The 57671-nt window shown below is 31.8% G+C and carries 57 protein-coding genes (2 of these 57 running past the window's edge); 28 read left to right on the top strand and 29 right to left on the bottom strand.

The annotated features are described in order from the left end of the window. The 3 genes from BW939_RS04060 to BW939_RS04050 form a co-directional block, all read right to left on the bottom strand. Window positions 1–1323 carry the 5' portion of an NADP-dependent malic enzyme gene (locus BW939_RS04060; RefSeq protein ID WP_076450024.1) on the bottom strand. The gene continues 966 nt to the left of window position 1, outside the view, so the window shows 1323 of its 2289 coding nt (coding positions 1–1323); the start codon lies at window positions 1321–1323; its stop codon lies off the left edge, out of view. 15 nt (window positions 1324–1338) lie between these two features. Then, window positions 1339–2190, bottom strand: a complete 852-nt coding sequence (locus tag BW939_RS04055; protein ID WP_076450023.1) for an ATPase — start codon at window positions 2188–2190, stop codon at window positions 1339–1341. 85 nt (window positions 2191–2275) lie between these two features. After that, on the bottom strand, window positions 2276–2539 hold the full coding sequence (locus BW939_RS04050; protein ID WP_076450021.1) for a hypothetical protein: 264 nt from the start codon (window positions 2537–2539) through the stop codon (window positions 2276–2278). Between the two features lie 230 nt (window positions 2540–2769). Here BW939_RS04050 and BW939_RS04045 point away from each other — a divergent pair, with 230 nt between their 5' ends. From BW939_RS04045 to BW939_RS03990, 12 genes are all read left to right on the top strand, one after another. Further along, window positions 2770–3228 carry a GtrA family protein gene (locus tag BW939_RS04045; protein ID WP_076450019.1) on the top strand — a complete coding sequence of 153 codons (459 nt, stop codon included), beginning with the start codon at window positions 2770–2772 and terminating at the stop codon, window positions 3226–3228. Further along, the gene (locus BW939_RS04040; RefSeq protein ID WP_076450018.1) at window positions 3221–3955 is read left to right on the top strand and encodes a lysophospholipid acyltransferase family protein; all 735 of its coding nucleotides are present in this window, start codon (window positions 3221–3223) and stop codon (window positions 3953–3955) included. Before BW939_RS04045 ends, BW939_RS04040 begins: the two co-directional genes overlap by 8 nt. Window positions 3956–3995: 40 nt before the next feature. Continuing rightward, a complete protein-coding gene (locus BW939_RS04035) occupies window positions 3996–5759 on the top strand; it encodes an MFS transporter (RefSeq protein ID WP_076450016.1) in 1764 nt (587 codons plus the stop codon). Continuing rightward, window positions 5749–6807: a DUF3810 domain-containing protein gene (locus BW939_RS04030; protein WP_076450014.1), complete on the top strand. Its 1059-nt coding sequence runs from the start codon at window positions 5749–5751 to the stop codon at window positions 6805–6807. Before BW939_RS04035 ends, BW939_RS04030 begins: the two co-directional genes overlap by 11 nt. A gap of 734 nt (window positions 6808–7541) precedes the next feature. Further along, window positions 7542–8945, top strand: coding sequence for a glycoside hydrolase family 28 protein (locus BW939_RS04025; RefSeq protein WP_076450013.1), 1404 nt, complete (start codon window positions 7542–7544; stop codon window positions 8943–8945). 1 nt (window position 8946) lies between these two features. Then, window positions 8947–12510: a DUF4450 domain-containing protein gene (locus BW939_RS04020; protein WP_076450011.1), complete on the top strand. Its 3564-nt coding sequence runs from the start codon at window positions 8947–8949 to the stop codon at window positions 12508–12510. Window positions 12511–12771: 261 nt separating this feature from the next. Continuing rightward, window positions 12772–14907 carry a hypothetical protein gene (locus BW939_RS04015; RefSeq protein ID WP_076450010.1) on the top strand — a complete coding sequence of 712 codons (2136 nt, stop codon included), beginning with the start codon at window positions 12772–12774 and terminating at the stop codon, window positions 14905–14907. A gap of 218 nt (window positions 14908–15125) precedes the next feature. Next, window positions 15126–16172, top strand: a complete 1047-nt coding sequence (locus tag BW939_RS04010; protein ID WP_076450008.1) for a GntR family transcriptional regulator — start codon at window positions 15126–15128, stop codon at window positions 16170–16172. A 320-nt stretch (window positions 16173–16492) separates the two neighbouring features. Beyond that, a complete protein-coding gene (locus BW939_RS04005) occupies window positions 16493–16936 on the top strand; it encodes a nuclear transport factor 2 family protein (protein WP_076450006.1) in 444 nt (147 codons plus the stop codon). Between the two features lie 221 nt (window positions 16937–17157). After that, window positions 17158–17979: an ABC-three component system protein gene (locus tag BW939_RS04000; RefSeq protein WP_076450005.1), complete on the top strand. Its 822-nt coding sequence runs from the start codon at window positions 17158–17160 to the stop codon at window positions 17977–17979. Beyond that, window positions 17976–18209: an ABC-three component system middle component 6 gene (locus tag BW939_RS16150; protein WP_076450003.1), complete on the top strand. Its 234-nt coding sequence runs from the start codon at window positions 17976–17978 to the stop codon at window positions 18207–18209. The genes BW939_RS04000 and BW939_RS16150 overlap by 4 nt, the downstream gene beginning before the upstream one ends. Then, window positions 18200–19897, top strand: coding sequence for a DUF2326 domain-containing protein (locus BW939_RS03990; protein WP_076450002.1), 1698 nt, complete (start codon window positions 18200–18202; stop codon window positions 19895–19897). The genes BW939_RS16150 and BW939_RS03990 overlap by 10 nt, the downstream gene beginning before the upstream one ends. 145 nt (window positions 19898–20042) lie before the next feature. Here BW939_RS03990 and BW939_RS03985 read toward each other — a convergent pair whose 3' ends face one another. The 3 genes from BW939_RS03985 to BW939_RS03975 form a co-directional block, all read right to left on the bottom strand. After that, window positions 20043–21194, bottom strand: coding sequence for an alpha-hydroxy acid oxidase (locus BW939_RS03985; RefSeq protein ID WP_076450000.1), 1152 nt, complete (start codon window positions 21192–21194; stop codon window positions 20043–20045). 139 nt (window positions 21195–21333) lie between these two features. Further along, window positions 21334–22731, bottom strand: a complete 1398-nt coding sequence (locus BW939_RS03980; protein ID WP_076449999.1) for an FGGY-family carbohydrate kinase — start codon at window positions 22729–22731, stop codon at window positions 21334–21336. Window positions 22732–23277: 546 nt separating this feature from the next. Beyond that, window positions 23278–24555, bottom strand: a complete 1278-nt coding sequence (locus BW939_RS03975; protein ID WP_076449997.1) for a sugar isomerase — start codon at window positions 24553–24555, stop codon at window positions 23278–23280. Window positions 24556–24871: 316 nt separating this feature from the next. On the opposite strand from BW939_RS03975, the gene BW939_RS03970 reads away from it, so the two are divergent. The 7 genes from BW939_RS03970 (at window position 24872) to BW939_RS03935 (ending at window position 30939) form a co-directional block, all read left to right on the top strand. Beyond that, window positions 24872–26089, top strand: coding sequence for a site-specific integrase (locus tag BW939_RS03970; RefSeq protein ID WP_076449996.1), 1218 nt, complete (start codon window positions 24872–24874; stop codon window positions 26087–26089). 123 nt (window positions 26090–26212) lie between these two features. Beyond that, a complete protein-coding gene (locus tag BW939_RS03965; RefSeq protein WP_076449994.1) occupies window positions 26213–27121 on the top strand; it encodes a hypothetical protein in 909 nt (302 codons plus the stop codon). 88 nt (window positions 27122–27209) lie between these two features. Further along, the gene (locus BW939_RS03960) at window positions 27210–27491 is read left to right on the top strand and encodes a helix-turn-helix domain-containing protein (RefSeq protein WP_076449993.1); all 282 of its coding nucleotides are present in this window, start codon (window positions 27210–27212) and stop codon (window positions 27489–27491) included. A gap of 50 nt (window positions 27492–27541) precedes the next feature. Continuing rightward, entirely contained in the window at window positions 27542–27793 is a 252-nt protein-coding gene (locus tag BW939_RS03955; protein ID WP_076449991.1) for a DUF3853 family protein, read from the top strand. Between the two features lie 2 nt (window positions 27794–27795). Continuing rightward, window positions 27796–28515, top strand: a complete 720-nt coding sequence (locus tag BW939_RS03950; protein ID WP_076449989.1) for a hypothetical protein — start codon at window positions 27796–27798, stop codon at window positions 28513–28515. A 23-nt stretch (window positions 28516–28538) separates the two neighbouring features. Further along, window positions 28539–29648, top strand: coding sequence for a hypothetical protein (locus BW939_RS03945; RefSeq protein WP_076449988.1), 1110 nt, complete (start codon window positions 28539–28541; stop codon window positions 29646–29648). A 433-nt stretch (window positions 29649–30081) separates the two neighbouring features. Continuing rightward, window positions 30082–30939, top strand: coding sequence for a toprim domain-containing protein (locus BW939_RS03935; RefSeq protein WP_076449984.1), 858 nt, complete (start codon window positions 30082–30084; stop codon window positions 30937–30939). 184 nt (window positions 30940–31123) lie between these two features. Here BW939_RS03935 and BW939_RS03930 read toward each other — a convergent pair whose 3' ends face one another. The 3 genes from BW939_RS03930 to BW939_RS15930 form a co-directional block, all read right to left on the bottom strand. Continuing rightward, window positions 31124–31714 carry a PH domain-containing protein gene (locus BW939_RS03930; protein WP_076449983.1) on the bottom strand — a complete coding sequence of 197 codons (591 nt, stop codon included), beginning with the start codon at window positions 31712–31714 and terminating at the stop codon, window positions 31124–31126. 158 nt (window positions 31715–31872) lie between these two features. After that, window positions 31873–32409 carry a GNAT family N-acetyltransferase gene (locus BW939_RS03925; protein ID WP_123891551.1) on the bottom strand — a complete coding sequence of 179 codons (537 nt, stop codon included), beginning with the start codon at window positions 32407–32409 and terminating at the stop codon, window positions 31873–31875. Window positions 32410–32414: 5 nt separating this feature from the next. Continuing rightward, window positions 32415–32570 carry a hypothetical protein gene (locus tag BW939_RS15930; RefSeq protein WP_165787323.1) on the bottom strand — a complete coding sequence of 52 codons (156 nt, stop codon included), beginning with the start codon at window positions 32568–32570 and terminating at the stop codon, window positions 32415–32417. Between the two features lie 633 nt (window positions 32571–33203). Here BW939_RS15930 and BW939_RS03920 point away from each other — a divergent pair. The 7 genes from BW939_RS03920 to BW939_RS03895 all read left to right on the top strand — a co-directional run bounded on the left by BW939_RS03920 (window position 33204) and on the right by BW939_RS03895 (window position 37245). Next, window positions 33204–33632: a single-stranded DNA-binding protein gene (locus BW939_RS03920; RefSeq protein WP_076449980.1), complete on the top strand. Its 429-nt coding sequence runs from the start codon at window positions 33204–33206 to the stop codon at window positions 33630–33632. 63 nt (window positions 33633–33695) lie between these two features. Further along, on the top strand, window positions 33696–34247 hold the full coding sequence (locus BW939_RS03915; protein ID WP_076449978.1) for a PRTRC system protein E: 552 nt from the start codon (window positions 33696–33698) through the stop codon (window positions 34245–34247). Window positions 34248–34259: 12 nt separating this feature from the next. Then, window positions 34260–34478, top strand: a complete 219-nt coding sequence (locus BW939_RS03910) for a PRTRC system protein C (protein ID WP_076449977.1) — start codon at window positions 34260–34262, stop codon at window positions 34476–34478. Between the two features lie 85 nt (window positions 34479–34563). Then, the gene (locus BW939_RS16225; protein ID WP_449384812.1) at window positions 34564–34740 is read left to right on the top strand and encodes a hypothetical protein; all 177 of its coding nucleotides are present in this window, start codon (window positions 34564–34566) and stop codon (window positions 34738–34740) included. Then, a complete protein-coding gene (locus BW939_RS03905; RefSeq protein ID WP_449384811.1) occupies window positions 34653–35732 on the top strand; it encodes a hypothetical protein in 1080 nt (359 codons plus the stop codon). The genes BW939_RS16225 and BW939_RS03905 overlap by 88 nt, the downstream gene beginning before the upstream one ends. Beyond that, window positions 35729–36454, top strand: a complete 726-nt coding sequence (locus BW939_RS03900; RefSeq protein WP_076449975.1) for a PRTRC system protein B — start codon at window positions 35729–35731, stop codon at window positions 36452–36454. Before BW939_RS03905 ends, BW939_RS03900 begins: the two co-directional genes overlap by 4 nt. Beyond that, a complete protein-coding gene (locus tag BW939_RS03895; RefSeq protein ID WP_076449974.1) occupies window positions 36451–37245 on the top strand; it encodes a PRTRC system ThiF family protein in 795 nt (264 codons plus the stop codon). The genes BW939_RS03900 and BW939_RS03895 overlap by 4 nt, the downstream gene beginning before the upstream one ends. Window positions 37246–37403: 158 nt before the next feature. Here BW939_RS03895 and BW939_RS03890 read toward each other — a convergent pair whose 3' ends face one another. Beyond that, window positions 37404–38300: a phospholipase D-like domain-containing protein gene (locus tag BW939_RS03890; RefSeq protein WP_076449972.1), complete on the bottom strand. Its 897-nt coding sequence runs from the start codon at window positions 38298–38300 to the stop codon at window positions 37404–37406. Between the two features lie 306 nt (window positions 38301–38606). Here BW939_RS03890 and BW939_RS03885 point away from each other — a divergent pair, with 306 nt between their 5' ends. Next, entirely contained in the window at window positions 38607–39281 is a 675-nt protein-coding gene (locus tag BW939_RS03885) for a DUF6904 family protein (protein WP_076449970.1), read from the top strand. Window positions 39282–39304: 23 nt separating this feature from the next. Further along, window positions 39305–39988 (top strand): GNAT family N-acetyltransferase, encoded by a 684-nt coding sequence (locus BW939_RS03880; protein ID WP_076449969.1) that lies wholly within the window; start codon window positions 39305–39307, stop codon window positions 39986–39988. A gap of 244 nt (window positions 39989–40232) precedes the next feature. Here the strand turns inward: BW939_RS03880 and BW939_RS03875 are convergent, their stop codons facing one another. From BW939_RS03875 to BW939_RS03800, 19 genes are all read right to left on the bottom strand, one after another. Then, window positions 40233–41537: an HlyD family secretion protein gene (locus BW939_RS03875; protein ID WP_076449967.1), complete on the bottom strand. Its 1305-nt coding sequence runs from the start codon at window positions 41535–41537 to the stop codon at window positions 40233–40235. Beyond that, a complete protein-coding gene (locus tag BW939_RS03870; protein ID WP_084566589.1) occupies window positions 41527–43719 on the bottom strand; it encodes a peptidase domain-containing ABC transporter in 2193 nt (730 codons plus the stop codon). Before BW939_RS03870 ends, BW939_RS03875 begins: the two co-directional genes overlap by 11 nt. Continuing rightward, complete coding sequence (locus BW939_RS03865; protein ID WP_076449964.1) at window positions 43715–45232, bottom strand: vitamin K epoxide reductase family protein; 1518 nt, start codon at window positions 45230–45232, stop codon at window positions 43715–43717. Before BW939_RS03865 ends, BW939_RS03870 begins: the two co-directional genes overlap by 5 nt. Window positions 45233–45250: 18 nt before the next feature. Then, a complete protein-coding gene (locus BW939_RS03860; protein ID WP_076449962.1) occupies window positions 45251–46306 on the bottom strand; it encodes a hypothetical protein in 1056 nt (351 codons plus the stop codon). A 64-nt stretch (window positions 46307–46370) separates the two neighbouring features. Next, the gene (locus BW939_RS03855) at window positions 46371–46556 is read right to left on the bottom strand and encodes a hypothetical protein (RefSeq protein ID WP_123891550.1); all 186 of its coding nucleotides are present in this window, start codon (window positions 46554–46556) and stop codon (window positions 46371–46373) included. 199 nt (window positions 46557–46755) lie between these two features. Beyond that, complete coding sequence (locus tag BW939_RS03850) at window positions 46756–47580, bottom strand: GLPGLI family protein (RefSeq protein WP_076449958.1); 825 nt, start codon at window positions 47578–47580, stop codon at window positions 46756–46758. A 60-nt stretch (window positions 47581–47640) separates the two neighbouring features. Beyond that, window positions 47641–47817, bottom strand: coding sequence for a bacteriocin-like protein (locus BW939_RS16220; protein WP_105170182.1), 177 nt, complete (start codon window positions 47815–47817; stop codon window positions 47641–47643). 232 nt (window positions 47818–48049) lie between these two features. Next, window positions 48050–48889, bottom strand: a complete 840-nt coding sequence (locus BW939_RS03845; protein ID WP_076449956.1) for a GLPGLI family protein — start codon at window positions 48887–48889, stop codon at window positions 48050–48052. Window positions 48890–48998: 109 nt separating this feature from the next. After that, window positions 48999–49160, bottom strand: coding sequence for a bacteriocin-like protein (locus BW939_RS16215; protein ID WP_449384810.1), 162 nt, complete (start codon window positions 49158–49160; stop codon window positions 48999–49001). A gap of 244 nt (window positions 49161–49404) precedes the next feature. Beyond that, the gene (locus BW939_RS03840; protein ID WP_076449955.1) at window positions 49405–50232 is read right to left on the bottom strand and encodes a GLPGLI family protein; all 828 of its coding nucleotides are present in this window, start codon (window positions 50230–50232) and stop codon (window positions 49405–49407) included. A gap of 75 nt (window positions 50233–50307) precedes the next feature. Continuing rightward, complete coding sequence (locus BW939_RS16210) at window positions 50308–50454, bottom strand: bacteriocin-like protein (protein WP_449384809.1); 147 nt, start codon at window positions 50452–50454, stop codon at window positions 50308–50310. Between the two features lie 285 nt (window positions 50455–50739). Beyond that, window positions 50740–51870 (bottom strand): grasp-with-spasm system SPASM domain peptide maturase, encoded by a 1131-nt coding sequence (gwsS, locus tag BW939_RS03835; RefSeq protein WP_076449952.1) that lies wholly within the window; start codon window positions 51868–51870, stop codon window positions 50740–50742. Between the two features lie 179 nt (window positions 51871–52049). Further along, window positions 52050–53060: a grasp-with-spasm system ATP-grasp peptide maturase gene (gene gwsG, locus BW939_RS03830; protein ID WP_076449950.1), complete on the bottom strand. Its 1011-nt coding sequence runs from the start codon at window positions 53058–53060 to the stop codon at window positions 52050–52052. 75 nt (window positions 53061–53135) lie between these two features. Then, a complete protein-coding gene (locus tag BW939_RS03825; RefSeq protein ID WP_076449948.1) occupies window positions 53136–53327 on the bottom strand; it encodes a hypothetical protein in 192 nt (63 codons plus the stop codon). A gap of 16 nt (window positions 53328–53343) precedes the next feature. Beyond that, window positions 53344–53538 (bottom strand): hypothetical protein, encoded by a 195-nt coding sequence (locus tag BW939_RS03820; protein ID WP_076449946.1) that lies wholly within the window; start codon window positions 53536–53538, stop codon window positions 53344–53346. A 27-nt stretch (window positions 53539–53565) separates the two neighbouring features. Then, a complete protein-coding gene (locus BW939_RS15810; protein WP_159439252.1) occupies window positions 53566–53703 on the bottom strand; it encodes a hypothetical protein in 138 nt (45 codons plus the stop codon). Between the two features lie 269 nt (window positions 53704–53972). After that, window positions 53973–54797 (bottom strand): GLPGLI family protein, encoded by an 825-nt coding sequence (locus BW939_RS03810; protein WP_076450165.1) that lies wholly within the window; start codon window positions 54795–54797, stop codon window positions 53973–53975. Between the two features lie 173 nt (window positions 54798–54970). Beyond that, window positions 54971–55846, bottom strand: a complete 876-nt coding sequence (locus tag BW939_RS03805) for a thiopeptide-type bacteriocin biosynthesis protein (RefSeq protein WP_084566583.1) — start codon at window positions 55844–55846, stop codon at window positions 54971–54973. Window positions 55847–55850: 4 nt separating this feature from the next. Further along, window positions 55851–57671: the 3' portion of a lantibiotic dehydratase family protein gene (locus tag BW939_RS03800; RefSeq protein ID WP_159439251.1), read on the bottom strand. 408 nt of this gene lie beyond the right edge of the window; only the last 1821 of its 2229 coding nucleotides appear in the window; its start codon lies beyond the right edge, outside the window; it ends in the stop codon at window positions 55851–55853.

Here is a 57671-nt window from a genome sequence, read left to right as displayed (position 1 = left end):
GTTTTGCATCATTCTCACCAACTTCTCATCTCTTCCCATTCTGTCGAGAAGCTGAGTTTCGTATTCGTTGAAATCTGCAATGGTTTTTCTGGCAATTCCGCTGTCAATTGCTGCTTTAGCAACGGCGCTTGAAACTTTGGTAATTAATCTGTTATCGAATGGTTTCGGAATAAAATATTCTCTACCAAACTGCAAATTCTGAACATTGTAAGCTAAAATTACCGCTTCCGGAACGGGTTCTTTTGCCAAATTAGCGATTGCATGTACAGCCGCCAATTTCATTTCTTCGTTAATTCCTTTTGCCTGAACATCCAATGCGCCACGGAAAATATAAGGGAAACCAAGAACATTGTTCACCTGATTAGGATAATCACTTCTTCCTGTTGCCATGATGACATCTTTTCTTGTTGCCATTGCCAAATCGTAAGCAATCTCAGGATCAGGATTTGCCAATGCAAAGACGATTGGATTTTCTGCCATGCTGCTCAACATATCTGGTGTCATCACGTTTCCTTTAGACAAACCAATGAAAACATCTGAACCTTTTAAGGCATCTTCTAGAGTTTCGAGATCAGTTTGAGCAACGAAATCTATTTTTTCTGGAGTAAGGTTTTCTCTTTTATGATTGATAACCCCTTTGCTGTCGCACATCAATACATTTTCTCTTTTTAGACCCAAAGAAATATAAAGATTGGTACATGCCACAGCTGCTGCTCCGGCTCCGTTTACAACCATTTTTACTTCCTCGATGTTTTTGTTGGCAATCTGAAGAGCATTAATTAATGCTGCCGCAGAAATAATAGCAGTTCCGTGTTGATCATCATGCATCAACGGAATATCCAATTCTTCTTTTAATTTTTGTTCGATATAGAAAGCTTCAGGAGCTTTGATGTCTTCAAGATTGATTCCACCAAAAGTTGGAGCGATACCTTTTACAATCTGAATAAATTTATCAGGATTTTTCTCATCAATTTCGATATCAAAAACATTGATGTCTGCAAAAATTTTAAACAAAAGACCCTTTCCTTCCATTACAGGTTTTGAAGCTTCTGCACCGATGTCTCCCAGACCAAGAACAGCTGTTCCATTTGAAATTACGGCAACCAAATTTCCTTTTCCTGTATAATCGTAAACGGTTTCAGGGTTGTGATGAATCTCCATACAAGGCACTGCCACTCCTGGAGAATATGCCAATGACAAGTCTCTTTGTGAGGAATGCGGTTTTGAGGGGATTACTTCAATTTTACCTTTCGGTTCTGCTTTATGATAATCTAGCGCGGCTTGATTAAAATTTTTCTCGTCGCGTTGAGTTTTATTAGACATAGAATTTTCTTTTTTTTATAGTATATATTTAATATGGTAGTTGACTAAACTTTCGATAGGTTTTTGTACAACATGTCCCACATTTAACCCGAGTTCTGAAGCTGCAGAACGCAAAATATCTTCGTAGTAGTAAGCAATAGAGCCGATGAAATTAATCTCAGCTTCATTTGATTCTTCATAAGGAAGAACCTGATAATCGAAGAAGTTTTTCATTTCTTCCAAAATCATATTCTGGAGATAAGGATGATGTTTTCTTTCGACAACAAATTTATTGAAATCTGCCAAATAGGCGTTTGGTCTTGTTTTGTGATACATATTTTTCAATGCCACGTCAATAGTTAAACCATAAGTTTCTTTAAATTCTAAATGCAAGTCTTGAGGAAGTTTCTGCATAAAAAACCTACGTACCACTTGTTTACCTATTGCACTTCCGCTACCTTCATCGCCCATAAGATAGCCTAATGAAGGAAGTTTTATATGTAAATTTTCACCGTCAAAATAACATGAGTTGGATCCTGTTCCTAAAATGCAAACGATGGTTGGTTTGCCATTGTATGCAGCATAAGCAGCAGCAAAAAGATCTTCTTTTACAATAATCTCTGCGTTGATAAAGATTTTACCAACTTCTTGCTTTATTGTTTCACAATTTTCTCTCACACCACAACCAGATCCATAGAAAAAAATCTTGGTAATTGAATTTTTAACTGACGATAAACTTTTGTTTTGTTCAATTTCAGGAACAATTAATTCTTTGCTGATAAAATTGGGGTTGAAACCAATAGTTTCTGTCTTTAAGAAAACATTTTTGAAATCATCTAAGATAACCCAATCCGATTTAGTAGAACCACTATCAACAATAGCAACCATATATTTACAATTTCATTTAAAGGTGCTAAAGTATGAATTTATCTTGAAAAAGCAGAGTAAAGAGCGATGACTTTATTCACAAAAACTAGGGTTGCATCTCGTTTTGAGAAGCATTATATTGTAGTAACCAATCTTTGATTTCGTCTTCAAGATAGGAGGTTTGCAAGATCATGGCTTCTAAAAAATCATCTGGCACTGCTTCTCCTTCGGAGTTTTCTAGTTTCCAAAGATCATCAGACATATTTTCGTATTCAGAATACACTCTTTTGAATCTAATGCTTTGTCTTTCTAAATCTTCAATATTTTTTTGTTGAAGCTGAAATTTTCTGTATTTATTTTGCCTTTCCATATCAATAATTTTGATTGATGTTTGTTTAGTTTAGTGAATTTTGCGAAAAACATATACTAAAAGACAGAAAAAACGTCATTCTAAAACGACTGGAAATGAATTTCTTATCCAATAGTAATTTTTAATTCAGAAAACTAAATTTAGAAATATTTTTCAATCGAAAAAAAAAATTAACAACTTTTTTTAGTGTTTAACATATAGTTATAACTTTGCAAGAATTGATTGATTTGATGAAAGATATTCTTATAAGGCAGAAACAGGTACTTTTTTTTATTATTGCTGGTGGTTTGAGTGCGGTAATAGAAATAGGAAGTTTTAAGATTTTCAGCTCTTATTTACCTCAACTCTTTTTAGAAGAGAAAAATTTTCATGGGATACATTTTCCTTTGAGTAATATTTTCTCTACTTCTTGCGGAATTATTACCAACTATTTTCTAAGCATTTGGTTTGTATTTGAGCGCGGAAAGCATTCTAAAAAAAGAGAATTTGTTTACTTTATGGCAGTTTCTGTAATTTCTACATTATTCAGCCTTATTTTCTTTCAAATTTTCTATAGTTTTATATTTAAAGACAATATAGACCTCCTGATTTACACTTTAAGCCCGGAAATTTTAAGTAAAATATCGGCAATTCTTTTGGTTTCAATTTTAAATTATTCTGTTAAGAAAAAAATAATATTTAATGGGTAAACTAAAAAAAATCCTCAACTACCTTTGGCGTGGCTGGCTGATTATTTTGGCATTTGTACTGACAATAAGTTTCGGACTTCCGGTGTACCTGCTCTCTTACAATAAAAAAAATTACAAGTATGCTTATAAATTTATACGTTTATGGTGCTATGGCGTTTTTTACGGAATGGGCTTGAGGTATGAACTCATTAATCTCACAAACAAAAAAATTGATAAAAACAGACAGTATGTCGTGATTTCTAATCACACTTCTATAATGGATATTATGCTTCCTTGCATATTGTTTCCAGATCATCCGCTTTGTTATGTCGGGAAAAAAGAGCTTGAAAAAATCCCTATCTTCGGAACTATTTATAAAAGAATTTGTGTAATGGTAGATCGCAGTAGCCCAAAAAGCCGTGCCGATGTATATAGAAGATGCGCCGAAAAAATGGAAGAAGGGAACAGTATTGTATTATTCCCAGAAGGTGGAGTTCCTGATGATACTTCTATCGTTTTGGATGAATTTAAAGATGGCGCATTCACGCTTTCTTCAAAACACAACTCTCCTATTGCTGTTTTTACTATTGTTGGTTTAAAAGAAATTTTCCCTTTCAATAACTCACAAGGACATCCTGGAAAGGTTAAAATTTACTTTAATGACATTCTTGAGCCAGTAGTTTCTACTAAAGATTTAAAATTGTCTGCTTTTGAGACAATAAAAAAAACACTTACAGAATTCAGTTAATAACATAAATAAATTATATTTGTGTAATTAAAAATTTAAAATGGATTCTAACCCGCAACAGACCAAATGGTCTCAGTTTCTCTCACTCATTGTAGTCTTTTTCTTTTGGGGCTTTGTGGCCGCAAGTAATGATATCCTTATTCCTGTTTTCAAAAAATGGTTTGTGCTTTCACAAGTACAGAGCCAACTCGTAGCTTGGGCATTTTATGTAGCCTATTTTGTAGGATCAGTTATTTTCTTTTTGATTTCAATAAAAAGCGACATTCTACAAAAATTTGGCTATAAGAAGACATTAGCTGTGGGCCTTATACTTTCTGCTGTGGGCGCCTTTCTTTTTGTTCCAGCAGCATCAGCGGCTAACTTTTGGTTTTTCCTGGCAGCATTATTTATCGTAGGCCTTGGTTTTTCTGTACAACAAATTGTTGCCAATCCATTAGCAATTAAGATGGGAAGTCCTCAAACAGGCGCTCACCGTCTTACACTGGCAGGAGGCATAAACTCTTTAGGAACTACTATCGGACCAATCCTTGTAGGTATTGCTCTTTTCGGAATGGGTAATGATAAAGAAACAGCATCAGCAGATAAAGATATTTCTAAAATAGAAATTATAAAAAATGAGTATGTTGCACACAGAGACGAACTATCTAAGAACATTCTTGCGTTGAAGCAAGATTCAAAAGATGATCCTGCTGTAGTTTCAGCTGCTATATATACGGTACAACAGAATGTTAATGAATTAAATGCTGAAATTAGTCAGCTCAAAGACATTTCTAAAGCAACTGATTTTCAGATAGAAGAATTCTCAACCCAATTGAGCAAGATCAAAGAAAAAAGTTCAAGCATTTCTTACCCAATCGAATTTGTGAAAGAAAATTTGAAATTGGTTAAAGTTCCATTTATTGTTTTAGGTATTGCTTTTATTTTGGTTTCGATCTTTATGCTTTTCTCTAAAATTGAAGATCCTGCGAAAGAACAAGAAGAAAATACAGAAGAAGAAAACACAAAATTTAGTATATTAAATTACCCTCAGCTTTACTTAGGAATGCTTGCCATCTTTATATATGTAGGTGTAGAGGTTTCTATTATTAGTAATTTGCCTGCGCTGCTTCATACGAAAGAATTTGGTGGTGTTTTAGAACACAACATTGCGCCTTTCGTTTCTCTTTATTGGGGAAGTTTAATGATTGGTAGATGGAACGGAAGTATTAATGTTTTCAATATGTCAAAGAATACCGTTAATATTTTAAAATTTGTAGTTCCTTTTATTGCCTTCGCTATCATCATAATTGCCAATACGCTAAGTGGGAAAGACGTTTCATCGTTCTATATCTACGGATTTTGGATTATTGCTTTTATCATAATGAGTTTCTTAGGGGGCAAAAATGCGGGAAAAACACTAATGATTTTCGGAATTGCGGGTGTGTCAATGATGCTAATTGGCCTAGTTTATCCTGATAAAGAAATTGCAAAATACTTCTTTATTTCTGGTGGTCTTTTCTGTTCAATTATGTGGCCATCTATTTTTGATCTTGCGATTGCAGGATTAGGAAAAAACACAGGTAAAGCATCGTCTTTCTTAGTTATGATGATTTTAGGTGGTGGTATCATTCCTTTATTACAAGGTTACATCTGCGACTTTGATAAAGTAAATAAAGAAGGAATTCTAGGAATTACCTGGACGCATTTCTCTTATGTAATTCCTGTTTTATGTTTCGTATATCTTGCATTCTACGGATTTATTACTCCAAAAATCTTAAAAAAACAAGGCATCATAATGGGCGAATCCGAATCTCATGGTCATTAAAAATGCTACACTAATAAAAACAAAAAGATTTTGGGCAGGTATTTTACTTGCCCAATTTGTTTTGTTTTTCATTTTCTCAAAAACAGATTCTTGCATCACTTTTTTCGATCAACTATATGATATACAGAAAAATGTTCACATCAACCTATTTTCATGGGTTCCTTTCTCTTTAGGTGATGTATTGTATATTTGTGTTGGCGTTTTTTTGTTTGTTCAAACTCTTCTAATATTTAAAAAAACCTGTAGAAGAAAGCCTTTAATAAGAATTTTGATATTTTTAAATATATTTTATTTTAGTTATCAAATTTTTTGGGGAATGATGTACTTTCAAACTCCCATCATCAAAAAATTACCCTCGGAAGAAGAACCCAGTTTTTCTAAAGCAAAAATTTTAGCAAAAAAATATCTGGAAAATTGCAAAATTACAAGGCAACAAACACGAGAAGACAAAAATGGAGTGTTTATTATTACAAGTGAAAATTTATTAATTCAGGAAATTATCAATCAAGACAAATCGATTCCAAAAATTATTAGTTCAAAAGAAGAATTATTTTCATTATCTGTAAAACCAAGCTTGTATAGTGAAATAATGAGCTATACTGGCATTTCAGGTTATTACAATCCTTTTACAGCTGAAAATCAGTATAATAAAAACCTACCACATTCTATCCTTCCCTTTACAATTGCACACGAGACGGCACATCAATTGGGTTTTGCTCGCGAGCAAGAAGCTAATTTTATAGCTTATTTAAAAGGAATTGATTCGAAAAACTTGGAATTGCGTTACAGTACAGAGCTTTTTACATTGAAAAGCTTGTTGCGATACATCAACATTGAAGATCCTGCTTTTGTTGAAAATATAATTGCCCAATATTCGCCAGAAATGAAAAGAGACCGTGCCTATGAAAGAAATTTCATGAGAAAACATGCAAGTAAGCTCGAAGATTTTTTTGGATTCACCAATGATATATTCTTAAAAAGCAACCGCCAAGAAGGCTCTATTACCTATTCTTACTTCATAATTCTTCTTCTAAATTATGAAAAATAAAAAAGAATCGTATCAGGCGATACGATTCTAAAAACACAAATGATGAAAAAAAATTTATTACCTTGACTTGTTCCCTCATTCAAGGTTCTATAAAACTACAACAATATTTTAAATTCTAATGTAGAAACCATCTTCTTTTTACAAAATTTAGTACAATTTTAACAATTACATATTGATAAGTTGCCAATTATCACAATCAACAGAATTAACGGTACGTTAATAAAATCACTTCAATATTAATTTAAATGCTTAAAACATGCAATACAATGCTTCAAAAAGAATATTAAAATCTTATTTAAGTATTAAAAAAACATCAATACAAAATAAATAAAATGTTAAAAAACGTTAATTACAGTCTGAGAATTTAAAAAAAATGTTAAAAAACGTTCGTAAATCCTATAAATAGGGACTTTTATACAAAAAAAGCACTACCCTCTTGTAAGCCAAAATTTTAAATATTCCCCAATTTCATTTTTTCGCATTTGCTGATTAAAAATCAGAAGATTTAAAAATTTGTTCTATGTTTTAATAAAAGTAAAAGTCTAAATACAAAATGAAACTGGTATAAAATTCTATTTCTAAAATACAACTGTTTCCAAATTTTTTTAAAAATGACATTAATGGTACAGACAGTGCAGGACAATCATTAATCATAATTATTTTAGATTGCATTTATAAAAGAATATTACTTCAGAATAGTAAATTTCTGCTATAAACATACATTTCTTTACATTATGAAAAAATACGTTTTATTACTTTTCGTTTTCCTACTGTCTATTACAGCTTCGGCACAGTACAAACCATGGACTTCGGCAAAACAGCCTCTGAAAGAAATCAAAGCTTTAAAAAAGCAAATTAAAAAACCTGAGTTCAGAAAAGTAGATTACTTGGTAACGGATTTCGGAGCTGTGGGTGACGGAAAAACAAAAAATACCGAAGCTTTTAAGAAAGCAATCGAAAAATGTAATGCTGAAGGTGGTGGAAGGGTTGTTGTTCCAATCGGTATTTTTTTAACAGGAGCCATTTATTTAAAATCTAATGTCAATCTTCATTTAAACGACGGTTCTACAATTCTATTCAGCCAGGACAGCAACGACTACCCTATCGTTTTTACCCGTTGGGAAGGAATGGAATGTATGAACTATTCATCATTAATTTACGCTTACGAAGAAGAAAATATTGCAATAACAGGCAAAGGAACTTTAGACGGAAATTCAGATAATGACAACTGGTGGTTTTGGTGTGGCGCAAAACAATATGGTTACAACGAATCTAGACCGGGAAGACAAAACCCCGCACGAGCAAAGCTTCACGAATATATGGCGCAGAGAAAACCTGCAAGAGAAAGAATTTTCGGGGATGGATGGTATTTAAGACCCAATTTCGTTCAACCTTATAAATCTAAAAACTTCTATATGGCAGATGTTTTAGTTAAAAACTCTCCCATGTGGAATTTAAATCCGGTGTTGTGTCAAAACGTTTTAATTGAAAGAGTAAAAGTTATCAGCCACGGACCAAACAACGATGGTTTCGACCCTGAAGCTTGTAAAAATGTATGGATTAAAGATTCTTATTTCGACACGGGAGATGATTGTATCGCCATCAAATCTGGAAGAGACGAAGACGGAAGAGATATCGGAAGACCTGCCGAAAACCACATCATCGAAAACTGCGAAATGAAAGACGGTCACGGCGGTGTGGTGATTGGAAGTGAAATTGCGGGTGGAGCTAAAAATATTTACGCTATCGGAAATGTGATGGACAGTAAGAATCTTGACCGTGCTTTGAGAATTAAAACCAGTTCAAGCCGTGGCGGAATAATCGAAAATGTGTTTTTCTACAACACAAAAGTCGGCGCTTACAAAGAAGCGGCAGTGCGGTTTAATATGCATTATGAAAAACCTGGAAACCATATTCCTACCATCAGAAATATCTGGGTAGAGAATTTAACTGTTGAAAAAGGCGGAAAATATGCTGTGTTTTCTGATGCGTATGCAACTTCCCCTGTTACCGATTTTACAATGATTAATGCTAAAATGACCGGCGTACAGATTCCTTACAAAGTAGATTATCTTAAAAATGTGACTTTGAAAAATGTAACCGTTAACGGACAACCATTAACCGAATTAAAACCATAGAATGCTGAAGAAAGTCACTTTCGCCGGATTTCTTGTTTTGTCGGCATTTTCTCCCGTCTTTTCCCAGTCGAAAAATTGGCAGAATAACGAACGTGAACTGCATTACAAAGAAGACAAGGGCGATTTTCTATTAGTCAACGGAAAGTACAGATTCAACCGTGCTTTGTACGGAGACAACCGTGCGTCTCGGGTGGAAGCGGGAGATTTGCCGGAATTTGCACTCTATCTTCCCGGAATGGGAGGAAATCTCCAGTTTGTGATTCAAAAAGGAAATTCCATTAAAAAATTAATTCAGGCGGAAAAAATTGAAACACGTTACCGACCTGGTTCGATGTTGTATGAAATTAAAGATCCAATTCTTGGAAATGGAAGTCTAAAACTGACAGTTTTAGCACAAGCTAATGAAGAAGGCTTGGTTTTGAAAATGGAAACTTCTACTATCGATTCTTCTACAAAAATCTATGCAGTTTACGGAGGTGCGAGCGGAACAACTTTCAGCAGAAACGGCGACATCGGCGCAGACCCGGAATCCGGATTTTATCTATTGCCTGAATATTGTCTGAACAATGAGTTTCAGTTGAATAAAAATCAGTTTCAACTCAATTATTTAAACAAGAAAAAAGAAACTCAAACCGTTTACGGAAGTTTTTCGAATGTCAGTTCATTACAGCAAACTGATGCGACGACTTTAGAAAAACTGGGTGAGTTTACTCAAAATAAAACAGATAAATCTCCGATTGTCTACGCTTCGTATTCTTCACAAAAACAACCGGTTTATATTCAGGTTGCGAAAGGAAAATCAGATAAGAATTTTTCAGATGAAGATTTGAAAAATATCTTTAATGAAGCGGAAAAATCCCGTTTAATATTAACGAACAGAATTCAACTTAAAACTCCGGATGCAGATTTGAATAATTTCGGCGCCAATTTAGCCGTTGCCGCAGACGGAATTTGGGAAAGCCCAACCTTCCTTCACGGCGCTGTGGCGTGGAGAATACGGTTGAATGCGTGGCGTGGTGCTTATACAGCCGATGCTTTAAGCTGGCACGACCGAGCAAAAAAACATTTTCAAAGCTATGCCAATTCACAGGTTTTAAAACCTGAGTTTGCACCTGTAGAAATGGACACACTGCGTCATCTTGCCCGTCACGAAGAGAAAATGGGAACTTCGGTTTTTTCCAGCGGATATATTTCCAGAAATCCCAATGACAACACAAAACCGCATCATTATGATATGAATCTGGTTTTCTTTGATCAGCTATTTTCTCATTTAAACTACACCGGAGATAAAGAATTTTTAAAGAAAATGTGGCCAACAATGGTTCGTCACATGGATTGGGAAAAACGAAATTTCAAGCGTGGCGATTTGTATGATGCCTATGCCGCAATTTGGGCGAGCGATGCGTTGCAATATTCAGGTGGAAAAGTAACGCACACTTCGGCATATAATTACAGAGCCAACCGTGAAATGGCAAAACTGGCGAAGATAATTGGCGAGAATCCTCAGCCTTACGAGCAGGAGGCTGATGCAATTTTTAAAGCAATGAAAAACCAGCTTTGGATTAAAGAAAAAGGTTATTTTGCTGAATACAAAGATGCTTTGGGCAATCAAATCGTTCACGATAAACCGGGAATCTGGTCGATTTATCACGTTTCGGATGCGTTTATCTTGAATGAATTTGAAGATTACCAAAACTTACAATATATAAATAATTATACGCCTAAAATTCCGATTACGGTAAAAGGGGGGAAAGATAAAAACTATTACACACTTTCCACAACCAATTGGCAACCATACGATTGGTCAATCAACAATGTCGCATTGGCGGAAAATCTACAGACGGCTTTGGCGTATTGGCAAGCTGGAAGAAGTGAGGATGCTTATCATCTTTGGAAAGGAAATTTGGTAGAATCAATGTACTACGGCATCAGTCCGGGGAATTTTGAACAGCTTTCTCATTACGATGCGTTTCGTGGCGAATTATACAGAGATTTTGCTGACCCGATTGGTGTAGCTTCAAGAACTTTGACTGAAGGACTTTTCGGAGTTTACCCCAATTTATTATACAATAAAATCAGCATTAAACCGGGTTTTCCGAAAGACTGGAATTCTGCAGAGCTAAAACTACCAGATTGGGAATATCAATTTACGAAAACTTCAAAAAAGACTGAATATTCATTCAAATCAAAATATCAAAATCCGGTGGCGTTGGAAATGCAGATTCCTGTGAATTATTTCAATATCAAATCAGTGAAAGTGAACGGTAAAAAAGTAGATTGGAAAGTAAAACAAAATTCTATTTTGCAACCTATTGTTCAGTTTGAAACACCGAAAGGGAAAGATTTTAAAATTGAAATCAATTATTCGGGAGAAGAAATTAAAAACGAACAAACTGATTTCACTAATTATATTTCTGAAAATCTTCAATTGAATTTTGATTCAAAAAAGAAAATTAAAGAAGTTCTTGACCCGCAGGAATTGATTAAAACCAGAAACGGAAATCAATTTAGTTTAATTCAGGAAGAAATAAAAGGAACTTTTTTTATTCAAGTTGAGCAATACGGTACAACTTGGTGGCAACCCGTGAATGTTGATATTCGTTTTCCCTTAGAGACAAAATGGGTGAATAAAAAACTGCAGATTCAGTCTAATTCAGCAAATTCAATTAATGGAAAAATGACTGTGAATGGTTTAATCAAAAGTTTTTCGATTCAGGAAAATCAAAATACAATTATTGAAATTCCGGCGAATGTTTTGAGCAAAGGAACCAATTCTATTGAACTTGAATACAACGGAATCAAACAAAATATTGAAATCACGGATTGGGAAATTGAAAATCAGGGTGAGTTTAACAACATTTCTTTAGCTTCAAAATATAATGAAAAAGTGACGGAAATTTTCAATCAAAAATACCTTTCGCCAAGACTGGAAGTTTCTACTTTACAGCTTCCTTGGCAGGGAATAGGAAATTGGTGTTACCCCTTAATCACCGCTCCAATCGATGACAGAGGATTGATGAACAAAAGAAAAAACAACACAGTTGATTTTCTTGGAATACCTTTTTTAATTGATAAAACAGATAAAAATATTGCTTTTGCAAGCCTGTGGGATAATTATCCGGATTTTATTGAAATTCCTTTAAACGGAAAAGGCAAGAAAATCTATTTCCTGATGGCGGGTTCTACCAATCCGATGCAGTCGCAGATTGTGAATGGAAAAATTACAGTTCAATATATTGATGGCTCAACTTCAGAATTGGAGCTAAAAAACCCAACAAACTGGTGGCCGATTGAGCAGGATTTGTTTGATGATAATTTCGCTTTTGAAATTCCGGATGATAAAATTCCGTACCGAGTAAAATTGAAAACCGGAGAATTGTATAAAGGCGGAACTTTAAGTAGATATTCAAGCATCAAAGGATTTACAGACCGTCTGGTTGATGGTGGTTCTGCAACAATTCTGGATTTGCCAATTGATGCGAACAAAGAATTAAAATCGATAAAATTAACAGCCGTGAGCAATGATGTGGTGATTGGAATGATGAGTGCGACGGTTTTGAAATAGAAGATAATGCCACGATTGCACGAATTTAAAGGACATTTTAAAATTATTCAAAATAAATTTTCAAAACATTTTTCTTTTCCCCAAACCCTAAAGGGTAGAAAAATGATTTGAAAATCTCATCAAAATTACTCCCTTTAGGGTGGGGGAAATAATTTTGATGAATTTGGATAGGCTTTAAATGAATCATAAAAATATTTGTGCATTCGTGGCAGACAAAATAGAAATATCAACGCAAGTTTATAAAGTATAAATTAAGATAAAATGAAAAAACTCACAATATATCTTGGGATTTTCCTGATGGGATTTTCATCCCTGAATGCCCAGAAAATCGACCGAAAGAAGGTCGTTCAGCGGCATAATGTAGTCAATACAAAAGCCGATACACTTTCTACTTTAACAGTAGGAAACGGAAAGTTTGCTTACACGGTTGATATCACCGGAATGCAGTCGTTTCCTGAATATTATAAAAACGGAGTTTCTCTCGGAACGCAGTCTGAATGGGGCTGGAACAGTTTTCCGAATAAAGAGAATTATAAATTTGAGGAAACATTAAAGCCTTACGATTTCAATAACGATGGGCGAAAAGCTTTATACAGTGTTCAAATTAAAGAGCCGGAAAGAAATAAAGGTGCGGTAGATTACTTCCGTGTAAACCAACACCGTTTGCAGTTAGGAAATATCGGTATTGAACTGATAAAAAAAGACGGTCAGAAAGCGAAAATTTCAGATTTGACAAAGATTAATCAGAAAATTGATTTGTGGACAGGAATTATTACAAGTGAATTTTCTTTGGAAGGAACTCCGGTGAAAGTCTGGACGGCTTCTTTCCAAAATTCAGATAAAATCGGGGTTAAAATTGAGTCTGATTTGCTTGGTGAAGGGAAACTGAAGGTATTTGCACGCTACCCTTCTCCTACCGGACAGTTTTTGGATGATGCCGCTTTTTACGGAAATGAAAATGACCACACAACGAAAATCGTTTCGTCACAGTCTACACAAGGTTTAATTCAGCATAAGTTACAAAGCACAGATTACTATATTCATTTTAATTTTACAGAAGGAAAACTTCGCGAGGCTGGAAAACATTATTTCGTTTACGAGCCTTCATCGAAAAATAAAACAGTGGAATTAAGTATTGAATTTTCAGCTAAAACTCCGAAATCCAAAAGAACTTTATTCGCTGATGCTGAAAAAGAGAGTGCTTCAGGCTGGAAAAACTTCTGGGAAAGTGGTGCTGCTGTTGATTTTGAAGGAAGTACAGACCCAAGAGCCAACGAGCTTGAAAGAAGAGTTGTCTTATCTGAATATTTAACCAAAGTTCAGTGTGGAGGAAGCAATCCGCCTCAGGAAACGGGTTTAACTTTCAACAGCTGGTATGGGAAACCGCATACAGAAATGCATTGGTGGCATGGCGTTCATTACGCTTTATGGGGAAGACCGGAGATTTTGGAAAAACAACTGGATTATTATTTCAGAACCTTTGATAAAGCTAAAAAATTAGCAGAAAGACAAGGTTACAAAGGCGTTCGCTGGATTAAAATGTCGGATAACGATGGAAACGAAAGTCCGTCTTCTGTAGCTGCATTTTTAATTTGGGAACAACCCCACATCATTTATATGACCGAACTTTTGTACCGCAACAGCAAGGATAAAAAAGTTTTGGAAAAATATAAAAATTTGATTTTTGCAACGGCTGATTTTATGGCAGATTATGCCACTTACGACAAAGAGAAAAACCGTTACAATTTAGGAAAAGGCGTAATTCCTGCACAGGAAGTTTTCCCTGCAAAAGACACTTTCAACCCTACTTATGAAGTGGCGTATTGGGATTGGGCATTGAAAATTGCTCAAGAATGGAAAGAAAGACTGGGCGAACCGAGAGATAAAAAATGGGATGATGTAATTACGAAATTAGCTCCTCTTCCGGTACAGGATGGTGTTTATTTATCAACAGAATCTGCTAAGGATTCTTTCACATTTCCAAAATGGATGACCGATCATCCTGCAGTTTTGGGAGCATTGGGAATAGTTCCTGAATCTCCGAAACTAGACAAAAAAATAATGAAAAACACGCTTGATATTGTTTGGGAGAGATGGAGCTGGGAAAATACTTGGGGTTGGGATTTCCCGATGACGGCGATGAACGCAGCAAGATTAGGTCTTCCAAACAAGGCTTTGGATGCTTTGTTTATGAACATTCAAACCAACACTTATCTTAAAAACGGACATAATTTTCAGGATAAACGTCTTAGAATTTACCTTCCCGGAAATGGTGGCGTTCTGACAACTGTTGCAATGATGTTGGAAGGTTGGGACAGTTCAACCGGACAATTCCCCGGTTTCCCGAAAGATGGAAGCTGGAAAATAAAAGCAGAAGGATTTAAGAAAATGCCATAAAAAATTTCACATTCATATTAGTTGGAGTCTGCCGGAAACGGCAGGCTTTTTTTGTGAAATAAATTTATATGAAAAACATCTTTTTTCTAAATTATCCTGAATATTTTGAGAATTTATAAATTAATAATTGAGGTTAACATAATTTTTGTAACTTGTATAATAATTTAGTTAATTTTCCGTAATTATTTTTTAACTAAATAATATTCACCTGAAAAATCATGTCAGACACACTAGAAATCCATATTAACGAAAACTCAAGAGTCCCGAAATACAAACAGATTGTAGATTCTATTCTGAACGGAATCGATGGTGGTCAAATTAAAATTGGAGAAAAAATCCCTTCTATTAATGAACTTAGCGAATCCTGCTTTCTCTCAAGAGATACGGTAGAAAAAGCATATAAAGAGCTTCGCAAAAGGCAAATAATTGAGTCTGTAAAAGGTAAAGGCTATTATATTTCGCGTATCAACAAGAACGACATCATCAATATTTTCTTTCTGATCAACAAACCTAGTACTTATAAAATGATGATTTATAATTATTTCGTCAATGCAATCGGTACCAAAGGCAATGTAGAGATGTATATTTACCATTGCGACGAAACACTTTTCATCAATTCTTTAAAGAAAAATTTGGGAGGGTTTGATTATTATGTGATCATGCCCCACTTCCGTGATGAGCAATCGAAACATACCAGTTCTACTCAGGAAGTTTTAGATATTATAGAACAGATTCCGAAGAATAAATTGTTGCTGTTAGACAATACAAAGCCTAATATTTCCGGTGAATACGGCTCTATTTTTCAGGATTTTGAGCATGATATTTACAATGCTTTGGAGGAAGGTTTAGAAAAAATAAAAAAATACGAAAAAATCATTTTGGTTTATCCCAACAAGTCGATTCACCCCTACCCTTTCAGAATTGTACGCGGTTTTGAGAAATTTTGCCGAGATTTTAAATTGGATTATGAAATTCTGGATGAAATCTATCCCGACATGGAATTGCAGGACAAAGATATTTTCATCACGATTCGTGAACGTGATTTGGTGAATCTGGTGAAGCAAATCCGCCAGAAAAAACTGAAATTAGGTGAAGACATCGGAATTATTTCCTACAACGAAACTCCTTTGAAAGAATTACTCGGAATCACGGTGATTACTACTGATTTTAAGGCAATGGGAGAATCTGCAGCTTACATGATTTTAAAAAATAAAAAGGAATCTGTGAATAATGTTTTTAAATTTATTCAAAGAGAGTCACTTTAGTTTTTTTTTAACGCAAAGTTTTATTTTTTGTTCTGAATTTTTAAAGGAGCAAAGAATGGAATCAATAAAATTGATTCTATACATTTTTAATTATGTCTTTGCATTAAAAATTACGAACCAATTTTCAGTTTATCTTTTATTTTAAATCAAAAATAATATCAGTTATTTTGCAATAATGTTTATTTAACGCAAAGTCAAACAAAGATTTGTAAATCTTGAATGTTTAAAGGTATACAAAGGCGTAAACTTAGCAAAGAAATACAAAATATTTCCCATGATGACAGATTTCCGACAATCTCATATAAATTATATTAGTAATTATGATTAAGAAATTAATTTTCGTCATGAGCTTTTTAGTGGCAATCACTGTTTTCGGACAGAAAAAAAATGATACACAAGCTGTGACAGATGCAGCAGAAAAACTACGTTTAGCCATGATTAGTGGTGAAAAGTCTGCGTTGGAATCTTTGATTGTACCAGAATTGACCTATGGACATTCTGGAGGTCATATTGATGATTCTAAAGAATTTGTTGAAAAATTGGTCAGCAAAAAATCTGATTTTTTGACGATTGATATAAGTAACCAAAACATCAATATCGTTGGAAACACAGCGATTGTTCGTCATCATTTTAATGCAACGACTGCTGATCTTGGAAAAGCTCCGGGCGATGTAACTTTGGATATTTTACTGGTTTGGACGAAGGTGAAAAATGATTGGAAGTTGCTGGCGAGACAGGCGGTGAAGGTGGAGAAGAAAAAGTAAAATACTTTTTCCTTTCTAATATTTAGTTTTGATTTTTTAAATATTAGGACAACAAATATAAAACAGTGGCTAAATCAATTTTTTCTGCGATTATTTTTATTATATTGAAAAGGTATTTTTTAAAATACTAATAGTCATAATTAATCATTAAACTAAAACAGAATTTTACTATAAAATTCAAATGTGAAAAAGCGTAAATTTGCAAAAATGTAGATTTTAAAATGGCAAAAAGTAAAGCAAGAGATATAACTGAAAAAACGATTAAGCGCTTGTATGCTTTATCAGGCAATCAATGTGCTTTTCCAGATTGTCATATAAGTCTTTTAAGTTCGGGAAGTGAAATTAATTTCTCCAACATTTGCCATATTGAAGCAGCAGAGCCTGGTGGTCAAAGGTATAATGCAACTTCGAATGACGATTATCGTAGAAGTTATGAGAATTTAGTGCTTTTGTGTGCAAATCATCATTTAGAAACAAATGATGTGGCAAAATATACAGAGCCCATTCTTCAAGAAATGAAAAAAAATCACGAAGCTAAAATTCTTAAATTAATATCTGAAAGCAATATTCTTGTAAAATATCCATCTGCTTTAAATATTATTGTTGGATTTGTAGGAAAGCGAATTTTTGATGATACCATTACAGAAGAACCAACTAATGCACCTGACACAGAAGATAAGATACTATACAATAATGTTATTCTTTTCAAACCTACAATTGTACAACATCGAGTTTATCAGGGTAAGTTAAATAAGCTTTACGAAGAAATTGAGAAACAAGGCTCGACTAAAAAAGAATTTGTACTTCAAAATATTAAATCTATTTACCTTAAAGAAAAAGGCAAGTACAAAGATTTAGAAGAAATAAGAGCCAATGCAGATATTATAATAGAAAATATTGAAAACGAACTATGGAAAATTATAGAAAATTCAAGTAATCCTATTTCAGATTTACCAATTGAAGCTATTAAAATTGGATTACTAATCATAATGGTTGACGCTTTTATGCGTTGTAATATTTTAGAAGAACCGCCAAAATTATGATAGTAAATAAAAACATAAACCCCGAAAGAGATTTATATTACTTGGGAGGAAAAGTAATTGAAGTTCTTAATTCGTTTACTAAAAATGAAATCGACTATTTTGATTTGTTCATTTCGGTAAATAAATCAAACAAAATATCATTGAATTTATATTCGTTAGTTTTAGATTGGCTATTTATTTTAGGAGTAATTAAAAAAGGTAATAAAGGATTGATAATAAAATGTTTTTAAAACAAGTCATCATACAGAATAAAAATTCTATAATTAGAGATATTCACTTTCATAAAGGAATAAATTTAATTGTAGATGAAACACCTGTGGGGAGTTCTCAACAAGCTACAGGGAATAATGTCGGTAAGACGACCGTTTTGAGATTAGTTGATTATTGTTTCGGTGCCGATGGAAAAAACATTTATCAAGACACTGAATTTAACAAGCAACCAAATACTACAATTGAAAACTTTTTAAAGGATAACGAAATTATTATTACTGTAGTTTTGGTTGATAATTTAGATGAACCAAAAGAAGAAGTTATCATTAGAAAAAATTTCCTTTCTCGTACTAAAAAACTACAAGAGATAAACGGAGAGAATATAACTAATGATAAGGAATTTGACAAAGCATTGAAAAAAGAAATCTTCAATTCCGATGTTGACAAACCAACATTTCGTCAAATTATATCTAAAAACATTCGGGATGAAAAAAACAAAATGACAAACATTGTCAAAGTTTTAAATTCATTTGCAAGTTCCGAAGTTTATGAAGCGCTTTACTTATTTTGGTTAGGAATAAGCACTGATAGTCATAGCGAAAAAGAAAGATTATCATTGGATAAAAAGAAAGAAGAAAGCTTTCAAAAAAGATTAAAGAAAGAGGGTGAACTATCTTTGATAGAACAGCAATTAATTCTCTTGAATGATAAAATTGACGAATTAAATAAAAGAAAAAATAAATTTAATCTCAATGAAAACTACGCTGCTGATGTTGACAAATTAAATGATATAAAAGCAAAATTAAATAGAAGTGCCACTGAATTAAGTAGATTGGAAATCCGAAAAGATTTAATTAATGAAAGTAAAGAAGATTTAGAGCAAGAGTACACTCAAATTGATACTAGTCAAATCAAATCTCTTTATGAAAAAGCAAAATCTCTAATCTCAAATATTCAAGTTTCCTTTGAAGATACTGTGAAGTTTCATAATGATTTAATTTCTGAAAAATTAGAATACATTACGAAGGAACTTCCTGAAATAGAGCAACAAATACGAAAAATAAAATCTGGAATAATTGTTCTTCGTAATGAAGAAGATGCATTAACAGAAACTTTAAACAAATCTGCTTTAGTAGAAGATTTTGAACAAACTATTTTAGATTTGAATAAGCAATTTGAGCGAAAAGGAAACTTAGAAGAACAAAAAAGGCTTTGGCTTTATTCGCAAGAAAAATTGGCTGATATTGATGATAATCTGAATAAAATAAATCAAGGAATTTCATCAAAAGATAGCCAAATCCAAAATAGAATAACTGAATTTAATAAGTATTTTTCTGTAATGTCGAACAGACTTTATGGCGAAACTTACTTGCTCAGTTCTCAAAAAAACGAAAAAGGATACGAACTAATCGTAACAAACCTTGAAGGAAATCCAAGTACAGGAAAGAAAAAAGGACAAATAGCTGCCTTCGATTTTGCTTACATTCAATTTGCAGACAAACTTGATATTGAGTGCTTACATTTTATTATGCACGATCAATTAGAAACCATTCACGACAACCAATTAAATACAATTGTTGAAGTTGCTAATAGTATCAATGGACAATATATTGTGCCAATTCTTAGGGACAAAATACCTTCAAACATTGATATTAGTGAATTTGAAATTCTATCATTATCTCAAGTTGACAAACTTTTCAGAATATAAACGTTATATAGCAGCTGATATAAAAAGGCGAATAATTCTAAATATCAAATTCAGCTTTCTAAAAAGTTGAATTTTTTATTCAGATTTGTGTCATTAAATCAAGATGCAAAATATTAAAATATCTTACTGTAAATTATATTTACAGTCACCTCACTCTAAAATTCTGCAATTCCTCCGGTGTATCACAGCAAACCTGCTCCATTACCTGTCTGAACTGCATTTTCAGCATTTCAATAATATGATCGCCGCCTTTATCACCGAGAGCTCCGACCGCATACATAAACGTTCGTCCCATAAAGGTAAATTCTGCGCCGCAACTTAAAGCTCGGGCAACATCCGGACCGGTTCTTACGCCACTGTCCATCATGATTTTTATCTGACCTTTGTATTTTTCGCTGATTTCTTTTACAACCGCAATCGTAGATTCTCCCGCATCCAACTGTCTTCCGCCATGATTGGAAATAATCATTCCATCGAAACCTAAACGAACTGCTTCTGCAGCATCTTCATCCGAAGCAACACCTTTGATGACCAATTTCCCTTTCCATTTATCACGGATGGCTTTGATTCTGTCTGAATTTAATCTTCCGGAAAAAGTAGAGTTCATAAACTGTCCCAACTGTTTCACATTCATGTTTTTTTCCATATACTTTTCCATCGTTTTAAAACTTGGAACACCGTGTTTCAAAATTTCAAGACACCATTCTGGTCTTGCCAACGCTTGGGAAACATTTCTAAAATTCAATTGCGGGGGCATTGCCAAACCGTTTCGGATTTCCTTTGCTCTGTATCCGAAAGTCGGAACATCTGCCAAAACAACCAAAACATCATAGCCTGAAGCTTCGCAACGGTTCAGAATATCGTCACGCAGCCATTCTTCTCTTGGATGATACAATTGATACCATGCTTTTCCTTCCGTTAGTTCAGCAATTCTTTCGATACTGCTTGTCGTTACCGTACTTAAAATAAATGGAATATTATGTTTAAAAGCTGCTTTAGCTAAAATTTCGGGAGCATTTGGCCACATTAACCCCTGCAAACCAACAGGAGAAATTCCAAATGGTGCAGAATATTTCACTCCGAATAATTCCGTTTCCATGTTTGCTTCTGCATAATTATTATTCAGATAACGCGGACGAAGCAAAACTTCACGAAGTTCACTCGTGTTTCGGTCACGGTTGATATTTTCGTTGCAGCCACCGTCAAGATATTCGAAAGCGAAACGGGGCATTTTCTTTTTTGCTTTTTCGATTAAAAGTTCAAGCGAAGCATAATTGGTATCAAATGGAAAAGACATAATTGGTTGATTGTTGTTGGTCGTTAGTTATTTGTGTTTTGTGTCTAGTTTTAAACTTTCGGAATAACTACTTCTAATGTTTTAATCATTAATTTTTATTGCAATAGGCTTAAAGCTATCTGTCAAAAGCTTATCTCTATCAGCTAAGTAACTCCAGATTAAGAATTAAAGGCTGAAGCACTTTCATCTGATAATGTTGCTGTAAAAAAGTTTCGTCTATTTTTTTGTTGGAAATCACCATAGATGCACCCAAAGCCGATCCCAACGGAGAATGGGTAGACATCACATTGTAATGCTGGAAATGATGAGACATCAATTTCATAAACACATCATTATCTGTAAAACCTCCGTCGATATAAATATTTTTTATTTCTGAATTTCCGATGGCATTGGTAATCGTATGAATCTGTAAATCCATCAACTCGATCATCAGCTGATGATAGGCTTCTTCAAAGGTTGCAAATGAATTTAAATCTGTTGCAGTAATCATTTTTCGCTTTAAAATAATTCCTTCAAAACGGAAATAGATGTTTTTATTTTTCATTAGATGCAGATACAAATCCTGATCAAACTGAACTTCTCTGTGGAAACCATATTCTTTTCCATAATAAGCACATAATTTTTCAACCTGAATTTTGTACTCATTCCCCATGAAAAAACGGGATGCTTTCACACGTTTGCCGTCAATTCTCATGTAGTTCAGACAATTGTTTTCGATGTCTTCATCCGTTAAACTTTCATCGTTGAATGGATTTAAAGAAATACTCCAAGTTCCTGTTGAAAGCAATAGAAACGGTTCTTTTTTACTTAAAATATAAGGCAATAACGCTGAAGAGCTGTCGTGGATTCCAACGCCAATTTTAATTTTTTTGTTTCTGTAAGAAGTGTTGATGCTCGCAGAAGTCGGAACAATGGGTCCCAATAAAGCATCGATTCCTTCATCGTAAACCCAGTCGTGATAATCTGCTTTATCGTAGTCCCACAAATTGGTATGACAGCCGATTGAGGTGAATTCCGAAACACAAATTCCGGTAAACAGGTATGATAAATACTGAGGTAAATGAAGGCTGTAACGGATTTTTTTGAAAACTTCCGGATGTTTATATTTTAACCAGAATAATTGCAGTCCGGAGTTCAGCATTCCAGTTTGAGGAGATGCCGTTTCACGGGCAATTTTCAGTTTGCTGCCATGTTTTTCATAGAACAGATCAAGAATATCCTGATCCATAGGTTTGGTGTAATTGTACAAAGGCGTGAGAACATTTCCTTTTTGATCAAGGTGTACAAAACTTGCTCCGTAAGTAGAGAAATTGATGGCTTTTACTTCAAAATTTTCATCATCGAGAATAGCATTGAAGTTATCTTTGATCCAACTTTGTAAGGCAGCCAAATCTTCGGTAGGATAGCCATCTTCATCAGTGGTAAGAGGAAGTTCGGTATATTCTCGCACAATTTCTTTGTAATTTTTATCAAATAAAAAAAACTTTTTGTTCGTTTTTCCGATATCGAATACGATGGTTACCTTTTTTTTGGCCATTCCTTAGATGAATTTAATGATTGATTATAAATGGTTATTAGTTTTAATGATTGTCCGTAATTTATCATCATTGAAAATACTTTGTATTTCTTTGTTAAGTTAACGCCTTTGTATAACGTAAAAACGATCAAAATTTATAATTCTTTGTTTAACTTTACGTTAAATCAAGAATTATTACAAATTACGGATATACATATTAGTTTTTTTTCAAAATTGGATTTAGTAAATTATGTTTTTTTTAACGCAAAGTGCACTAAGATTTTTTTAAACAAAATGCTGATTATTTTTAAGTTCGCAAAGGCGTTTCACTTAGCTAAGTCCTCAAAGATTTAATCTTTTTGTGTTATCTTTAATTATTAAAAGATTCAAAACCATCAAGGAGTGTTTAGTTATTAAAAAATAATTAAGAAAAAAATCCACTGATTTCTTAAATAACGATGCCTAGACTTAATCAACTAAACACTCTTTGTCTTAACGGTACTATATAAGGATATATAATTAAACTTTCGATTGCACTTGAAAGTAATTATCAAATTAAAACGGATTTTATAATCCGGTTGCTTTTGCCCAGCCTCTTTCGGAAATTAAGGTTTCTCTTACCTTCAAACTTCTGTAAGCAGCAATCGGGTCTAAAGCTGCGCCAGTCTGCAGTCTTGCCGCTTTCAACAATGGGCGAACGTCTGTTCTGTAGGCGTTCTGCAAAATATCCTGAGCTGCCACAACATCATTGTTTAACTGAGCTGTTTTTAAAGCTTTTTGATCGACCAACAGTGCCTGTGCATAAGCAATTAAGATTGCTTCCAAAGATTGTAATAAGTCTTCCAAAGGATCTTTAATATTATGACTTGCATCAATCATCCAAGCCGGATAAGGATTGTTGGTGTTGTTTTCCACCCCGTACACCAATTCATTGAAAATCAAAAACAAAGCGTAAGGCTTGATGGATCCCACCGTTAAATCGTCGTCTCCATATTTGCTGTCGTTGAAATGGAAACCACCTAACTTTCCTTTATACATCAATGTTGCAACAATCTGCTCAATATTGGTATTCGGTAAATGATGTCCAAGATCAACTAAAGTGAAAGCTCTTTCGCCACAAGCATTTGCCAGCATGAATGAAGTTCCCCAATCCTGAATGGTTGTTGAATAGAAATTGGGTTCGTAAGGTTTATATTCGATGAATAATTTCCAATCTTCCGGCATTCCTGCGTAGATTTCTTTTAAGCTTTTTTCTGTGTTTGATAAAGCCGTCTGGAAATTTAGCTGTCCGGGGAAACTTGCTCCGTCTGCCAGCCAAACCGTTAAGCTTTTTGAGCCTAATTCTTTTCCTATTCTAATCACTTCTTTGTTGTGTTCAACAGCGTAAACACGAGAGTCTTCATTCACAGAGTTTAAAGAACCGAATTTATACGAATGTTTTGCATTCGGCTGATCTTGAAACGTGTTGGAGTTCATCGCATCGAAGATCAATCCGTGAGAAGCTGCACTTTCCTTCAATGCACTTACATCACTTGGAATATCCCATGGAATGTGTAGCGAAACGGCTCCTGCAGACTGAGTCAGCGCGTGAAGCAAACCAACATCATCTAATTTCTGTTCCAAAACTGCAGGTTCGCCACCGTAAGAAAATCTTCCGAAACGAGTTCCACCTGCACCCAAAGCCCAGCTTGGAATGGCTACCTGGAAATCGGCAATTTTATTAACTATTTCAGCGACGTTTGATCCTGATTTCGTTAGTTTATTTTGTAGAAAATCAAAGTCTGAATTAAAGTTTTCAACTTCGTTTATATTGTGTTGTTCAATGATGTCTTTTCCTATAATCATAGTTTATTGTTTTACCACAAAAGTCACAAAGAATTTTGTTTGATTTTTTTTATTAAGCTTGTCAAAGTTTTGAACCTTGTCAAAGTTATTGCTAATTTCTGACAATTCTTTCAATTACTTCAAAGTGCCTATTTTAAAGGATTTACTGTTTTTCGTATAAGAAAACCAACGTATCCGAACGCATACAAATTAAGAGTTTGTTGAACTGCTTGTTGTACTTTTGTATCAGGTTGCTTCCCTTTGTAAACCCCTGTTTTAAAAGGGATTCTTTGCTTTGCACTGTTTTGCAAAGTTAATAAAACCAAAATATAAAATTATGGCATCAGTAAAATTAATATTGAGAACAACACAGGAATCGCAAACTGGGCATTGTCCACTTTACATCAGAGTTATCAAAGACAGAAAAGCAAAATTTCTAACAACAGGTCAGAAATTAAAACCTTCGGAATGGGACGAAGCAAAGCAGAAAGTAAAGAAAAACCACTCCAATAGCGCAAGATTAAACGCTTATCTTTCGCAACTTATTGCTGATGCAGAAGGTCAGGTTGCCGATGTTTCGAGAAAAAACGAATCCGTTTCTGCCAAGAAATTGAAAGAAGCAATCAAAGGAAAAGAATCTACTTTGTTTTTTGATTATGCTTTTAAAAGATTAGAAAAAATTAATGGATCCATTTCTATTCTGACTCATCGTAAATATCGTACTCATCTTGAAAAATTCAAAAAATATGTGGGAGAAAAAGAATTCTATTTTGAGGATTTAACAACCGTTTTACTGAACGATTACATCACTTATTGCTATTCGATTTTAAAAAACAAAAACAATACAGTTCAGACCAACGTCAGAAGTATTATGAAATTCTACAATGATGCGATTGCAGAAGATGTTGTTTCTATAAACCTTTATCCTTTCAACAAAATAAAAACTAAAAAAGATTCTGCGAAAATTAAATTTCTTCAGAAGGATGAGATAGAATCATTAAAGAATGTGGAATTGCAGGACGGAACTTTAAAAGCAAAGTTCCGTGATATGTTTGTTTTCTGTATTTATGCAGGCGGACTTAGAATGAGCGACGTGATTTCTTTACAATGGAAACATATTAATTTTGAAGAATCAAAATTATCAAAAATCATTAGAAAAACAGGACATCTACACAGTTTTAAACTTGTTCTACCTGCATTAGAAATTCTAAAAAAATATAAAACCGAAAATAATACCGATGAAAACTTCATTTTCTCTTTGGTGAAAAATGAAACGGAATTTTTGAAAAATGAACATTATGCGATTTCAGAAATTGGTAGAATTGCAGTAACTATTAGCAAAAATCTTGAATTTATCGCACAAAAAACTGAACTGAATAAAAATCTGACTTTCCATATGAGCAGACACACTTTTGCCACTAATGCCCTCAACAACGGAATGCGTATCGAACACGTTTCAAAGATTATGGATCACTCCAGCATTCGGGTGACGGAGATTTATGCGAAAGTCATTAATACAGAGCTAGATGTATCAATGGATAAATTTGTTTATTGATAAATTTTTCAAAAAGTATAAATGTTTTTCTTCTAAAAGCATTTATACTTTTATAAATCTATATAGTACTTTTTGAATTAAAAAATGCTATAAACCCAACTTTGGAGGTTTCAATAAAATATTATGATTCAAGATTACCCGCTTATGGAAACCGCTCCCTTTACAGAGCTTACTTCTGTAATAGTTACAGAAGCTTTCAATTCGTTATTTGATGTAGAAAAAATCACCGAAGAAAATTTGTCATTCTATTGCCAAAGCCTCATTCATAAGGTTTTTCAATTAAAACACTCACAAATTTCAGATTTTATAAATCATCACTGTGATATTACCAAAACGCCAATACTTTGGCTTAATAGTTTTGAAGAACTCATATTAGTGAATACAAATCTCTTTTGTAAAAACAAGAACGAAAGCAGGTTTATTAAATTTCAAGCCTGTATAGAAGTGAAAAGGTATGAACTCAACACCCAAGAATCCATCATAAGTCCTACGAGACCTTGTAAAAAAGATATCAATGCCGTCAGTGAAGAACGGCATTTTAGTTTTAAAGAAGTAAAAGAAATACTAAACGATATAAAGATTTTTGAAGAGAAACTCGTTTACTTAACCCATCAGAAATACGATTATCAGCAATCTGTCATTGATTTCATCAACCGAAACCTTCCACAATTTGACGAACAATGCACCAAGGAAATCGAACGTCTCTTTGAAATTAAAAAATTAGAAGAACAACTAGTAAAAAACACTTCCATTCGATTTCCTAATCATACTTCGGGAAATAAAATTAAGGTTAACAGCAATCTTAATCAGTTTGTGGATGTTTTTTTTCAACTCAACAGAGAATTGTTTATCGAAGGAAAACCATTTTTAGATGGAAATACGAATGATTTTGTGGCGTTAATCTGTACTAATTTTGTAGATAAGGATGGGAACGAAATCAGCTCTGCAACCGTTGAAACGATTTTACGACCATCAAAATACGATAAAAGACCAAAATCCAATAAACGTGTGGATATAAACAAACTCATATAAAAACTAGTCCCGCCGTGACCATTTCGGGACTTCGGGACTTTTTTCTTTTGCTCAATTTTGCTTCATAAAATTTAAATATTTAAAAACAATGGAAGCAATTATCTTCTCAAAAGAGCAATTCGAAACCTTAATATCGAAAATTGATCAAATTCACCACAAAATCAGCAATAAAAACCTTCCAAAACAGGAAGTATTTTTGGATAATGAAGAGTTTATCAAAATGCTGAAAATATCTCGCAGAACCGCGCAAACTTGGCGTGATGAAGGCAAAATATCTTTTTCCCAAGTCGGAAACAAAATCTATTACAAACTTTCCGATGTGGAAAAAACGATGGACGAATATTACAATAAATCTTTTTCTAAAAGATAGTCATTGTAGTGTTTTCAAACTTTTTAATCAAAACATAAATCATCGTTTTTATGAAAAATATAGACCCAAAAACACCTATTTGGAAGTTGACCGTTGAAGAATTTTTGGAAATTTCTAAAAAATTCAACACGGAAAGTAAATACGAATACGGCTTGAAAGGTTTGGCAAAAATTCTGGGTTGCTCGATTTCAAAAGCATCAGAAATCAAATCTTCGGGAATTTTAGATGCTGCAATAATTCAGAAAGGAAATATTATCATCATCGACAAGAAAAAGGCGATGGAACTTTTTGCACGGCAATAAAGATGTATTATCAGGAACTTATCCAAAAATTATGGGATTTTAACAAAAAAACAAAGCTCGGTTCTACGGCAATCGCAATGTACTTGTATCTTCTGAAATTGGGAAATGATGCTGAAAGTTATACTATTTCCGTTTCCGATGTTACTATTAGTAATGTTTTGAGCATCACGAAAAAAACCGTAAAACCAACAAAGGAAAAGTTGCGAAAATCTGGATTGATTCAGTATGAAAATAAAATAGGATTTCCTTGTTCATATAGATTATCGTTGAATTATCCCTTGGAAATACCAGAATCAAAAAAAATTCAAAATCCATCACAGATTTCAAATTCAAAAGAAAATGAAATCCAAGTTCAGATTACTGAAAATTTAGAATTATTTGATTTACAATCTAAAATTTTTCCCAAAATTCCAGAACAGAACGATCAAATATTAGATAGCCATTTTCTAAATCGTTTGATTAAAACCTCTGAAATTCCCGCATTAGAAGAATTCATGACTTATGCAAAAACATTGGATAATTACGAAACAATCTTGGATTCTAGCATTAAAGAAAAATACGATTCGTGGACAAAAAATAATTGGGAAAACAATTCGGGAAGACCAATTACCAACTGGAAATCTTCATTGAAAAGTGCTTTGCCATACATGAAAAATGATACCAATAATCAAATTTCATCTTTGGATTTAATTCCCAATATCAAACGTCCTATTTCAAAATAAATTAAAATATTTTCAAGTCAATTATGGCAATTCCGGAAAAGGATTTAAGGTTAATCCGCAAGAAATTTGAAGACAAAAACGAGAAAATTCCCGACAGAATTCGGCTGGGAAATCAATTTGTGGATGATTTTATTTTTGAAGATCATGAAGCGGCCGATATTCCTATCAACGCTCTCCGGGTGATTTTCAATATCATTTCGATTATCGGTAGTGAACAATTTCGTCCGGAGGACCGTCCAAAACAGCTCAGTTTATTTGACGACGAATTTGAAACCGAAAACAATATTTTCGCCGCCATAAAAATCCGAAATAGTAAAATTTCGCCAAGCGGTTCAACAAAACAGGTGATTGATGCGTATGAATTTCTTGCCCGATTCAAAATGGGTTGGTACAAATCCGTTAATTCAAAAGGAAAAGAAATCAAAACGTTCGGTGGATTAATTTCCACACCAAGTTACGACCAAAGAGGATTTACTACATTTTTAATCAGTAGTTATTGGCTGAAAAAACTATTGATAATACCCGAATACAACTACGTTTTGTATAATTTGGTTTACAATATCAGAAACAATAAACATATTATTTTTGCAATTTGGCTTTCAAAACTACCAGAAAATGGAACGGTTTTAAAACTTTCAACTTTGAATAAAAAATTTGGGTTGAATTACAAAACTGCCAAGGATTTTTGTTTTAAATTTCTAAAACCTGCGAGAATCAGTTTGAACAAATTCAATACATTTTCCTTTAATTACAATTATAAAAAAGATTCGGTTTTCATCATTCCTTACCAGACCAAAACTATTTTGGAGGGTAATTTATCTTTTAACACAACGGAACATCTTGACCAGAGGGAAAAAATAACTCGAAGATTAAATTATTTCAAAAAACGATATGGTTTAATAGAAACGGGAATGTCTTCATTTTTTCATCAATACCGAAATATTCATCAAACCAGAGAGCTGATTGAAAAAGCGTTTCGGAAGTTTATCCGAAATTATAGATTGAAGAAAATAAAATCTACCGAATTTCAAGGAAAAGCATTTTTAAACGAAATTCAACAGTTCATCATTTTGATTTATCGAGAGACGAAAATGGGGAAACTAATGCCTAATGCTTATCCGAATATCCTCTGAATTCGGAATTGCACTCACCCTAATTTCGGATTTGCACTCACCAAAGTCAAAGAAACGTTAAAAATCCAATTTTCAAAGTCAAGTTTTCGGAATTGCACTCACCAAAAAATACAAAATCATTCAAAATTGCTGATAAATCTCAAAAATTGTGGATAACCCTGAAAATCAATAATAAAATGAATAAAAACAAAAACTTCAATTCGGAATTACGCTCACCAAAAAATGGGTTTATTTTCGGAATTGCACTCACCTCACTTTCGGAATTGCACTCACCCACAATTCGGAATTGCACTCACCGAAAAATGAACCTAAAGCCTTTGCACGAAAAGGATTTGACAGTTTACTAAAAGTATATTTAAAAGTAATTAAAAAGTCTTTTTTTTATTGAAAAGGGAAATGGGGTTAAAAAATTTGCTTTAAAAAAGAAAAAAAAATGAATTGTGAAGAAATAAAAAATAAAGTTTCAATCAGAATTGTTTTAGAGTCGTTCAATCTGTTTCCCGTCAAAGAAAACCGAAAAACAGGTTTTTATTTTGCGCTGGACAGAGAGGAGAAAATTCCAAGTTTGTCGGTTGATTTTGTGAAAAATAATGCATTTGATTTTGGTACGGGCAAAAATTATGATGTGATTTCCATCGCTCAAGAGATGAAGAAATGTTCTGTTTCGGAAGCGTTGAAATATCTTTCCAGCTTGGATTTTTCGAATGAAAATCAAATTCAAAATAAAGAAATCATGCCTGAAAACAATTACAAAATTCTGAAAATATGCGAAATCAATCATCATGCTTTAATTCAGTATTTAAAATTGCGAAAAGTACATGAACAAAAGCATCTGGTGAAGGAAATCCAATATGAACTTAATGGGAAAAAATATTTCGGTATTGGGTTTCAGAATAATTTCGGCGGTTTTGAAATTCGTAATTCGTATTCAAAAATTTGCTTAGGAAAAAAGGATATTACGCTAATTCAAAGCGAAAGTAAAATAGCAAATGAAATGGCTGTTTTCGAAGGGTTTTTTGATTATCTCACTTATCGGAATTTAGAAAAATCGGATAATTCAACTTGCGATTTTCTGATTTTAAACTCCACGGCAATGCTCTTCAAAGCTGATGAAACGCTGAAGAAATATGACAAAATTTTGCTTTTTTTAGACAATGATAAAAATGGATTCGCTGTAAAAGAAAAGATTTTGAAAAAATACAAGAACGTAGAGGATTGTTCTTTGATTTATAGGGAATTTAAGGATTTGAATGAGTGGTTTTGCAGTGATGATAGAATTTCTGAAAAGTAAATTAACTTTATTTAGTATAAAATTGAACCTTCATTTTGACGAACCATTTCAACCATTCTATAATAGCTTCTTTCTAAACTATTCCAAAAATTTCCAAAACTTACTTTTGGAAAAACAAAATCTTCTTTAAAATTATTTAAAAGAGATTAAATAACTTTAAAATTAAAGGATTACGCAACAGTTATCAGTGGTTAATCAACCTTTGTTTTTGCATATTAAATTCGTCTTCGTTTAATATTCCTTGATTTTTTAATTCCACAAGTTTTTGAATTTCGTCTGCTAAAGAAATATTATTTGTAAAATTCATTGTATTCGTTTTTGGACTTTTTTTAATTTCCCTAACCAGCGAATTTATTGAACCCATAATTTCTTTTGCCTCTGTCATTCCCGAACACGAAAATGAAGAAGTCGTTCCTTCAGTTCGTCTAATTGCTAAATTTCCAAATCCAAATATACTTCCAAACATTGATTTGCTATAAAATGCTTCGTAAATATCTTCCTTTGGAATTTCAAAGTAAGTTTTTCGCCATGGCATAAATCCTGATTTAATTACTAAATCTTCATTTGTCAATGTCCAAGAAGTTGATTTATTTGATAAAATTTTTATAATTCCAAAAGTTGCGAGTACAATACCGAATAAATAACTTTTAAAAATTAGAAATAATAATCCTAAAATTAATGCAAAAAGTGGGACAATATAAGTTGCCCAATGTTTTTTTGAGGTTGCTAAAATTGTATCAACTGTCCTGTCGTGAGATTGTCGAATTTGCTCCATATTTTTTGTTTGTTTTGGCGTGTTTTTAATCACAGATAACGGTTGAGTGTTTCTGTAAGAGGAGATAAATATACCAAAATTTCAAAATAGTTTTTATTTTTATCAGTTTTTAAGTCTAACAAGAATGGTTTTATAATTTCAAGTAACAGTCATTCAGATTATTCCAATCTCATTAAATCGAAATACATAAACCTGTGTTTGTCATTTTCGTCTGAATTGAGGAGAAATGTAAAATCATTTTTCTGATACATTTCTGTTTGTTTCGGGTGATTGTATGCATCCAGAATTAGTAATCTGCAAGCAGGTTTGTGCTGTATAAAAGTCCAACCTTTGATAAAGTCAAGAAGTTGGTGCGAAAGTCCTTTTCCCTGATATTCTTTATCAATACCCAACCGCGTAATTTTTACAGCAGGATATTGGCGAATCCTCTTTTCGTTAGGTAATTTAATTTTGCGGTGGAGTTTATTCCAAATATTGTTTTCGTAGCCTAAGTCATTAAGGCAATCATTGGAAATAGAAAAGAAAGCTACAATTCTGTTGCCTTCTTTGAATAAATAAGTATTTGTAATTTTTTCGGATTGAAATTTTTTAGAATCCTCTTTGAAGAATTCGTTCATTTCCTCGTCGTCACAATCAAAATCGGATAAATCATCATCTTCATTCATAGAAGAAAAGGTAAAATCGGATAAATCCATAGTTTTTAGGCGTTTTTAGCCATAACTTTACCTACCAATGCAAATATTTTATTCTTTTTTACATCGGATACTTTATTTACCCTGCTTTTAGAGATTACAGCATTGAATCGCTTAGATTCTTTACCCTTTACAGCCGGAGTAATATTTAAGGTTGTTGCCATAATTGATTCTTCTATTAAACTAATTGTACGCAAAGATACAAATTCTATGCGAATATGTAATAATAGTGTTTCTTGAAAATTATGCTTAAAATTTAAAGATCTAAACTATAAAACCCTATTTCTTACTGACTTTCCTTTATTCTCCCTCGATAAACAACGTTATTTCATTAATTCCAATTGTGGTTTGGCTTTTACATTTGCAAATGTAGTACAGCATTTTTCACTCAAAAAAATCTTTTTGGGTTTCTAAAAAAATTCTCTCCACTTCGCTCCAACAATTTTTCCAGACACTCCTAAACTCTTCGAGCAAAAAAATTTCAAGCCCGATTCGGGATTTCTGTTTTTTCTAAACGGAACCGAACTGGGTTTTGTGTGAAAAATGTTGTCCAATGGTCATAGGCAAAGAAAAAGCCGGAACCTCAGTTGTACGAATCAATTCAAAATGCAGACGTTCTTTGACATCAACGGAAAAAATCAAAAGAAACAACAAAAAATTATGCTTTTACAATTTGGTAAAAGTTAAAAAAAAACCGAGTGTCCTCGAAACCAAATCAATTTAATCGAAAATTTTACCAGTAATAAAAAATCAATTATTAACAAAAAATCAATCATTAACATTTAAAACAAATTATTATGAACATCATCGGAAGAATTACGAAAAATGCAGAAATCAACACCTTAACTAATTCAAAACAGGTTGTTAATTTTTCAATCGCCATCAATGACAATTACAAATCCAAACAAGGCGAACGTGTAGAACAAACCACTTATTTCAATTGTTCGTATTGGATAAGTCCAAATGTGGCAAAAATATTAACTAAGGGAACTTTGGTGGAATTAACAGGCAGAGCAAGTTCTAATGCATGGATTGGGAAAGATGGAGAAATCCGTTCGGGACTGAATTTCCATACTTCTAATATCAAATTGCATAGTAGCGGAAAGAAATCAGAATCAAATGAAATTTCCTTTGAACAAAAGGACAAATCAACTGATAATACCAATTCAAAAACTCATAAAAATGAATTTGTACAAGATGAAATCGAAGATGATCTCCCATTTTAATCTTCATTGATTGAAGTGAAAAACTATCTAGAATCTAAATTTTTAATCTAAAATTTAACAACAATGCAAACCAATTTTTTCAGACAAATAGCAAAGATGAATCTTACAGGAGATTTACAAATTACCTTAACTCAAACCACAGAAAACAATTATGTTGCTTCCGTGTTGCTCAAAAATGAGCAATGCGGAGACGAAGCGAAAAATACCATTCCGCCTTTAAATTTAAGAGGAACAGCCGAAGAATTAGACAACGGTTTTTTTGAGAATATAGCCGAACCTTTACAAACTGCATCGGGTTTAATGGTGAATATGGAAAGTTTTATGAAACAACTTGAAGAAGCCAAAAAACAATCTGCAATGGAAAAGGAAAAATCCGACAAGGAGAAAAAAGACAAGGAATCGAAAGACAAAAAGTATAAAGAAGCTATGCAGAAAGCCGAAGAATTGGAAAAAGAAGAGAAATACAAAGAAGCGTGGTCTGCACTTCCAAAAGGTTCAGAATATCCCGATTATGCTGAAAGTATCCGCAAAAAGCAGGACGAATACGAAAGGCATTTTGCACCCAGTCTTTTTACAGGAAATCCAACCGAGAATTTAACTGAAACTCAAATCTAAAAAATCAAAATTATGTTATTAGCAACGCAATTAGAACGAGTTTTTATACTAAAAGATAAAGGACAGGACATCAAACTGACTGACCCCGAACCAAAATGGAGCGTGGAAGCCGTAATGAATTTTTACGCCAATATGTACCCGATACTGACCACGGCAAAAGTATCTGCACCGCAAATAAAAGACGATGCTGTCGAGTACAAATTTGAAAGCGTGATGGGAACGAAAGGATAAAATTAGTTGACAGTTGTTGGTTGATAGTTGATAGAAATGTTAACAAAAAAACCAACAACTGACAACCAACAACTAAAAAAAATGAATGCAACGAAAAATTATATCGGGAATTATCAACAAACCCGAACAGAAACGACAACAGCAATTGCATCGACAGTTGGGCGAGTTCGCACAATGGATGCAAAGACCAAAAGATGCAAACGAAGTGCAGAAAGACAAGCGGAAAGCCGTACCAATAGCAATGTTGCCAATGGTTTTCTAAAGTCGGTATTTCTGCCTAAACTGCAAATGGAACAATCTATACAGGCTTGTAAGAAAACAGCAAAAATGGAGAGGGATTTTTATCAATCCCTTTCTAAACTTGCCGAGCATTATGGCATTGAACCAATGATAGCACAGGTTTATGTTTATCCTTACAATATCGCTTTGGCAATATGGGATATAGAAACCAAGTTAAAACGAACTAATGCAAATTGGGATAGTTTACGTTTGGTACAGGACAGCAAGAAAACCTTTTTTGTAAGCGAGGAACGATACGACACAAGAACGACTTTGTATTATATTCCCATTGTTCCCCTTTTTAAAATGCTCCATAACCCGAAGCGAAAAAAGACCGCTCAACTATTGGTTTCAGTATGCAGTTATCTGTATCACATTGCCGATATTCCTTATTACAGGCAGGAAAACAGCTACCTATTTTGGATGTATGAAATGATAACCGATTGGGTGGAACAGGATGCTGAAACGGACGAAACCGAAAAATATAAAAGCGAGTTAAGGCAAGCCGAACAAATTGGCAACAAAATAGAACAGAAACTATTTAATCGTATGAATTTACAACTATTTGAACAGCGTTTAAACAATTTCAAAAGTCTTGATGAATTTGACCAGGAATGTTGGCAATTGGCTTGTAAAGTTTTTAACCTTTTTAAAGAATATCCAACAACAAGCATTTTTAGAAACGCACCCATTTCCGAACAAGACCCTTACAATGAAGATGATGAAAATGAAACCATTGGAATGGAAAAGTATATTTCATTTGTAGCAGACATCAAAGGTTGGTTGTATGAAAGTCTTTCGGATAGCATTAACAATGAATTTAACGAATATAGAGAAATGGCAGAACCTACCATTTGCAAACACTTTGACGAAAGCGAAATAATCCCAACCAACCTTGATTTTGAAAACCGCTTGTTTCCAATTTTAAACAACTTATGCGGATTATTAGATGAATATAAAACGACAACAAAATGAAAAACACAGCCGACATCACCGATAATTTTGGAACATTATATTTCCCAAAATCTGCTTTGGTTTTTTATGAAGCCAAAGGAACAAATACCGATAGCTATGTGGAGCATTTTGATATGGATAGAAATGGCAACCCAATAAATGCACACCCTTTGACGGTAAAAGAAGCTAATGTATTAGCAAAATCATTACAGACCGATGAAGAAAGGAATAAAGCCTTTTTAAAACCAAAAGGGATTTTACCGACTAATATCTTACACATCAATCCGAGCGAAAAAGGCACGGTACTTTGGTACACCAAAGCACAGCAAAAACAACTGTATTTTGTAAATGGTTTGGACATTCCGAACGGAAAAGCGCAAGTACCGTCAATGCTCTGGTTTGCCAATAAAAACAGCCTTTCGATTTTTGCTTTGAAAAGTGACAGAAGACCAACAGAAAAAACGATTTTGCATTACGCACCATTTTTTAATGTGTATGAAAACAGCAACGTATGTATGGGAACGGTCAATATTGATATTAAAAATTCGGTTTCGATAGAGGATTTTATACAGGCTTGGGAAAACTATTTTTTCAACAGTTATTTCAGCCATTTATTAGGTGAATACAATCCGATAATAGGAAATTGTGTAAACCTATGGAAAGAGCTAATTGGAACGGAAAAACCTTTCCCGAAAGAAGTTTTGAAACCAAATAATAAAACCCTTAAAAATCTATTGCGATGAAAACGAAGATACATTTTACAGACAGCGATTTAATCAATCCAACCAATCCCATTTTGGTCAATTTAATTGGCGCAGGTGGAACAGGTTCTAAGGTTTTGACTTCCTTAATGGAAATGAACCATAGTTTAATTGAGTTGGGACACGCAGGACTGCAAATCCGCCTTTGGGATGATGATGAAATTACCAATGCCAATTTAGGAAGACAGCGTTTCGCGGAATGTGAAATTGGATTGTACAAATCCTTAGCATTAATTAACCGAGCCAACCGATTTTCGGGGACAAATTGGAAAGCCGAAACGGTAAAATTTGAAAAAGACTGTTTGGATAAATTGCCCGAAAATGCAGGTGCAAGTATTTATATTTCTTGTGTGGACAGCGTAAAATCACGATTTGAAATTGCTGATATTTTAAAAATGCTAAACCACAGAAAAGCCTATTCCAATCGCCCACGGTATTGGTTAGATTTTGGGAATAGTAAACATACAGGGCAAGTTTTACTATCAACAATTGGAACTATCCAACAACCCAATTCTGAAAAATACGAAACGAAGGGAAGTTTACCATTTGTTACTGATGAATTTGGAGAACTTTTAAAACAATCGGAAGAGCAAGATGACACTCCAAGTTGTTCACTTGCAGAAGCATTGGAAAAACAGGATTTGTTTATTAATTCGTCTTTGGCACAGATGGGTTGTTCTCTACTTTGGAACTTATTTCGCTATGGAATGACCGAATACAGAGGGTTTTTTCTTAATTTAAAGAATTTTCAATCTCAACCCATAAAACTATAAAGGTCGCCCGATAAAAAATCGGGTGGCAAAAATGCAATTCCTCCCTTTGGTCGGAAACGCATTTTTGCGGAGAATATGGATGCAACCCCATTTCTAAAACATTTCCGGGCATTGGCTTTTGATGTTTTGGAAAAAAGGTTGCGGAGTTTTAGTTTTTCTTATTTACTTTGTAATTCTTTATAACATTGGCTACAAGCAGGTCTATTAAAACTTGTATTATTTTTTTCTCCACACGAAATGCAGAAATTTTCTCTGTAAAAAGGATCTTGGTACAATGACCACGTTTTATAGCAATCCAAACATAAGGGTTTTCCCAAATCCACTTTTATAGTAGTTCTGCATCTAATGCAATATCCGATATGAGGTGTGCTTTTGTCAGTTTTATTGTCGTTTTTAACATGATATTCTTCTCTTGATTTTCTTTGATCTTTTAACGCAACATTTACATACTTTTCATTTGTAAAATCAGACAAACATATTTTAGTCACTTTCCCAAATTTTATTAATTCATCTATTTTATTTAATTCTACTTCTGAACCCACGTAGTTTTTACCAAATAAAGGCTTTTTTTCATATTTTGGTCTTTTAACGTAAATAGTATAACCTTCTTGTTCTACCACATTAAAACAAGTATTGATAGCAGACTCAAAAAATGAATTTTGGTTTATAGACATTAATTTTCTTTGAGAATAGACTCCAAATTCGATATTATTTATAAATGAATAATCGATTAAATTCATAGAGGTAATTACGGATCTATTTTCATTGCCATAATATTTTGCGTGAAGTTTTGGAATATAGACTATGGTAATATTGGGAAATTGTGTGAAATATTCAAAATCTTCTTTTCTTAAACTTTTGTTTACATTATTTTCATTTTTTCCAAAACCTATAATGATATGAACATTTGCATTATTTAAATGTGTTTTGAAAACTTCATTTTTAAAATATGGATCTAATTGAATAAATGGTGATAGAATTAAGAGATATTTTTCAGAGTTATAAATTGTATCATATATTTTTTCATTTAATTCTTTTCCGGTTAAAAAATTCATGTGATGTTTGTTGTGTTTAAAGACAAATTTACTGAAAAATGTATAAGCAAAATAACGGATAAAGATAAAAGTTGAATTTAAATTAGAACCAAAAACAATTCATAATTAATGAGAATAGTAGAAAAAAATGCAATTCCGCACTTTCTTGAAAACACATTTTGTAAGAATAAAGCTACACCAAATTGAAAAACATGCCCGAAGCTTTTATCTTGTGTTATTGAAAGAGGTTAAGAATAATTTTTAGTGACATACCTACACTATAAATTTTTCTTTCCTTAAATTTGGAGGAAAACAAATCCGTTATAAATGATTTATGCAGTACCAACAAAAAAAGGATTAGGAATTGAAATATGGGGAACCCGAGACGATTTGGATTACTTATATGAAGTTATATCAAAATATTGGAATAATGAGTCTTTCTTCAATGTTAAAGGATATGAAGATAAAAATAAATTGATTAGCAGTTTTTCTTATGAAGTCCGGAAATCGACTTATGGAAGTAGATTAAAAAGAAACCATAGCCATTATTCCTTTGAAGAAATACCTTACTTAGGCTTTAAAATATCTTGGGTACATATTATATTCTCTATTGTTGCATTAAGGTATAATATGAAAATGGTTGAGAGTAATAAAGGTGAAATAGCAATATTCTTACATCTCGAATATTGGGTAGAACGAGCAATGGAAGGCTATGATCCCGTTGGAGCAAAAAAACTTTTACCATTTTTAGACAATGCTATAAATTCAGGAAACGAATATTTGTATTTATATATGAGGCACATTAATGCTACATTTTTTGAAATGAAAGGAGGGAAAGTTGCATTTAGAAAACTAGCTGACTTGATGAAAGTTGCTATGTTTTTATCAGATGAATTTAAATATTTTTTAAATTTTCTAAATTCTGAAGCAAAAAAGCATAATTGTAATATTGAAGATTTGGAATTGAGTGATGATGATAAAATATATGAAATAGAATGGTAGTTCTTTAATAGTAAATGCTTAAAATGACAAATGAATCTCTTCAGTCTGTACTTTCAAGATTAAATAATAATGACAAAAAATCTGGTTTAATTTATCTTAGACCTCTTAATGCTAATGTAGATTTTGCAAAAATATGGATTTATGAACCCAAACTGACTGATAGTATAACTAATTCTGATGGACCAGATAATTTTTATTTAGTAAAAAATAATGAAAACATTTTTGTTGCAATCGTATTTGATATGAAAAGAGATTTACATTGGTTTGTTCTTCCAGATTATAGAGGTATGGGCTATTTGACACAAGCACTAAAACATAGCATTCTTTCTCATTTATTTTTGAGTAGAGACGAACAAAGAATAACAATAAAAGAAAATGAAATTGGTAAAGATAATTTCAAAGCTTCCGAAAAAGTAGCACTTATTTTAGGTTTTACAACATACAAAGATGGAGAATATTTGCTGTCAAATGAAAAATATACTATTGAAGACAAAAGTTTAGGAGAAGACACTCAGTTTTCATATGATAGAATTGAAGAACTTAAAAAACACATCAATTATTTGGGAAGATCACTTTGGGCAATACAAACTGAAATAGAAATGAAAACTGGAAATACAGATTATTCAGAAGAACTTAAGGAATTAGTTGATCAAATTAGAAGTCATACTTGGAAATTAGAAGATTTTTATTGGAATAACAAATCATAAAAATATTTGAAATTTATGGTTGTCTAATTAAAAAATTGATTGACAAAAAAGCAATTCCTCCCTTTGGTCGGAAACGCATTTTTGCGGAGAATATGGATGCAACCCCATTTCTAAAGCATTTCTGGGCTTTGGCTTTTGATGTTTTAGAAAAGAGCTTACTATTCTTAATTGAAAACGAAATGGTTTTACAATTATATATAATTTTTTGAAAAATCTTGTTATATTGAGCTATTTAACATTTAATTTAAACTTGATACCCCAATAATTTCCTAATCTGATAGAAAAACCGTTCAATTAGTCTTAAATCTTGAGTGACAATCTCAGCATTGCCTTTGAGTTCTTTATCGAAAGGAAGTGTTTTATTGTAAGAAGTTTTTAAACCTTTCGGTAGAATGACATCTACATAATAGTTGCCGTCTTTATCAGGTGTTAAAGAGATGTTTTGAACTTTTCCTTCCACAATTCCAAATTCTTGATAGCGATAATTATCTAATTTAATTAAAACTTTTTGTCCAGAAATTATCTTTCCAGAATTAGTAGTTGGAACAAACATTCTACCGACAATTGCGGTTTTTTCATCTGGTAAAACTGATAGAATTACATCACCAGATTTTAAAAATTGGTTCTCTCCCCAAAATTGCTGAAAACTTACTTTTCCGTTTGTTGAAGAGGTAATTAAATAAGCAAGTTCCCATTGTTTTAACGATTTTCTTAATTGTTCGAAAGATTGAACTGCAGCAGAAGAATAATTGATTTTATCTTTTTCAGAATTAATCGAAGCCCCACTCTTAGTTTTATTGAGATTATGAATGCTTTCTTCGGATTGTGACAGTGAAATATTAATATTTCTTAAATTCTGTTCGGCTTGCAGATATTTTATTTTTTCATTTTCTAATTCCATTTTAGAAATTACACCTTGATCGAAAAGGGATTGAGAACGATCATAATTCTTTTTAGACAAATCAAATTTTGAAACTTCGAGTTGTCTTTGCTGTTGAAGAATTGCTATTCTGCTTTTATTTTCGGTTAAACCTTGGTTTGCAGCCAAATTTTCAGGGGCGTAAGGTTGTAGTTTTGAAAATAATCTTTCATCCTGAAGTGCCTTGGAAAAAACATTATAATCACTTTGTAATTCACCTAATTTGTATTTTGAAATTTCATTTACAGGAAAAGAAAAAATTTGATTTTGGTTTAAAGAATCAACAATATTTTTCAGTTTTAAAACATCTTTATAATTTGCGGAGGATTGCAAAACCATTAAAACTTCATTTTTATTAACGATTTCGCCATTTTTTATAAATATTTTTTCAATTTTAGAATTCGTTCTGGCTTCTAATTTTTCGGGTGGATTTTGTGAAGTTACAAGAATAGGAGCAGGAATAAATTCCGGATATTTAATGAAATAACTCATCATTAAAACCATTAATAAAATAATGAAAATCATCGAATTTCCCCACCGAATCATCCAATGAGGTGGAGTAGTAAGAATATCCTGAACATTTTCTGAACGGAGTTCTAAATTATCTAATAGGTCTTTTTTAATTTCCAAGTTCCAATTGATTTTTAACGAGCCTGTAATATTCTCCTTTTTTTGCCACTAATTCTGAGTGATTACCTTCTTCCACAACTTTTCCTCTATCCAACACTACGATTTTATCGGCATGTTTTACAGTTGATAATCGGTGTGCAATAACGATTGCTGTTTTTCCTTTGAAGAAATTCTCAAGATTTTCCATGATTACTTTTTCGTTATTGGCATCTAAAGCACTCGTTGCTTCATCGAAGAAAATATATTCCGGAGATTTATAGATGGCTCTTGCAATAAATAATCTTTGTCTTTGTCCGCCGCTTACCCCAACTCCTTCATTACCGATTTTTGTGTTGTAACTCAACGGCAAACCTTCTACAAAATCTTTAATGTTTGCAATTTCAACGGCTTTTCTTAATTTATTTTTATCAATATAATCTTCGCCAACGGCAATGTTTTGTGCAATGGTATCATTAAAAACATAACCCTCCTGCATCACCACTCCGCAATGATCCCGCCAAGTTCTTGGAGAAATATTTTTTAGGTTTGTATTTCCTAATTTTATTTCACCTTCGTTTGATTCGTAAAATTTCATTAATAATTTCAACAGTGTCGTTTTTCCACTTCCGCTTGCACCGACAATTGCTGTAGTTTTTTGATAAGGAATACTCAAATTTAGATTTTCAAAAACAAAAGCATCTGAACCGATGTATCGAAACGAGAGATTTCGTACTTCGATATCTTGTTGTGGAATTTCAGAAGTATATTGTTCATCTGCATTTTCTTCATCTTCTTTGTCGTGGATTTCTCCTAATCTTTCCAAAGATATTTTAGCATCCTGTGTTTGTTTTATAAAATCAATCAGCTGCATTAAAGGACTATTCAATTGTCCGATAATATACTGAACAGAAAGCATCATTCCCAAAGTGAGATTTCCTTCCAAAACCAATTTTGCGGAAAGAAAACTTACGAAAATATCTTTCATTTGGTTGATGAAATTTCCCCCAACAGATTGCCATTGTTCCAGTGACAAAGATTTAATTTGAATTTTGAATAATTTGACCTGCAGAAATTCCCAACCCCAACGTTTCTGTTTTTCGGCATTGTGCATTTTTATTTCCTGCATACCATTAATCAATTCAATGACTTTGCTTTGCTCTTGGGAAACTTGGGAGAATCTTTTATAATCGAGTTCTTTTCTCTTTTTCAGAAAAAAAGTAATCCAAACAACATATAAAACCGCACCAATTATGTAAACTAAAAATAATCTGTAATCATAAAAAAGCAATACAATACTGAAGATAATCAGATTTACTAATGAAAATAAAGTATTAAGAGAAGAATTGGTTAAGAGTTGTTCGATCCTATGATGATCGTTGATCCGCTGCATAATATCTCCTGTCATTCTGGTATCGAAGAAACTGATGGGAAGTTTCATCAATTTGATAAAGAAATCGGAAATGATGGAAATATTGATTCTTGTGGAAAGATGGAGCAAAATCCAACTTCGGATCACTTCGATGCCCATCCTTCCTAAAAAAAGCATTACCTGTGCGATTAAGACAAGATAAATAAAATTAAGATCCTGGTTTTGGATTCCGACATCTACAATACTTTGGGTAAGAAATGGAAGTATCAGCGACATTAAACTTCCTGCCAATAAACCAATTGCTAACTGAAAAACAAGGGATTTGTATTTGAAAAGATACCTTGAAAGAAAAGCAAAGCTCGCTTTGCTTTCTTGTTCATCAAATTCATTTTTAAAAAATTCAGGGGTAGTTTCTAGTAAAAGGGCAATTCCTTCTTCTGTGTTTTCATCTGCATTTTCTCCAATCCAAAATTTAATGAATTCTTCTTTTTCGTAAGTGATTAAACCATAACTTGGGTCAGAAATGTAAACCTTTCCTGATTTATAAATTTTGTAAACCACTACAAAATGCTGCTTATTCCAATGAACAACACAAGGCAATGGAACTTCCTCTTGTAAAGTATTGAAATCAACCTGTACACCAAGACTTCTGAATCCTAAATTTTCTGCTGCTTCGCTTAAGCCAAGCAATGAACTTCCTTCTCTTGTCGTCTCTGAAAGATTTCGGATTTGCTGTAATGGAATGGTTTTACCATAGAATTTGGAGATTATTCTAAGGCAAGTGGGGCCACAGTCTTTGGCATCCGGTTGTTTGTAGAAGGGAAAGTTTTTAATTTTCATTTAAGAAATCTTCATCTTCTAATAATTCATCAATAAAGTAGAAAATATCTTCTCGATCATATTTATCTGGGAATTGATAACCATTCAAAATAATGTTGGGTGTAAAGTTTAAGCCATTTTCTTTATTTTCTAATGACGAGCTGATAATTTCTTGCATATTCATTGAGTCATCGTTATTGTATTTTTTGAAAAATTGTTTTTCATCTCGATTTTCAAACCAAAAATGCAGCGTTTTTAAAAAGTCTTCTTTTCCTTTTTTTGAATAAATCGAGTACAACGTTTTTGTTAAATCTTGAGAATTTTCAGAGATATTTTTTGAATAATTAAATCTTATTTGTACTGAAATATCATTTGGATAATTGGTCAAAAGTTTTTGCAACATTTCATGTGCTTCTTTACAAAACCCACAATAAGGATTGGAAACAATAGAAATGTGTACTTTAGCATTTGGGTTGCCCAAGAAAAATCCGTCTTTATTATTTTTAAAAAGGATCTTGTTTTGCAAAATAAGTTCTCTCATGAAAATATGATAATTCCTTTTGAATTTAAGATTTTTCAGGTTAGACTTTTCTAATGAATCATTTTTCGTCAGTAGATCATTAATGTAGATTATTCCAATAAATACACTAGCAACAATGAATATACTCGCTAAAATTATAAATGAAGAAATAGGGACTGCAATGAAAAAACGGCTTAAAATAAGTTGAAAAATTAGAAGTAATATAATGATTAAACAAATTTTACAAATGGCCTTTTCTACAAAAATTTGCACATAGAGTGAATAAAAAATAACCACAACAGAAAACAAAGTGGCAATTTGCAGGAGTGTACTTGCATAAGGTAAAAGTAAACCTACTATGGAAAGCCCTACAAAATAGATCAAACTAAAATCTGAAAGTTTTAAACCAAAAATATTAATTTGGTCAGAATTCATCACTTTTATACATGATGAATTTACATTTTTAGAAGTATTACCGCAAATCCTGTTTAAAGCAACAGATTCATTGCCGAATTTTTGTGAAAAAATTTCAAAGGAAATATAAATACCAAAAACTGAAACGATATTGAATATGAAACTCGCCCAATCTTTTTGCAAAAAACTATAAGAGAGATACAAACTCAGTAGAATCAGAAAAAAGACAGTGTAATTTATTGTTTTTTTTGAGGGGAAAATAGAGATTTCTTTTTTCTCAAAAAGCATGACCATATTTTGAGAATTTACTAATAATTCTTTTTCTGAAATACTCTGCATTTCATCAGAATGGACAATATACCTATTTTTGTCTTTTTTAATCAAGGAGAATTTATTTTTGTGAATCGTGATAAATTCTTCTGGAAGTTCTTGCCAATATTCTTTTTTTAAATCGTAGGCATTATTTTTTATACCTAAGAAATTAAGTGCACTACTAAATGCTAGTGCAGAAGGGTAATCTGGATGCGTTTGAAACTGAAAATTAAATTCTTTTGAATCTATGTTTAAGTGTTGGGTTAACTTTTCGAAGTCCATTAAAGTTTTTTTACTAAATTATTTTATTAATGAAAACTTATCAATCAACAAATTCTTTACAGAAAAAGGAATTTCAATTAATCCATTTTGTTCCCAATAATTATTAATATAGTTTGTTTTCTCAGAATGATTAAAGCTATTTTTTAATTTTCCTAAATCATCCTTTGTTAAAAATTCTCTCTCTAAAACTTGCACATTTTGAATTAGTTCATATTTAAAGTTTACTTTTTTTTGTGTTATCAAACTTTTATAATACTTGGAAATATTTTTAAGATATTTAATCGAGGGAGTTTTTGAGGCAAATCTTTCAGAAATATTATAGTTTTCGATTTTAGATGACATGCCTAATAGCGATTGTTCTTTAAATCTTGAAGGGGTATAATATTCAACAAATACATTTGAATTTTCATCAGTTTCCTCGATATTTCCAATGATATTATTTTTTAATTTTATTTCATCAGTTTGAGTAAAAGTAAAATCATTCCAGCGATTCAACAGAATTTCCTCGTAGAAATTAAACGGTTGAATTTGTGATCCAACACTTAATGTTGTATTACCTAATTTTTTGTAAAACTCATTAATAAAGGGAATGTTTTTAAAAACTCTTGTTTCAATAATATTAAAATCAATTAGTTTATTTTTGGATAAGGAAATATAATATTCTATAATTCCGTCAGAGAACGATTGTGGTTCATTATCTATAATTTGATAGGAGGTAAAATATGATCGAAGCACTAAATAATCAGCATTTTTTGCTGTAAGAATTACTTCTTCAATATCTTGAATAGGATCTAATAATAATATTGATTCATTTTTAAAATTTTTCCATGTTATTTTTTTTATTTCAAAATTTGGATGGATAAATTCGATACTATCAGAATCTGATATTTTAAACTCATTTTCTACAAGCGGATTTGACACTTTACCTTCTTTATCTGAAACCAAAAGAATCTGACCAGTTTTTGATATAATGGTAACATTTGAAATTGCTTGTTTTGTACCACTATTGATTATAACTTGAGAAGTAACAGTACAAAAAATAAGAGAACAAATAATAATAAAGTATTTTTTCATTTTTTATTTTTTTATTTTCAAAACAATATGCCCATTATGGGCATATTGTAAAAGTTAAATCGGTCTATTGTCCCATTGGTTGAACAGACTTTGGACAAGGTCCCCAACTGACATGAGTATTTCCTGGAATACCATCAAGTACTCCAGTAATGCAGATACCAATTTTCAAATCTGATTCTTCATCACCGCCATTAATTTGTTTCATTTTTGAATTAGAAAGAGAAATCATTTTACCCTTAAGGTTTTCCATTTTTTTCATTGTAATAAAATTTAAAGTTTTAAAAAATTGTTTGTCATATATTACCTGACATGGGGTATTGCTGATCAGCTTTATATTCAATTTTTTGCACTGTACACATACAAAAAATAAACATTCTTAATTTTAATAGTATTGATTATTTGAATTTTAAAGAAAAGCCATGTAATACAGATTTCAAATATAATTTTATTTAATCAGTGTATTTAACTGCCTTATCTAATTCAATTGGGTTATAGTTCTTCTTCAAATTAATACGATATTCTCTTGTAATATCTCTCAAGCCCTGCTTTGTATTTACTATTTTCCCAAAATAATCTAATTCCCATTTATTATTATCTTCCATATTCTGATATTCTGCAAAGGGATTATTATATTCATCTACAAGTAATTTTTTATAAATGTTAGTATTAATCTTTAGTGGCTTATTACCAAAATGAGTTTCAAGTATATTATTTGTGTCATATTCCGTTAACCTTTTTTCAAAAAAAACCAAATTATACAAATAATTCTTCTTAGTATCTAATACTTCCATTACCAATCCTGGTAATCCTCTAAATTTATATGGCCCTTCGGATATAGGAATTTCTGAACAAAACCACGCAATCCATTTTCTACCTCCCCAAGCAGTTTCCGCCATTTGCAATTTATAGGAATTTGCAATTTTTGTAGAATCTTTTATTTCCCATTTTATATCATCAATTGTTGAAAACATAAAATATTTATCTTGAATAAATACGAAATTATTATTTTCATTTGATGCTTTTTTTCTAGTTAATAATTGTTGCAAAGAATTTGCATAAGACAACTGCATTCCTTTTCTGTACAAGGAATCATACTTTAAAAGTTTATTATAATAGAATTTTGTAGTAGTTTTATTAATATCTAAAATCATAAAAACACTTTCATAATCCGAACTTAATGAATCTTTTTTATAATCAAATTTATAAGTTACTTTATAATTTTGGGCACAATTAAAAATAGAAACAATGTTACATAATAACAATAAAAATTTCATAATTCGTGATTTTTTTAAAGTTCACATCAAAAATTGATATGAACTTTAATTTTTGGGGGATTAGGCTACTGCACAAAGAGATTTAGCCATCTTGTTAGCAGCACCGCAATCACCACTAGGATCTGTATAACAAGAGGTTCCTGAAGAACATGACACACAAGACTTACATCCTCCTCCTACAATTCCACCATTGATAGAAAGTAACTCCTCTCGAGAAAGTTTTTTTAGATTTTTCATATTAAAAATTGATTAAAATTTTCCTACTCGTTAGCTTTTCGGATTCCGCTTATTTTGATTTCTCATTCACAAACCTATATAACGAGATACAAAATTCATAGCATTTACTTTATATATTTATAAATATATACTGTAAAAATAAGACGTAACAATCAGATAATCAATTTTGTATAGGAGAATTATTTATTTCAAACTTTACTCAAAAATTTTCTTTAATTCTTCTGGTGAAATATCATTTGTACAATTTTAAATCTATAAAATTATTATTTCGCTGTATTTGTTTCTCGGTATATTTTGCTTCTTCTCTCATCTGCTGCTTCATGTCTATTTTGTTTCCATTCACATCAAACCTTTCTCCACTTAGAAGTCCAGGATTCATTAGCATAAATTGTTCAGTCCCTCCAATTGGTCTTTTCCGAAATTCATTCCATTTACGGTTAAATTGTATCTCTTTTAATTCAATGGGTATAAAATATGGTCTATTAAAAAGATTTGTTTTAGAATTAAAAGTTTTATAATTCTCCACCAACAAAAATGAATGTTGATTATCCAAATCATTCATCTGTATTATTAATCCCGGAAGGTTGCCAAAAACATAAGGTCCCTCTGCGATAGGGATTTCCGAAGTGAACCAAGCTTCCCACTTACGATCTCCAAAATCTACAGTAGCATGTTGACAATTATATCCTTGAATTTTTTTTGTTTCATTTGATAGCTTCCAAGCTAAGTCTATTTTTCTTATTACTTTGAAGGGTTGAATCCCTATATATTCAATTGTATATTTATATTTTTTACTTTTATAAACTTTATTTTTAAATTCTCCATCTGGAAGAGTAACAGATGATTGGCTTTGATTTTTTTCAATTGCCGAAGCGGTAGCAGAATCCTTCTTTGCAACAATATCACTTAAAAATTCCGAATGGTCTTTGTATATTTCTAATCTTGTATCCTCGGTAATAATACTATCTATTTTTGTAGAATCTGGAACAAACTTATATGTGTAAATAAATCTTTGAGTCTGAGCCATTATACACAATGGTAAAAAAATAAAGATAAAAAATAGTTTTTGCATTTTAGAAAAAATTTAATTAAACACATAAAAATTACTAGAAAAGTCTTAACTTTTTAAAAGTTAAGACTCCTTTTAACTTGCCTTCAAAGGAAATTAAAAACCTTTGACATTAGCATCTACAACAATCCCAATGTGCTGGCCCTCCAAAATTGTTATAAATTGCCCCACATGCACATCCGTGACCAGATTCGCATCCGCCTGAATCTGGCGCTATTTTTCCGCCGCTAACATTTTTCAACTCTTCTCTTGAAAGTTTTTTTAGATTTTTCATAATAAATAATTTTTAAAATTTTCCTACTCGTTAGCTTTTCGGATTCCGCTTTTGTTCAATAAAAAAAATAGGATTGAGAAGAAATTCATTAATAAAATATCTTCTCGAAATATATAAATTTTGGTAAATCATACTTCAGTATTTCTTTTTATATTATTACAACTCAAAAGTTTATAGTTAATAAATGTATTTGTTTTAAATATTAAAACAAGCAGAATTTTAATGAAATTAACCCGAAACGAGGTTAATTATTAATTTCAATAGAATTCGTCATACGTCGCATTTGTTTAGAAAGTTCATTGCCTAAATTTTTTATGTCCTTTTGGATTTTCACGATATTGCCATCATTTAATAGAAATGTATAATTACTATTTGAAATGTGCATTTCTTTTATGTTTGCATTGGGATCTTTGTACCCTTCATCGATAAGTTTATTCAACTGCATTTGGGTTATTTCTTTTTCTTTTTTTGAAAAATCATGTAATTCTGCAATTTTATTTTTTTTAACTTCTATCAAACTAAATTCGTGGTTCTTTTGTTCATCATAGATTTCAACAATCAACCCTGGTAATCCCGAAAATTTATATGGTCCTTCAGAAACAGGAACTTCTTTTGTAAACCAAGCAATCCAATTTCGCCCTTTATAATTTGTTTCTGCCTTTTGACATAGATAATCTCCTATTCTTTTTTCTTCAGCCACGAGAACCCATTTCGGTCTTTTTTTTTCTGTGATTTTCATTCGAATCGCAGAATAAACTGTGTGGTATATAATTTTATCTTTCAATAAATCTTTGGATATATTATACGTTAGGTTAGAATTGTGCTGTAGAAAAAACAGCCTTTGTACAGCTGTTGCTCCATTTTTACTTAAAATTGAGTCATTATATCTTTTTGCATCATTATAAAAATTAGATTCTTTTTTACTGAGATCAACATCAAGGGTCATTATATCTTGAACAATAGAATCTCTTTTATTACTGTCTGGTATAAAACTATATTTGTAATGAAACCGGTATTGAGAAAATGAAAATAAAAACGAGAAAAGCAGTAAAGCTGAAAATATGTTTTTCATAAATAAATAATTTTAAGATCACAACTATCCGCCCATCACAATATGAAGGAAAGTTGTGATTATTTAGGAAAATTATTATGTTCCAGCTGACATTATGTAACATGCTGCTGTACAACCCTCAAAAGTTACATATTCTCCTAAATATTTAACACCACAATAGCATGAAAATCCTCCATTTACAGTTTTCAACTCCACTCTAGAAAGTTTCTTTAAATTTTTCATAATAAATATTTTTTTTTATTTTCCTACTCATTAGCTTTTCGGATTCCGCTATAATATTTATGAATGACAAACTTATACCACAACTTTCAAAATTCATAATAATTGCTTTATACATTTATAAATAGATGATTGTTTAATTTATTATAACATACTTGCCATTAATTAAACGCATATTGAAAATATGCCTCGTTTGTAAATGATATTATACATCATTTAGAATAGATTTTGAAATAACTTAATATTACTTCTAATTCTTTTGTGGCTATTAAGGAAGAAAAGTCTTTTTTATTTGTTTTTCACAAGTTCCTGCATTCCATAATATTTTATTGCTTGTTCTTTGAGTGGATTTGTACTCCATTGTTCCCACTTTGATGTGTATGGGTTGTACCCACATTTTAGTGGTTTGGAAATATCTAAATTATCTTCATTAAAATGATTGCGTTCTGTATATGCACGACAATCAGTGCATATATATCGGTATTCGCAATCTTGGCATATTTTTATATCGTCTTTTGTGACTGACCAGTATTCTTTGAAGTCAATTCTTTTTATTACTGAATCAATAGACTCATTTTTTATATTGCCATATGATTTAGCCATTGACGGGCAATTTTTGATATTTCCATCAATGTCAATGGATAATTTTTTAAATAAACATGAATTAAAACATAAGTTTTCAGAAATTTGATTAATTTCTCTCGGGAAGAACATATCAGAACTCACTTTCCCACAATTTTTTCTGGAAAGAACATCCGTTGAAAAAATAATTTTTTGTTCATTATTTAATTTTTTATTTTCTGTAGCATTTACAATCTTAGAACGAGAACTCTGTAAAATAAAAATATTCTTAATAAATGGAAAAGAGTTTAGGAGTTTAGCATAACTCGCAACTCTATAATCTGCTGAAAATTGTAGATATAAGTTTATACCGTTCAAGGAATTAAATTTGAACTCTCTGAAAATACCAGAAATTGTAGAAGGATCAATGTTTAAATAAAAGCGTAACTCATAAAATTTACATCCCAAATTATCCAAATCCACTAACCAACGCTCTATATTTAGCAGTTGTTCCCTTCTATCAATCTCTATAATAGAATTATTGATTTGTTCCGGACTAAGATATTGTGTGCTTATTGCAGGAAAAGAGTCTTTGTTATCAGTGAAAAAACCCAGATCATTGGTGATAATGAAATTGATGAACATCTCCAAGTTTTCATAATCGTAAATGCCCTTAATATCATGTATGGTATATTTCTTAAAGTCTTCGATTAGTTCAAAATAGGAAACCGGTAACTCGAAAACTTTATTACGAGATGAATCTATTAAAATGATTTTTTTTATTCCTTTAGTGACAATTACGTCAGGGTAAATCAGTAGATGCAATTTGTCATTGTTATTTTCGATGCTGTTTCTCATTGTTCACTGTGATGGTTTTAAAATCTATATCCGTTGAGATTAATTTAGAATTAGTCATATAAAATTCAATCGCTCGATATTTACCGCTGTAATAGCAATAATTGGTTTCCTTTTCCTTAATAAGCGGATTGTATAAAATAAAGTTCAAGAATATTGGTAGATTTTTATTGCGTTTGGGTTTAATTTGCTTTAATATTACTTTCATTTTGGATATCAATTTTAATTAGTTCTTCTGCCATTATTTTTTCCAATCCATAATTACAAGGTCGGGAAGTCATTCCAAATTGACCTACAGGATTTATTTCTAGAAAATAATAATTGTCGTGTATATCTACAATTAAGTCGACAGAACCTGTGTTCAATTTGAAGTGATTAAAAATTTGAATAAGTTTATTCTGAATATCTGTGGGGAGTTTGAAAGGAATATTTTTATTTGGATTCTTTTGATCATATTTTCTATAATCTACCATCGTCTTGTCATTAAATTGCGACATTATAGCCATAGAATAAAATTTGCCTTTCAGAAAAAAAGATCTTATTTCAAATTTCTTTTCAATCTGAATTTGAAACAAAGAAGGCATAAACATATCAGGGAATCGAGGTAATTCTTTGGCTGAAATCTTTTCTGTATATGTATAATACGCATAATCTTCAGCAAAATAGTATAGTCCATCACTAATTGCCTTGGTAATTATTTTATGATTATCTACCAATTCTTTTAGTTGTAGTTTTTTTGCTAGTATGAAGGTGTGAGGAATATAAAGCCCTATGGATTTTGCAAAATCCAAAACCATTAGCTTGTTTAATTTTGAATTAAAATAACTTCCGATAGAATTATTTTTTTCAAATTTCTTTTGAAGAAAAAGAGCAAGATCACGAAATTCATCATTTATCAATCTGTTTATTCTGTTGCCCTCCTGAAATAATATTTCCTTATCATCAATATTTTTTTCTGTTCTGAAATTATGTATAAAACCGCCCCTACGATACCAAACCGCAGATATATCTTTATAGGATAGTAACGTGTCTTTATTAATTTTAATAATAATATCATCGTTAATTAAATCAAATTTTTCAATCTCACACGAATCATCTTTATTTATTCGGATAAAATCGTGACCAAGTTTCTCAATCCACCTGCACACCTGCGTAGTAGTGTAATCGTTGCTAATACTAAATATTAATATCATAAAAAAAATATAATAAAGGAGGATATTAATTTCCTCCTTTATTTTTAAGATTATTTAAATTTACTAAGTAGTCACTTACAAGTATACCGTTCCAGTATCTTGATCTGCAGATCCACCCGAGCCGTCTGAATCCGAGTCTGCCCCAACTGTATTTGTTTCTGCAGTTCCTCCGCAGCTAGAGCCGTCCGCAAGCTTCCCACCTTTAAATAATTCGAGATGTTTGATGTCTAATTTCTTAACCTTGAATTTTTGCAATGACTTTTTCATAATAGAATTTTAAAAGTTAACCTTGTTGTAAAACTCCTCCGTTATCAGCATCGGATGATCCTCCTGGGCCATCAGCATCCTGATCTGCACCGGATGTATTGGTTTCAGCAGTCCCACAATTGGAACCATCAGCAAGTTTCCCGCCTTTCACTAGTTCAAGATACTTTAAATTAAGTTTCTTTACTTCAAATTTTTGCAATGACTTTTTCATTTTTTTTGATTTAAGTAGTTAATAAATTTATGTTTGAGGTACCACAGTTCCTGTATCGGTATCAGTTGATCCACCTGGACCATCTGCATCACTATCAGCACCTGCTGAGTTAGTTTCAGCGGTTCCACCACAATTGGAACCATCAGCAAGTTTCCCACCTTTCACTAGTTCAAGATACTTTAGATTAAGTTTCTTTACTTCAAATTTTTGCAATGTTTTTTTCATATATTAAGCTGTTTAAAAATGTCAATTTTATGGATTTCCTTTGTCTGATAGTCCATCGGCATCACTATCGCCCCTGCAGAATTTGTTATTAATACTCCACACATAGTTCCTCAATCAGCAAGTTTTCCACCTTTTACTAATTCAGCATACTTTATGCTAAGTTCATTTACTTGAAATTTGGATAATACTTTTTTTTATTTTACTAGAATTTAATTATAGTTTACCGCATTCTTCAATTCAATAGGATTATAATATTTTCTTATTATTTCCTGTCTACTTTTCTTTAGTTTATCCAACTCGCTTTTATCTTTAATTACTTGATTATTTATTGTGACAGTACCACCAGACTCAATAGCTTTTTTTGCACTATCGTATGGATTGTCATATTTATCTACCAAAAGCTTATTGTATTGCTTGATACTTATTGAAATAGGCTTTATTCCATAATTAGTTTCAATAAATGAGGAAGTATTGAAGTCGTGTAAAAGAGTTTTACTCTGAAGTAGCGTATAAATAAAATTCTTCTTTGCATCATAAATACTTACTATTAGTCCGGGTAATCCATTAAATTTATATGGACCTTCACTAAATGGTATTTCACTGGTAAACCAAGCTATCCATTTTCTGCCAGCAAAGACTGCAGACGCTTTTTGAACGTGATATGGTGATAGGTAGGATGTTTCATTTTCGATTTTCCAGTCAATTCTATCTTCTGACGAAATAACGAAATAGTCAAAGTCCACACTAATATATTGTCTGTTCTCATGTGAATTCACATCTCTCGCAATTCGTTGGTTAGTCTGTGAAGACGTCTGTATATTTGAACCTGTGTTTTTATTTATGGAATCATATTTTAAGTATGGATAGTCATAAAATTTTGTTTCTTTTTTGGAAATATCCAAAATCATATTTTCGACCTCATAATTCGGGGATAATGAATCATATTTGTATCTTAATTCATATTCAAAACGATATGTTTGCGATTTTAGAGATACACAGCATAAAGCAAATATACATAAGAGTAATTTAATCATGGGTGGGTATGTAGCATAAAAAATTTGCATCTCGAATAATTTTAAATGTAAATTATTAACAAAAAAATTCTTTAGCAAACATAAAGCGAGATATCCTAAAAATCAAAAGGTAATGTTTATACATTTATAAATTCATAATATGAAAAATATTTAACTAACTAAAATACAGTGATTTAATTATTTGTAATTTTTAATTCTAATGCGATTTTGGACTTATAGAATCTAAATAAAAAATCATAACAAACCATTTCGTGTGCTCTATTTTTAGATTTAAAAAGTCGGTTTATCATCATATGTATATGGCTGGCTAAAAAACTATTAAGATTAACCTCCAAGGATTCCGTTCTCAACAACGCCAAAATTTCATCCTTTAAATTTTTTATACTATTATTTCTTTCTTCAATTATATCATAAATATTATTAGGATTTTTGTTGTCAATTGTATCTGATATAGTTTGTTTATATAATCGGAACTTATCACTTAAGCCATTATTCGTAATTTTTGACTTTCCAAATTCCGCTTTGAAGGCATTGCTCAAAGTTTCTAAAAAATTCTTTTTATCTGATAATTTATACTGAAATAAATCCAATAAATCATCAATTGCTTTTAAGCCAAAAAGCCATCTTAAATTCTCATCATTAAAGTTTTTTAAATAATCAACAACCATTATGCTATCATAGAAGAATAGTTTTTCGGCAATTTCAATTGTTTTCGAACCATATCTTTCTATTTCTCTATTGTAGGTATCTATCTGAATTTTCCAAATAATAGATTCTTCTGTTAAAGGCAATAAAATATTATGCATTTCTGCAATAATTTTATTAATCAGAGAAGTCTGAACACATTTAAACCTTATTCTTAAATGACATTTAGGATCATTATATCTTATAAAAAACCACTGATTTATAATATTTTTTTCAAGTAGCTGCTCTGCTAACGGCTTTATTTTTTCTACAAGAATATCATCACTGGATTTTGTACCCATATATAATTTGTAATAAATCCAGTCACTACCAAGTATATTATATGTTCTGGTATTGTTATGCATATTATTAATTTTTGTGGAATGACATTATAATCTCATTAGAAAAATTTCTTCCAAAAGAATCCTTAACTATTTGCTGGTTTTGGCTAAATATAAACTCTGTCAGTTTCAATTTTTGTCTATTTTTAACTGTTTCGATGAACATTTCAACAGAAGTGATATTTTGTAAATTTATTAGTAATTCGTTGTCTCCGTCACTTAGAAGCACTAAATCCGGAAGTGAAAATTCTTGTTTGAATATTTTCAATTGTTCTTTTAGATTGTTGTGTTTCTTCCCTTCAATTAGCGGTTTGATGTCTTCTAATTGAAAATTCCACGAAGCATAAGAAAGTATTAAATTTTTATATTCTATTCGTGGGATAAATTTGTATAAATAATCGAAGTTGCTGATGTCTAAATATAATCCAGAACGATCGTTCAGCTGCATATCGCTTAGAAAGTGATAAATAGGAAGTGTATTGTTATTGGCATAATTATGTGCATTGGTTAATCTTGGTAATATTTCTTTGTTATAGAATTTAGATCTGAGCACTATTTTATTATTCCTTACAGACACCATTATGTCGTCGATACTTATCTGTTTTTCTAAAGGTTTTACTGAACGAGCTAAATAGGGAATTTCATAATTCCTAAAATCTGGTCGTGACAAAATATTTCCGACTCTTGCTTCGGGAAGACGCACTATCTCTGCAACGATTTTACCAGAATTGTATTCTGTTTCAAAATTGATTATTTCTTTTACAAATTCATTTATATTTTCGTCGCTATGGCAAAATCTTGCTAATAAGTTAGCTCCGCTTCCTCCACCTCCTCCGGAAAATTTTATTTTAAGAACATTATTTTCTTCTATTACTTCTGTAAAAAATGAGATTGTTTCCGGTAAATCTTCAAAAGAAGCATCTGGTAGAAAGGCAAAATCATTATCCTCCAATTGTATTACAGAATGCTTTTTCTGAATGGCTTTTATTATCTTTTTCTGAATAATATCATCTATAATTGTCCATTTTATTTCTCGAGCTTCTTTAGGATCTTTCTCGGGCTGTAAAAGCAAAATATCATCAATTAGCGGATTGTCGTCGTTAGATTTTGTATTTAAACCATATCCAATTCCGACCTCAGGATCTAATACTGTTGATATTGGCATTTCGTGCTCCTCATATCTTTCATAAAATGCTTCTTTAAAATGATCTAAATAATTTTTGGATTTGACTTTTTTAATTTTATTGATAAGTTTTATTACATTTTCAATATTTTTTAAGATCTTTTTATCAATGAAATTAGATTTAGCTGATACAACTAAATCACATTGAAAAAGGTATTTTAAATCAAAAGGAATTTCTTTTTTTTTAATAGATTCGCTAATAGAAATATATTCACTTATAGGATTCCCAATGGAATTATCCAAATTTTTAAGATTTTTTTCTATAGATTCTATGAATTGTAGATTTTCGTCATCCTGACCAAAATTATCTTTTAGTATAATGGCTAACTGATTGATAAATTCTAAACCAGAAACGGATGGCTCTAATTCACTGACAATCAACTGGCTTTCAATTAATTCATCCACAAATTCTTTTGCTTCATCATAATCAATTTCTACTTTCGTTAGAATATTTATAATTTCATTTATCTGTAATCCTTTTTTTGTGTCAGTTATAATTTTTTCTAAATATTCCGAATAATCAACAGCAACAATATCGTAATGCCTTATATTGTTTTTATAAGAACATTCTATATACCTATATTTATCACCAATTTTATAAAGACTGGTATTTGGATAAAATTTCAGATTATTTCGTATGCTATCAATTTTCATCAATTTATCCGA

This window comes from Chryseobacterium piscicola, assembly GCF_900156685.1.
In the GTDB taxonomy this organism is placed as follows: Bacteria; Bacteroidota; Bacteroidia; order Flavobacteriales; family Weeksellaceae; genus Chryseobacterium; species Chryseobacterium piscicola.
Note: the sequence above shows the minus strand (reverse complement) of the source record. Positions and strands in the feature narration are given on the sequence as shown.

Bases quoted from the DNA above. Each gene is read 5' to 3' on its own strand.
- BW939_RS04055 (WP_076450023.1), bottom strand. From the start codon at position 2,190: ATGGTTGCTATTGTTGATAGTGGTTCTACTAAATCGGATTGGGTTATC.
- BW939_RS04050 (WP_076450021.1), bottom strand. From the start codon at position 2,539: ATGGAAAGGCAAAATAAATACAGAAAATTTCAGCTTCAACAAAAAAAT.
- BW939_RS04045 (WP_076450019.1), top strand. From the start codon at position 2,770: ATGAAAGATATTCTTATAAGGCAGAAACAGGTACTTTTTTTTATTATT.
- BW939_RS04040 (WP_076450018.1), top strand. From the start codon at position 3,221: ATGGGTAAACTAAAAAAAATCCTCAACTACCTTTGGCGTGGCTGGCTG.
- BW939_RS04035 (WP_076450016.1), top strand. From the start codon at position 3,996: ATGGATTCTAACCCGCAACAGACCAAATGGTCTCAGTTTCTCTCACTC.
- BW939_RS04030 (WP_076450014.1), top strand. From the start codon at position 5,749: ATGGTCATTAAAAATGCTACACTAATAAAAACAAAAAGATTTTGGGCA.
- BW939_RS04025 (WP_076450013.1), top strand. From the start codon at position 7,542: ATGAAAAAATACGTTTTATTACTTTTCGTTTTCCTACTGTCTATTACA.
- BW939_RS04020 (WP_076450011.1), top strand. From the start codon at position 8,947: ATGCTGAAGAAAGTCACTTTCGCCGGATTTCTTGTTTTGTCGGCATTT.
- BW939_RS04015 (WP_076450010.1), top strand. From the start codon at position 12,772: ATGAAAAAACTCACAATATATCTTGGGATTTTCCTGATGGGATTTTCA.
- BW939_RS04010 (WP_076450008.1), top strand. From the start codon at position 15,126: ATGTCAGACACACTAGAAATCCATATTAACGAAAACTCAAGAGTCCCG.
- BW939_RS04005 (WP_076450006.1), top strand. From the start codon at position 16,493: ATGATTAAGAAATTAATTTTCGTCATGAGCTTTTTAGTGGCAATCACT.
- BW939_RS04000 (WP_076450005.1), top strand. From the start codon at position 17,158: ATGGCAAAAAGTAAAGCAAGAGATATAACTGAAAAAACGATTAAGCGC.
- BW939_RS16150 (WP_076450003.1), top strand. From the start codon at position 17,976: ATGATAGTAAATAAAAACATAAACCCCGAAAGAGATTTATATTACTTG.
- BW939_RS03990 (WP_076450002.1), top strand. From the start codon at position 18,200: ATGTTTTTAAAACAAGTCATCATACAGAATAAAAATTCTATAATTAGA.
- BW939_RS03985 (WP_076450000.1), bottom strand. From the start codon at position 21,194: ATGTCTTTTCCATTTGATACCAATTATGCTTCGCTTGAACTTTTAATC.
- BW939_RS03980 (WP_076449999.1), bottom strand. From the start codon at position 22,731: ATGGCCAAAAAAAAGGTAACCATCGTATTCGATATCGGAAAAACGAAC.
- BW939_RS03975 (WP_076449997.1), bottom strand. From the start codon at position 24,555: ATGATTATAGGAAAAGACATCATTGAACAACACAATATAAACGAAGTT.
- BW939_RS03970 (WP_076449996.1), top strand. From the start codon at position 24,872: ATGGCATCAGTAAAATTAATATTGAGAACAACACAGGAATCGCAAACT.
- BW939_RS03965 (WP_076449994.1), top strand. From the start codon at position 26,213: ATGATTCAAGATTACCCGCTTATGGAAACCGCTCCCTTTACAGAGCTT.
- BW939_RS03960 (WP_076449993.1), top strand. From the start codon at position 27,210: ATGGAAGCAATTATCTTCTCAAAAGAGCAATTCGAAACCTTAATATCG.
- BW939_RS03955 (WP_076449991.1), top strand. From the start codon at position 27,542: ATGAAAAATATAGACCCAAAAACACCTATTTGGAAGTTGACCGTTGAA.
- BW939_RS03950 (WP_076449989.1), top strand. From the start codon at position 27,796: ATGTATTATCAGGAACTTATCCAAAAATTATGGGATTTTAACAAAAAA.
- BW939_RS03945 (WP_076449988.1), top strand. From the start codon at position 28,539: ATGGCAATTCCGGAAAAGGATTTAAGGTTAATCCGCAAGAAATTTGAA.
- BW939_RS03935 (WP_076449984.1), top strand. From the start codon at position 30,082: ATGAATTGTGAAGAAATAAAAAATAAAGTTTCAATCAGAATTGTTTTA.
- BW939_RS03930 (WP_076449983.1), bottom strand. From the start codon at position 31,714: ATGGAGCAAATTCGACAATCTCACGACAGGACAGTTGATACAATTTTA.
- BW939_RS03925 (WP_123891551.1), bottom strand. From the start codon at position 32,409: ATGGATTTATCCGATTTTACCTTTTCTTCTATGAATGAAGATGATGAT.
- BW939_RS15930 (WP_165787323.1), bottom strand. From the start codon at position 32,570: ATGGCAACAACCTTAAATATTACTCCGGCTGTAAAGGGTAAAGAATCT.
- BW939_RS03920 (WP_076449980.1), top strand. From the start codon at position 33,204: ATGAACATCATCGGAAGAATTACGAAAAATGCAGAAATCAACACCTTA.
- BW939_RS03915 (WP_076449978.1), top strand. From the start codon at position 33,696: ATGCAAACCAATTTTTTCAGACAAATAGCAAAGATGAATCTTACAGGA.
- BW939_RS03910 (WP_076449977.1), top strand. From the start codon at position 34,260: ATGTTATTAGCAACGCAATTAGAACGAGTTTTTATACTAAAAGATAAA.
- BW939_RS16225 (WP_449384812.1), top strand. From the start codon at position 34,564: ATGCAACGAAAAATTATATCGGGAATTATCAACAAACCCGAACAGAAA.
- BW939_RS03905 (WP_449384811.1), top strand. From the start codon at position 34,653: ATGGATGCAAAGACCAAAAGATGCAAACGAAGTGCAGAAAGACAAGCG.
- BW939_RS03900 (WP_076449975.1), top strand. From the start codon at position 35,729: ATGAAAAACACAGCCGACATCACCGATAATTTTGGAACATTATATTTC.
- BW939_RS03895 (WP_076449974.1), top strand. From the start codon at position 36,451: ATGAAAACGAAGATACATTTTACAGACAGCGATTTAATCAATCCAACC.
- BW939_RS03890 (WP_076449972.1), bottom strand. From the start codon at position 38,300: ATGAATTTTTTAACCGGAAAAGAATTAAATGAAAAAATATATGATACA.
- BW939_RS03885 (WP_076449970.1), top strand. From the start codon at position 38,607: ATGATTTATGCAGTACCAACAAAAAAAGGATTAGGAATTGAAATATGG.
- BW939_RS03880 (WP_076449969.1), top strand. From the start codon at position 39,305: ATGACAAATGAATCTCTTCAGTCTGTACTTTCAAGATTAAATAATAAT.
- BW939_RS03865 (WP_076449964.1), bottom strand. From the start codon at position 45,232: ATGGACTTCGAAAAGTTAACCCAACACTTAAACATAGATTCAAAAGAA.
- BW939_RS03860 (WP_076449962.1), bottom strand. From the start codon at position 46,306: ATGAAAAAATACTTTATTATTATTTGTTCTCTTATTTTTTGTACTGTT.
- BW939_RS03855 (WP_123891550.1), bottom strand. From the start codon at position 46,556: ATGGAAAACCTTAAGGGTAAAATGATTTCTCTTTCTAATTCAAAAATG.
- BW939_RS03850 (WP_076449958.1), bottom strand. From the start codon at position 47,580: ATGAAATTTTTATTGTTATTATGTAACATTGTTTCTATTTTTAATTGT.
- BW939_RS16220 (WP_105170182.1), bottom strand. From the start codon at position 47,817: ATGAAAAATCTAAAAAAACTTTCTCGAGAGGAGTTACTTTCTATCAAT.
- BW939_RS03845 (WP_076449956.1), bottom strand. From the start codon at position 48,889: ATGCAAAAACTATTTTTTATCTTTATTTTTTTACCATTGTGTATAATG.
- BW939_RS16215 (WP_449384810.1), bottom strand. From the start codon at position 49,160: ATGAAAAATCTAAAAAAACTTTCAAGAGAAGAGTTGAAAAATGTTAGC.
- BW939_RS03840 (WP_076449955.1), bottom strand. From the start codon at position 50,232: ATGAAAAACATATTTTCAGCTTTACTGCTTTTCTCGTTTTTATTTTCA.
- BW939_RS16210 (WP_449384809.1), bottom strand. From the start codon at position 50,454: ATGAAAAATTTAAAGAAACTTTCTAGAGTGGAGTTGAAAACTGTAAAT.
- gwsS (WP_076449952.1), bottom strand. From the start codon at position 51,870: ATGAGAAACAGCATCGAAAATAACAATGACAAATTGCATCTACTGATT.
- gwsG (WP_076449950.1), bottom strand. From the start codon at position 53,060: ATGATATTAATATTTAGTATTAGCAACGATTACACTACTACGCAGGTG.
- BW939_RS03825 (WP_076449948.1), bottom strand. From the start codon at position 53,327: ATGAAAAAGTCATTGCAAAAATTCAAGGTTAAGAAATTAGACATCAAA.
- BW939_RS03820 (WP_076449946.1), bottom strand. From the start codon at position 53,538: ATGAAAAAGTCATTGCAAAAATTTGAAGTAAAGAAACTTAATTTAAAG.
- BW939_RS03810 (WP_076450165.1), bottom strand. From the start codon at position 54,797: ATGATTAAATTACTCTTATGTATATTTGCTTTATGCTGTGTATCTCTA.
- BW939_RS03805 (WP_084566583.1), bottom strand. From the start codon at position 55,846: ATGCATAACAATACCAGAACATATAATATACTTGGTAGTGACTGGATT.